52 protein-coding genes and 2 pseudogenes (2 of these 54 running past the window's edge) are annotated in these 57671 nt (G+C 48.1%); 36 read left to right on the forward strand and 18 right to left on the reverse strand.

Annotated elements, in window-relative coordinates; all coding sequences use genetic code 11:
- On the forward strand, positions 1-485 hold the 3' portion of the coding sequence (locus QMK20_RS02565) for a DUF2935 domain-containing protein (protein WP_283654461.1). It extends 331 nt beyond the left edge of the window; only the last 485 of its 816 coding nucleotides appear in the window; the start codon falls outside the window, past its left edge; its stop codon occupies positions 483-485.
- A gap of 220 nt (positions 486-705) precedes the next feature.
- On the opposite strand, the pseudogene QMK20_RS02570 reads toward QMK20_RS02565, so the two are convergent.
- Positions 706-1397: pseudogene (locus tag QMK20_RS02570) on the reverse strand (DUF2278 family protein).
- A gap of 143 nt (positions 1398-1540) precedes the next feature.
- Here QMK20_RS02570 and QMK20_RS02575 point away from each other — a divergent pair.
- The 4 genes from QMK20_RS02575 to QMK20_RS02590 all read left to right on the forward strand — a co-directional run bounded on the left by QMK20_RS02575 (position 1541) and on the right by QMK20_RS02590 (position 6493).
- Positions 1541-2425, forward strand: a complete 885-nt coding sequence (locus QMK20_RS02575; protein WP_283654462.1) for a C1 family peptidase — start codon at positions 1541-1543, stop codon at positions 2423-2425.
- 16 nt (positions 2426-2441) lie between these two features.
- Positions 2442-2756 (forward strand): protease inhibitor I42 family protein, encoded by a 315-nt coding sequence (locus tag QMK20_RS02580; protein WP_283654463.1) that lies wholly within the window; start codon positions 2442-2444, stop codon positions 2754-2756.
- A 357-nt stretch (positions 2757-3113) separates the two neighbouring features.
- Positions 3114-4406: a homocysteine synthase gene (locus QMK20_RS02585; protein WP_283654464.1), complete on the forward strand. Its 1293-nt coding sequence runs from the start codon at positions 3114-3116 to the stop codon at positions 4404-4406.
- 125 nt (positions 4407-4531) lie between these two features.
- Positions 4532-6493, forward strand: a complete 1962-nt coding sequence (locus QMK20_RS02590) for an FAD-dependent oxidoreductase (protein WP_283654465.1) — start codon at positions 4532-4534, stop codon at positions 6491-6493.
- 90 nt (positions 6494-6583) lie between these two features.
- Here the strand turns inward: QMK20_RS02590 and QMK20_RS02595 are convergent, their stop codons facing one another.
- Complete coding sequence (locus tag QMK20_RS02595) at positions 6584-6961, reverse strand: VOC family protein (protein WP_044646520.1); 378 nt, start codon at positions 6959-6961, stop codon at positions 6584-6586.
- Between the two features lie 170 nt (positions 6962-7131).
- Here QMK20_RS02595 and QMK20_RS02600 point away from each other — a divergent pair, with 170 nt between their 5' ends.
- The 3 genes from QMK20_RS02600 (at position 7132) to QMK20_RS02610 (ending at position 8194) form a co-directional block, all read left to right on the forward strand.
- Entirely contained in the window at positions 7132-7425 is a 294-nt protein-coding gene (locus QMK20_RS02600; RefSeq protein ID WP_283654466.1) for a hypothetical protein, read from the forward strand.
- A gap of 195 nt (positions 7426-7620) precedes the next feature.
- Positions 7621-7743 (forward strand): hypothetical protein, encoded by a 123-nt coding sequence (locus QMK20_RS02605; protein WP_283654467.1) that lies wholly within the window; start codon positions 7621-7623, stop codon positions 7741-7743.
- A 142-nt stretch (positions 7744-7885) separates the two neighbouring features.
- Entirely contained in the window at positions 7886-8194 is a 309-nt protein-coding gene (locus QMK20_RS02610; protein ID WP_283656178.1) for a LexA family transcriptional regulator, read from the forward strand.
- Between the two features lie 1171 nt (positions 8195-9365).
- Here QMK20_RS02610 and QMK20_RS02615 read toward each other — a convergent pair.
- Both QMK20_RS02615 and QMK20_RS02620 read right to left on the reverse strand, forming a co-directional pair.
- Positions 9366-9749 carry a hypothetical protein gene (locus QMK20_RS02615; RefSeq protein ID WP_283654468.1) on the reverse strand — a complete coding sequence of 128 codons (384 nt, stop codon included), beginning with the start codon at positions 9747-9749 and terminating at the stop codon, positions 9366-9368.
- A 97-nt stretch (positions 9750-9846) separates the two neighbouring features.
- On the reverse strand, positions 9847-10110 hold the full coding sequence (locus QMK20_RS02620; RefSeq protein ID WP_283654469.1) for a hypothetical protein: 264 nt from the start codon (positions 10108-10110) through the stop codon (positions 9847-9849).
- Between the two features lie 237 nt (positions 10111-10347).
- On the opposite strand from QMK20_RS02620, the gene QMK20_RS02625 reads away from it, so the two are divergent.
- The 4 genes from QMK20_RS02625 to QMK20_RS02640 all read left to right on the forward strand — a co-directional run bounded on the left by QMK20_RS02625 (position 10348) and on the right by QMK20_RS02640 (position 14782).
- A complete protein-coding gene (locus QMK20_RS02625) occupies positions 10348-11850 on the forward strand; it encodes an HD-GYP domain-containing protein (RefSeq protein WP_283654470.1) in 1503 nt (500 codons plus the stop codon).
- A gap of 174 nt (positions 11851-12024) precedes the next feature.
- On the forward strand, positions 12025-13470 hold the full coding sequence (locus QMK20_RS02630; protein ID WP_283654471.1) for an ATP-binding protein: 1446 nt from the start codon (positions 12025-12027) through the stop codon (positions 13468-13470).
- A 49-nt stretch (positions 13471-13519) separates the two neighbouring features.
- Complete coding sequence (locus QMK20_RS02635) at positions 13520-14239, forward strand: NAD(P)H-binding protein (RefSeq protein ID WP_283654472.1); 720 nt, start codon at positions 13520-13522, stop codon at positions 14237-14239.
- Between the two features lie 162 nt (positions 14240-14401).
- Entirely contained in the window at positions 14402-14782 is a 381-nt protein-coding gene (locus tag QMK20_RS02640) for a RidA family protein (RefSeq protein WP_014279543.1), read from the forward strand.
- 89 nt (positions 14783-14871) lie between these two features.
- On the opposite strand, the gene QMK20_RS02645 is transcribed toward QMK20_RS02640, so the two are convergent.
- Positions 14872-15627: a tryptophan-rich sensory protein gene (locus QMK20_RS02645; RefSeq protein WP_283654473.1), complete on the reverse strand. Its 756-nt coding sequence runs from the start codon at positions 15625-15627 to the stop codon at positions 14872-14874.
- 209 nt (positions 15628-15836) lie between these two features.
- Between QMK20_RS02645 and QMK20_RS02650 the strand changes: the two genes are divergently transcribed.
- The 3 genes from QMK20_RS02650 (at position 15837) to QMK20_RS02660 (ending at position 18829) form a co-directional block, all read left to right on the forward strand.
- Complete coding sequence (locus QMK20_RS02650) at positions 15837-16787, forward strand: bile acid:sodium symporter family protein (RefSeq protein WP_283654474.1); 951 nt, start codon at positions 15837-15839, stop codon at positions 16785-16787.
- Positions 16788-17005: 218 nt separating this feature from the next.
- Entirely contained in the window at positions 17006-18130 is a 1125-nt protein-coding gene (locus tag QMK20_RS02655) for an NADH-dependent flavin oxidoreductase (RefSeq protein WP_283654475.1), read from the forward strand.
- 111 nt (positions 18131-18241) lie between these two features.
- On the forward strand, positions 18242-18829 hold the full coding sequence (locus tag QMK20_RS02660) for a GNAT family N-acetyltransferase (protein ID WP_283654476.1): 588 nt from the start codon (positions 18242-18244) through the stop codon (positions 18827-18829).
- On the opposite strand, the gene QMK20_RS02665 is transcribed toward QMK20_RS02660, so the two are convergent.
- On the reverse strand, positions 18759-20420 hold the full coding sequence (locus QMK20_RS02665; protein WP_283654477.1) for a response regulator transcription factor: 1662 nt from the start codon (positions 20418-20420) through the stop codon (positions 18759-18761). The two genes, QMK20_RS02660 and QMK20_RS02665, sit on opposite strands and share 71 nt — an antisense overlap.
- 6 nt (positions 20421-20426) lie before the next feature.
- Positions 20427-22241 carry a cache domain-containing sensor histidine kinase gene (locus QMK20_RS02670; protein WP_283654478.1) on the reverse strand — a complete coding sequence of 605 codons (1815 nt, stop codon included), beginning with the start codon at positions 22239-22241 and terminating at the stop codon, positions 20427-20429.
- Positions 22242-22445: 204 nt separating this feature from the next.
- On the opposite strand from QMK20_RS02670, the gene QMK20_RS02675 reads away from it, so the two are divergent.
- Genes QMK20_RS02675 through QMK20_RS02685 form a run of 3 tightly spaced genes read left to right on the forward strand, consistent with a single transcriptional unit; the run spans position 22446 to position 25505 of the window.
- Positions 22446-23327, forward strand: a complete 882-nt coding sequence (locus tag QMK20_RS02675) for a carbohydrate ABC transporter permease (protein ID WP_044646534.1) — start codon at positions 22446-22448, stop codon at positions 23325-23327.
- Positions 23328-24164 (forward strand): carbohydrate ABC transporter permease, encoded by an 837-nt coding sequence (locus QMK20_RS02680; RefSeq protein WP_283654479.1) that lies wholly within the window; start codon positions 23328-23330, stop codon positions 24162-24164.
- A gap of 42 nt (positions 24165-24206) precedes the next feature.
- Positions 24207-25505, forward strand: coding sequence for an ABC transporter substrate-binding protein (locus tag QMK20_RS02685; RefSeq protein WP_283654480.1), 1299 nt, complete (start codon positions 24207-24209; stop codon positions 25503-25505).
- A gap of 82 nt (positions 25506-25587) precedes the next feature.
- Here QMK20_RS02685 and QMK20_RS02690 read toward each other — a convergent pair whose 3' ends face one another.
- Complete coding sequence (locus QMK20_RS02690; protein ID WP_283654481.1) at positions 25588-26130, reverse strand: dihydrofolate reductase family protein; 543 nt, start codon at positions 26128-26130, stop codon at positions 25588-25590.
- A gap of 104 nt (positions 26131-26234) precedes the next feature.
- Between QMK20_RS02690 and QMK20_RS02695 the strand changes: the two genes are divergently transcribed.
- From QMK20_RS02695 to QMK20_RS02715, 5 genes and pseudogenes are all read left to right on the forward strand, one after another.
- Positions 26235-27173, forward strand: a complete 939-nt coding sequence (locus QMK20_RS02695) for a helix-turn-helix transcriptional regulator (RefSeq protein ID WP_283654482.1) — start codon at positions 26235-26237, stop codon at positions 27171-27173.
- A 157-nt stretch (positions 27174-27330) separates the two neighbouring features.
- Positions 27331-30454, forward strand: a pseudogene (locus QMK20_RS02700) (DEAD/DEAH box helicase).
- Positions 30455-30474: 20 nt separating this feature from the next.
- Entirely contained in the window at positions 30475-31191 is a 717-nt protein-coding gene (locus QMK20_RS02705; protein ID WP_283654483.1) for a phosphoribosylglycinamide synthetase, read from the forward strand.
- Positions 31192-31341: 150 nt separating this feature from the next.
- Positions 31342-32256, forward strand: coding sequence for a M15 family metallopeptidase (locus QMK20_RS02710; RefSeq protein ID WP_283654484.1), 915 nt, complete (start codon positions 31342-31344; stop codon positions 32254-32256).
- Positions 32257-32508: 252 nt separating this feature from the next.
- Positions 32509-35646, forward strand: a complete 3138-nt coding sequence (locus tag QMK20_RS02715; RefSeq protein ID WP_283654485.1) for a hybrid sensor histidine kinase/response regulator — start codon at positions 32509-32511, stop codon at positions 35644-35646.
- 52 nt (positions 35647-35698) lie between these two features.
- Here the strand turns inward: QMK20_RS02715 and QMK20_RS02720 are convergent, their stop codons facing one another.
- The gene (locus tag QMK20_RS02720; protein ID WP_283654486.1) at positions 35699-36130 is read right to left on the reverse strand and encodes a hypothetical protein; all 432 of its coding nucleotides are present in this window, start codon (positions 36128-36130) and stop codon (positions 35699-35701) included.
- Positions 36131-36548: 418 nt separating this feature from the next.
- Here QMK20_RS02720 and QMK20_RS02725 point away from each other — a divergent pair, with 418 nt between their 5' ends.
- Positions 36549-37625 carry a Gfo/Idh/MocA family protein gene (locus tag QMK20_RS02725; RefSeq protein WP_283654487.1) on the forward strand — a complete coding sequence of 359 codons (1077 nt, stop codon included), beginning with the start codon at positions 36549-36551 and terminating at the stop codon, positions 37623-37625.
- A gap of 90 nt (positions 37626-37715) precedes the next feature.
- Here QMK20_RS02725 and QMK20_RS02730 read toward each other — a convergent pair whose 3' ends face one another.
- Positions 37716-38216, reverse strand: coding sequence for an NUDIX domain-containing protein (locus tag QMK20_RS02730; protein WP_283654488.1), 501 nt, complete (start codon positions 38214-38216; stop codon positions 37716-37718).
- Positions 38217-38355: 139 nt separating this feature from the next.
- Positions 38356-39825, reverse strand: a complete 1470-nt coding sequence (locus tag QMK20_RS02735) for an MFS transporter (protein WP_283654489.1) — start codon at positions 39823-39825, stop codon at positions 38356-38358.
- 168 nt (positions 39826-39993) lie between these two features.
- Between QMK20_RS02735 and QMK20_RS02740 the strand changes: the two genes are divergently transcribed.
- The gene (locus QMK20_RS02740; RefSeq protein ID WP_283654490.1) at positions 39994-40416 is read left to right on the forward strand and encodes a MarR family winged helix-turn-helix transcriptional regulator; all 423 of its coding nucleotides are present in this window, start codon (positions 39994-39996) and stop codon (positions 40414-40416) included.
- A gap of 177 nt (positions 40417-40593) precedes the next feature.
- The gene (locus QMK20_RS02745) at positions 40594-41745 is read left to right on the forward strand and encodes a glycosyltransferase family 2 protein (RefSeq protein WP_283654491.1); all 1152 of its coding nucleotides are present in this window, start codon (positions 40594-40596) and stop codon (positions 41743-41745) included.
- A 204-nt stretch (positions 41746-41949) separates the two neighbouring features.
- On the opposite strand, the gene QMK20_RS02750 is transcribed toward QMK20_RS02745, so the two are convergent.
- Together QMK20_RS02750 and QMK20_RS02755 are read right to left on the reverse strand one after the other, a co-directional pair.
- On the reverse strand, positions 41950-42378 hold the full coding sequence (locus QMK20_RS02750) for a DUF3995 domain-containing protein (RefSeq protein WP_283654492.1): 429 nt from the start codon (positions 42376-42378) through the stop codon (positions 41950-41952).
- Between the two features lie 12 nt (positions 42379-42390).
- Positions 42391-42945 (reverse strand): TetR/AcrR family transcriptional regulator, encoded by a 555-nt coding sequence (locus tag QMK20_RS02755; protein ID WP_283654493.1) that lies wholly within the window; start codon positions 42943-42945, stop codon positions 42391-42393.
- Positions 42946-43514: 569 nt separating this feature from the next.
- Here QMK20_RS02755 and thrS point away from each other — a divergent pair.
- Positions 43515-45428 carry a threonine--tRNA ligase gene (gene thrS / locus QMK20_RS02760; protein WP_283654494.1) on the forward strand — a complete coding sequence of 638 codons (1914 nt, stop codon included), beginning with the start codon at positions 43515-43517 and terminating at the stop codon, positions 45426-45428.
- 176 nt (positions 45429-45604) lie between these two features.
- Here the strand turns inward: thrS and QMK20_RS02765 are convergent, their stop codons facing one another.
- Positions 45605-46408, reverse strand: coding sequence for a GTP pyrophosphokinase (locus QMK20_RS02765; protein WP_283654495.1), 804 nt, complete (start codon positions 46406-46408; stop codon positions 45605-45607).
- A gap of 265 nt (positions 46409-46673) precedes the next feature.
- Here QMK20_RS02765 and QMK20_RS02770 point away from each other — a divergent pair, with 265 nt between their 5' ends.
- Genes QMK20_RS02770 through QMK20_RS02780 form a run of 3 tightly spaced genes read left to right on the forward strand, consistent with a single transcriptional unit; the run spans position 46674 to position 48806 of the window.
- A complete protein-coding gene (locus QMK20_RS02770) occupies positions 46674-47135 on the forward strand; it encodes an S-ribosylhomocysteine lyase (protein WP_025685885.1) in 462 nt (153 codons plus the stop codon).
- 5 nt (positions 47136-47140) lie between these two features.
- On the forward strand, positions 47141-47911 hold the full coding sequence (locus QMK20_RS02775) for an SDR family NAD(P)-dependent oxidoreductase (RefSeq protein ID WP_283654496.1): 771 nt from the start codon (positions 47141-47143) through the stop codon (positions 47909-47911).
- Positions 47912-47933: 22 nt separating this feature from the next.
- Positions 47934-48806, forward strand: coding sequence for a MetQ/NlpA family ABC transporter substrate-binding protein (locus tag QMK20_RS02780; protein WP_283654497.1), 873 nt, complete (start codon positions 47934-47936; stop codon positions 48804-48806).
- A gap of 342 nt (positions 48807-49148) precedes the next feature.
- Here QMK20_RS02780 and QMK20_RS02785 read toward each other — a convergent pair whose 3' ends face one another.
- Both QMK20_RS02785 and QMK20_RS02790 read right to left on the reverse strand, forming a co-directional pair.
- On the reverse strand, positions 49149-49571 hold the full coding sequence (locus QMK20_RS02785; RefSeq protein ID WP_283654498.1) for a hypothetical protein: 423 nt from the start codon (positions 49569-49571) through the stop codon (positions 49149-49151).
- 576 nt (positions 49572-50147) lie between these two features.
- Positions 50148-52577 (reverse strand): UvrD-helicase domain-containing protein, encoded by a 2430-nt coding sequence (locus QMK20_RS02790; RefSeq protein WP_283656179.1) that lies wholly within the window; start codon positions 52575-52577, stop codon positions 50148-50150.
- 261 nt (positions 52578-52838) lie between these two features.
- On the opposite strand from QMK20_RS02790, the gene QMK20_RS02795 reads away from it, so the two are divergent.
- Positions 52839-53693, forward strand: coding sequence for a zinc ribbon domain-containing protein (locus tag QMK20_RS02795; RefSeq protein ID WP_283654499.1), 855 nt, complete (start codon positions 52839-52841; stop codon positions 53691-53693).
- Between the two features lie 65 nt (positions 53694-53758).
- Positions 53759-54547 carry a TrmB family transcriptional regulator gene (locus QMK20_RS02800; RefSeq protein WP_283656180.1) on the forward strand — a complete coding sequence of 263 codons (789 nt, stop codon included), beginning with the start codon at positions 53759-53761 and terminating at the stop codon, positions 54545-54547.
- An 8-nt stretch (positions 54548-54555) separates the two neighbouring features.
- Here QMK20_RS02800 and QMK20_RS02805 read toward each other — a convergent pair whose 3' ends face one another.
- Positions 54556-55188 carry an NUDIX hydrolase gene (locus QMK20_RS02805; RefSeq protein WP_283654500.1) on the reverse strand — a complete coding sequence of 211 codons (633 nt, stop codon included), beginning with the start codon at positions 55186-55188 and terminating at the stop codon, positions 54556-54558.
- Positions 55189-55362: 174 nt separating this feature from the next.
- On the opposite strand from QMK20_RS02805, the gene QMK20_RS02810 reads away from it, so the two are divergent.
- Complete coding sequence (locus QMK20_RS02810) at positions 55363-55656, forward strand: hypothetical protein (protein WP_014279590.1); 294 nt, start codon at positions 55363-55365, stop codon at positions 55654-55656.
- 48 nt (positions 55657-55704) lie between these two features.
- Positions 55705-56406, forward strand: a complete 702-nt coding sequence (locus QMK20_RS02815) for a histidine phosphatase family protein (protein WP_283654501.1) — start codon at positions 55705-55707, stop codon at positions 56404-56406.
- A 107-nt stretch (positions 56407-56513) separates the two neighbouring features.
- On the opposite strand, the gene mscL is transcribed toward QMK20_RS02815, so the two are convergent.
- Positions 56514-57008: a large conductance mechanosensitive channel protein MscL gene (gene mscL, locus QMK20_RS02820; protein WP_283654502.1), complete on the reverse strand. Its 495-nt coding sequence runs from the start codon at positions 57006-57008 to the stop codon at positions 56514-56516.
- 151 nt (positions 57009-57159) lie between these two features.
- Between mscL and QMK20_RS02825 the strand changes: the two genes are divergently transcribed.
- Entirely contained in the window at positions 57160-57603 is a 444-nt protein-coding gene (locus tag QMK20_RS02825; RefSeq protein WP_283654503.1) for a carboxymuconolactone decarboxylase family protein, read from the forward strand.
- A 19-nt stretch (positions 57604-57622) separates the two neighbouring features.
- Positions 57623-57671, forward strand: the 5' portion of a protein-coding gene (locus tag QMK20_RS02830; RefSeq protein WP_283654504.1) for a sigma-70 family RNA polymerase sigma factor. 881 nt of this gene lie beyond the right edge of the window; the window shows 49 of its 930 coding nt (coding positions 1-49); it begins with the start codon at positions 57623-57625; its stop codon lies beyond the right edge, outside the window.

A 57671-nucleotide genomic window follows, 5' to 3' on the forward strand; every position in this document is an offset into this window, starting at 1 on the left:
GCCGGGAAGCGAATTATTTCAGAAACCGTTTAGAGGAACTCAATTCAGGAAAGCTCGAACCATTACCCGATGCAATTATCGATGAAAATGTATTTTTCTTGAAAATAATGGCCGATCATGCAAAATTTATAGGCCATTTGCTAGATCCATCCGAACGTAAACTGGTTGAGCAAGCCAGGGAGTTTAGTAATGATTTTGATACGCTGATGTTTCAAGCGATTGATTTAAGTCATATGCGGCCGCAGTCGCAGACCGTTCCACTCCTGAGTCAATTTGTTGATGAAAACCGTGTCTCTGTTAAGTCCTTGCGTGATTTTAAGAAAACAGCGCGTGATTTAATCGACGAATGCCGAATAAAAAGTATTATCCATCCTTTATTAGCCGATCATGTATTTCGTGAAGCTGAGAGGTTCCTTTTTATTCTCGATATGTTTGATCAATCTTTATCAGGTGTTAAGGTGAACAAGAAAGAAATTATGCACTGATATGCTAAAACGTAATCCTTCAGACTGGGACACAGTATTCCCCAACAGGAGGTGCGCCAAGACCATATCATTTAAATCCTAATCAGGTTTCGAAATTTATAAATCATTACGTTGGGCCCTTTTCCTATATCTCAAAAAAAGGAGAAACCCTGCCTTGTGTAAAGCGGGTTTCTCTACTTTGTAGAGATCGTTTTATATTGTCGTCGATTCGTAATTTTAACTATGAATGCACAGCGTTTTTCTGTTCATGTTCTTCGTGACTACATACTTTAAGTGTATAACCTGTATCATCGTTAGTACACCATGACTGAGATTGAAAAGCCAAGAATAATGCGACCCAATGGTCTTTAAACTGAATTAGCAATCCCCCGTCTTGCCAAACTCCATTATCTTTTTCCCATTTGGGATTTCCTGAGTTACCTTGGTTCATATGAATATCGTGAACTCCATTTCCGGGTTTGAAATGAAAGTATTCATCCTCCTTATGTTCAGGGCCAAATCGTTCTCCATAAGCATATATAACAGCTTCTTCATCAATGGCTTTTTGAACATAGTCTGTTAACTTTTCATACAAATCGTTGTCCAATCCAGGTTTAATATTTGGGAGTGGTGTCATTTGTTTAGGATCAAACAGACGGCCCCTGACATAATCCAGGGCAATCTCCCGATTGTTTTTATTGATTCCAGTGAAGCCTTCTGCCATACCTTGCAGATGGGTAATTTGCGAGGAATTAAAATTTTCGCCAATCAAATAAAGAACTTCTGACGGCCAAGCTTGTGATTGGATATTAATGGCTAATCTGAACTTTTCTTTGCTATGCGATACTTCCATGAGCACTTCTAGATGCTGGTCATCTTTTCCTAATTTAAATTCTTTAGAATTGCTTTTAGCACACCGTATTTAATGGGCATTGTTATAGTCTCCTTGTGATTAATTTTTTATATTTTCTAACGTGTCTTATATTTGTGTTTTTATGTTGGATAATTTAGGGGTTATAAATTTTTTTGAAAAATGAAACAATAACTCAGTATTTGATAACAAAGGAGGAAACAAAATGTCAGAAGTTAAGGGATTGGGCTTAACCCCATCTCCAATAGATAAAAGGGATATTCTTATGTCTTCTATTTTGCCGCCTTTTATTATTCCATCAAAATTTGAAGTTAAAGAAATAACTCCGGTAAGAGATCAGGGACACGAAGGAACGTGCGTTGGATTCTCATGTGCTGTAGGTATGAAAGAGTGGCAAGAGAGAGATAAACATGTCGGACTCTCACCCAGATACCTTTATGAGAAGGCAAAAGCAGCAGATACAACTCCAGATAATACACCTCGATGTACTCCTGATGGAGACGGGACATCTATTAGGGTAGCCATGGATATACTGAAAAAACAGGGAGTATGTGAAGAAAGCTTTTGGAAGTATGAAGCCTGTAATCCTGGTAGTCCCCAAGCTGGAGCAGAAACAAATGCAGCAAAATATAAAATAAAAGCATATGCAAATCTGGATACGATAAAAGCAATGCAGAGAAGCTTAGTTGTAAATGGCCCTTTTGTAGTCGGGACATCAGTATACAAAAACTGGATGGATCCAAACGTAGCAGCTACAGGTAAAATACCTTTACCCGGAAGTAGTGAATTTATAGGTGGACATGCCATATGTATTGTAGGCTTCGATGATGAAACCCAAATGTTTAAATTTAAAAATTCTTGGGGAACAAGTTGGGGAGATAATGGATTTGGCTACTTACCTTATGATTATCGTATTCAAACCCAAGCGGAACATTTCTTTTTCGAAGCATATAGCGCAACGGATCTAATCGACAATGTTGACGCCTTAGTCGGTGCTAAGGAGAAAATATTGCAGCAAATGGGTGAAGAGTTTAAAGAAGAGGTTGAGCTTCACCATTGGGGAGGAGATCAGGTTATTAAATATCACTAGAAAGTCAGGTGATTTAATGATCATTTCCATTGAAGAGAAGGACAATGGTAAAATCCTCCGTCTAAAAAAGGGCGAAGCCTTTCAGATTACCCTACTTGAAAATGCATCTACAGGATATACATGGTTGGAAGAAATCGTTTCAGAGAAAAATGTGGTTTTGCTTGAGAAAGAAGATTATGTTGGTAACCACACTGTAATTGGAGGATCTGGTGTCCGAGCTTGGACGTATACGGCAAATGAAGCAGGTCAGAGAAAGGTGAGATTTCATTACCAAAGGCCGTGGCTACAGGAGGCTGTAAAAAGTTTTGAAATTACGATTATTGTCATATAGGGACGCTGAAAAGCGTTCCTTTTTATTGTTGTGTCTTAATAAAGAGCTATTGATTACGCGTCTTTAGCAAAATGGAATGGCATTACCTACTGTATGAAGCAACGCATAACCCTTCTACCAAAACTATTAATGATTTGCTGGTTTTTTTGCCGAAACATGTCCCAAACTAAACTAAGTTCCTTTTGACCAAATGTACAAACAGACCAAGGGATTGGCCGGGAACAGCTATGTGGATTATTATAATTCATACCTGAATAATGAGAAATATCTTCCCAATTCGTTCTTTTTGTGCGAGAATGATTGAAAAATCATTCATGATTGCGCATTACAGCACGTATAACAAGGGAGGAAATAACCATGTCAGAAGATCGCAAGCTGTCATTCGAAACTCTCGCTGTCCATGCCGGACAACAAATTGATCCTACTACCTTTGCCCGCGCCGTTCCGTTATACCAAACCACCTCGTATGGATTTCGGGATGCCGAGCATGCGGCTGATTTGTTTTCGCTAAAAGAGTTCGGCAACATTTATACGCGCCTGATGAATCCGACCACGGATGTGTTCGAGCAGCGGATCGCAGCTCTGGAGGGAGGGGCTGGCGCGTTGGCAACGGCTTCGGGAGCAGCAGCCATTTCCTTTTCCATCCTGAACATTGCAGGAGCAGGGGATGAAATTGTGTCGGCATCCAGTCTATATGGCGGTACATATAATTTGTTTTCCACGACGTTACCCAAGCTGGGCATTAAGGTGCATTTTGTGGATTCGGATGACCCGGAGAACTTTCGTAAAGCCATTACGGATAAAACGAAGGCGTTATATGCCGAGACGATTGGCAATCCGCAGGGCAATGTGCTGGATGTGGAAGCTGTAGCAGCGATTGCGCATGAATACGGTATTCCGTTAATTGTAGATAACACGTTCCCAAGCCCGTACTTATTGCGTCCCATTGAATACGGAGCGGATATTGTCGTGCATTCGGCGACGAAATTCATTGGCGGACACGGAACGTCCATCGGTGGGGTGATCGTGGACAGCGGCAAGTTTGACTGGAAAGCAAGTGGCCGTTTCCCTGGACTGACCGAGCCGGACCCGAGCTATCATGGGGTTGTATACACCGAGGCGGTGGGGCCTATTGCATACATTATCAAGGCGCGGGTACAACTGCTGCGTGACCTGGGAGCAGCTATTTCACCGTTCAACTCATGGCTGCTGCTTCAGGGCTTGGAGACACTCCATCTGCGGCTGGAAAGACATAGCCAGAATGCTTTGAAGGTAGCGCAATATCTCGAAAGCCACAAGGATGTGGAATGGGTCAGCTACACTGGATTGCCAAGCCACCCATCCTATGAGTTAGCCCAAAAATACTTGCCGAAAGGGCAAGGGGCGATCCTGACCTTCGGCATTAAAGGCGGCAGTCAGGCGGGAAGCAAGCTGATTGAAAATGTGAAGCTATTTTCCCATTTGGCGAATGTGGGCGATTCCAAATCTCTGATCATTCATCCGGCGAGCACAACGCATCAGCAGTTGAATGCGGAGGAACAGGTTGCTGCCGGAGTCAAGCCAGAGCTGTTGCGTTTGTCTGTCGGGACGGAAGCGATAGACGATATTTTGTACGATTTGGAGCAGGCGATCTCGGCCAGCCAGCAGTAGTTAAGGTTGATCAGGTGGGGGGTAACCTCCACCTTTTTTGCGTCCATGTCATGAATAAATAGCGTTGACAACATACCCCCGCAGGTATATATTATACCCCATAGGGTATATTGGGAGGGGAAGAAATGAGCAGAAAAATAGTTATTATTGGCGGGGTAGCAGGTGGAGCTTCTGCGGCGGCGAGATTGCGTAGATGGAATGAGGAAGACGAGATTATGATGTTTGAGCGCGGAGAGCATGTTTCTTTTGCGAACTGTGGTCTTCCTTACTATATTGGCGGCACGATCCATGCGCGGGAGAAGCTGTTCCTCCAGACACCTCAAGGGATTCGAGAACGTTTTAATATAGATGTGAGGGTACTCACCGAAGTGATTGAAATAGACCGAGAGCAGAAGCTCATCCGCTTCCGTGATGTAATGACAGGAACAATGGGGGAGCAACCGTACGACTTGGTGGTTTTGTCCCCAGGGGCCAAACCGATGATACCGGATATTCCCGGATTAAACGAAGCTACTAATCTATTCACGCTAAGAAATATTCCTGATACGGACGTGATTAAGGCATATGTAGATGAAAAGCACCCGCGACATGCTACTGTAATCGGCGGTGGATTTATCGGGCTGGAAATGGCTGAGAATCTGCGGGAGCGTGGACTTGCGGTAACGATTATCGACCAGGGAGAACAATTGCTTAATCCGCTAGATCCTGAAATGGCTAAACTGGTAGAACAGCATATGAAGCTGAACGGGGTGGAGGTGCGCTTAAAGGAAGGGGTCGCGGCTTTTGCAGCTCAGGGTACACGGCTCCTTTTAGCTTCGGGAGGTGTGCTTCAGACGGATTTGGTTATTCTGGCGATTGGTGTTGTTCCCGAAAATGAACTGGCCAAGCAAAGCGGATTGGAGCTTGGTTTTCGCGGGGCTATTCAGGTAAACGCTCAATTGCAAACCAGTGATCCGGCCATTTATGCGGTAGGAGGCGCCATTCAGGTCAAAGATCGCAATCACGGGTTTGCAACTATGGTATCGCTGGCCTGGGGAGCCAATCGGCAGGGTCGTTTGGTGGCGGATCATATGAACGGTCAGGCCATTTCTTATGATGGCGCGCTCGGAACGTCCGTGATCAAGACCTTTGCCTTGACCGCAGCATCTACAGGCAATAACGAAAAAACATTGCTGCGGCTGGGTGTTCCCTATAAGGCTGTTCATATTCATCCCGCTTCGCATGCGGGTTATTATCCCGGAGCATCGCCAATTTCCATGAAGCTACTCTTTAACCCGGAGACTGGAATGATATATGGGGCACAGGCCGTTGGAGTCGATGGAGTAGACAAAAGGATTGATGTGATTGCGACCGCCATTCGTGGACATTTGGAGGTGTGTGAGCTGGCTGATATCGAACTCGCTTATGCACCCCCGTATTCTTCGGCCAAAGATCCTGTCAATATGGCTGGTTATGTGGCTTCGAATATCATGGATGGGCTGGTCCAAACGATGCAATGGCATGAAGTCGATGATTTTTACCGCACAGGCGGCGTTATTATTGATGTCAGGGATGAGGTGGAGCTGCAAGCAGGAGTCATTCCGGGCTCTATCCATATTCCTTTGGCAGAGCTGAGAGGACGAATGTCGGAAATCCCCCATGATCAAGAGATGGCGGTATCCTGTCAGGTTGGCTTGCGGGGCTATATTGCGGCTCGAATGCTGACCCAATACGGATATCAGGTGAGAAACGTTGATGGTGGCTACAAGACATATTCAGTTATGGCTGAACGGGATTCTGATTCTGATCTGCCAGGGGGCGAACTGGACGAGGAAGCCAAAGACGGATCCGGCACAGAGCTAACCCTGCTGGATGCCTGTGGATTGCAATGTCCTGGTCCTATTCTCAAGGTATATGAAGCCGTTAAGGCACTGGAAGAAGGGCAAAAGCTGGAGGTTACCGCAACCGATTTCGGTTTTGCGAGAGATATTGAAGCATGGTGCCTCAAAACCGGGAATACGTTGGAATCTTTGGGAGTGTCCCAAGACAAGGTTAAGGCTGTGGTACGCAAAGGTTACAGCAAGTCGCCTGCTGTTAACAGCCAATAGTGGTGGTAGTAGAAGAAACAAGCAGGACAGCGTCGATGCTATCCTTTTTACTTGGAATCCTCTAAGCGCTGTTTCCTTTTTAACCACAGATCAAGGACGACGGTTTTTAAAATAGTTCATAACCCATCCAATGTGATTGAGATGATCTGTCACTTCGCCATGCAGGGCACCAAAAAAAGTATCTTGAAGCTCTACGTCAACGGTACCCTTTTCCGCCAGTGCATGGTAAGCCTGCTTAAGCTCCTCTTCGCTGTCAAAGTCGAGAATGATTTGTACATGCTGCGCTTTTAGCGGTTTACCGTAGGAATCAGAAAAATGAATGTGACTGCTGCCCAGGTGAAGCTCAGCGTGTAAAAGCTTGCCCTCCTGCTTGTTCAGCACTTTAATTTCTCCGCCCAAAACAGACTGATAATAATCCACCGTTTGCTGGACATCGTTCACAATGACAAAAGGGCTTGCACTTCTCATGGGTTCATCTCCTTTTAGGTCTTTATGTAGTTACTATACATTATTTACGTTGCCTACAGGGTTTACCCCTTTTCATTTCAAATTATGGCTTGGTTCACTGTGTGACGTCTGTTACAATAGAAGGGACATTTACGAATGGATAGAAAAAAGATCGGACGGTGAGCATTTCTATGCTTTGGGAAGCAGCTATATATTTTGTGATTTTGGTAATTTCTGCTCTAAGCGTGATTGTGGTATCAGGTAGCCGGAGGACGGCGAGTACAATTCTTCTGGTGCCCATCGTTTTATTTTGTACGATATTTATGGTGCAAGGTTCAGTACTTACAGCGGTGAAGCACCCGACGATGGGCGCTAATGTTGGTTCGGGCATGGCATTTTTAACAACTTGGGTAGTCACCGGAATATTGTTTGCTGTGACGATTGTGATTACTTTCGTTAAATATAGCAAGAAGAACAAGGCGTAATTCAGCCTTAACCTCAGATGAATCAGGGCTTGCGGTCATTTGCCGAAAGCCCTTTTTGTATTTAATTAGCATGTACCGATTTACCTCAAGAAGATACCTGTTGTGGAGCGTTTGGAAAAAAATAGAGCTGGATTTCAAAAAGAGGTTTACAGGATTAGTTGGGAAGTGTATACATATAGTAAGGAGGCGATTGCCATGAGTGATCGTGCATTTCATCTGTTCTATATTATTTTCCTGACGGTTCTGGCATTAGGAAGCGTTGGTGGAATCGTCTGGTGGCTGCGTTCTATCGGTCGTCAGGAGAAAGAAAAAAACTGAATTTGAACCGGACTGTAAAAGTCTAAAATGCAGCTTCCAGTAGGAGGGTGCATTTTTATGTGTTATAATGGGAACATACGTTCTTTGTGATGGTGATCCTGGCCGTTGGTTGCTTGGGAAACCTGGAAAGGGAGGAAAGATGATGTTGCCTGATTTGGAACGAAAGCTGTTACGGATTCTGTATAACTATTTTGCCCAGCATCGCCATATGCCGACGATGACGGAATTGACCGTCAAAACGGGGAAGAGGGACAGCGAGATTACAGCCGCTTTGCGGCATATGGAACAGGAGCGTTATATTACATGGGAAAATAACTCCAGTACTCAGCATGTGGTTTTGCTGGAAGGGTGGGAGCGGCCTTCGACGGACAGGGGCACCCGCCCGGAAACAGGGCGATCAACTACGCCAACCACGCCGCAGGGCGGCACGGAATACTGGACGAATTATTAGAGTAGAACACAAAGCTGGAAAATTAATGAGTTTTTAAGGTGCATATCATTTAGTTTTAAGAAAGGGGGACTATAATGACCCTATTAACCCCTTTTTGATCAAGCTATAGGCCCTGCCGGTGTATCGGCGGGGTCATTTTTTTTGTTCATAGATGCTCTCGGCGGTACTTGCTAGATACATATGTACATTAAAAATCCCCCGGGGATCATCCGGAGGATGGGTGCAGCTTGCGTGAACTGCACGGCCTGCTCGAACTTCATGGTTCGACGGCATAATATATATTCAACCCCTGCTGCCTTGCATAATATGGTCAGCATGTTCATAAGGGGCAGTCCGATTCCACTGCTCATTTTCCAAACGACAAAAGCCCTACCTCTCTTTCGTCCTTGCGGCTCCGATGACCGCGCCAGTGTGAATGTGAAAATCTTCGGCAAAAGCTCAAAATTCTACATTAGGGTTATACATAAAATTTGGAGAAGCTCCATGCGGTGATTAGGAGTAATAGCTTGTTGCGCGGAATCCTATGGGGTTTAATACATACTTTAATAGTATAGCAAGAACGATTATAAAATGCAAGGCATTTCTGGTTTTATTGATGATAGATTGGAAAAAATGACGGATAAGACTGTATTAGCGCTCCAGAGCCGCAAACTGCTTGAGACTTGGCGGTGTTGAGTTGGCCATCCAACTTGTTGCCTTTGGCATAAGCCTTGTCTTCACGGACATAGTAGGCAACGCCCACTGGCCAACCTGATCACCAAGGCTCGAAAGCTGTGGTGTGTTCCGTATTTGATTTTCCATGATACAAATTTACCACATGAAAAGTCCAACGGCAGATCATAAAGCGGTTAAATTCCGCTCAAAAAAAAGTCATAATATTTTGATTCTAACTAATGGATATATACATAATTGCTTTATCGACAGGATTTACAGATACTCTCATTGATTTACATACGCTTGCAAAACATCTTACTGCTAAATAATCCTTAAATGCTTCACCTAGATACCATTGGTGCGGTAGTAAAACTAATTCCCCCGCCTCTCTTATAAAGGTATTGTTTAAGAATGTCCACAACTCAATGATTGATTTTTCAGATGACCTCTGGATCAACTCAATATTGACTTTGTATTCTTTCTCTTCCGAATAATTAATACCCATAGAATTATTTCTCTACAAACTATATGCAATTGGATTTATTTCACCAGAGTCCATCACTTTTTCAATAAACCTTTTTGAAATACCCCTTACTTTACTTAACATAATTTGAGCATGCTCCTTATACTCAACGATTTTACACTCTTCAAAATGTGACCCTATCTCTTGTAATACTTGCACTTTAGTATCGTCATCAAAAACTGGAATATGTAAAACGGCATTTGAATCACCTGTTTCGAATGGCAAAAGAAAAAATTGAGCCAATACTGATAGATTCTCCTCAATAGTCTCATTTATTTTAATTTTTTTAATGCTAGGTCTATCAAAAATAGTGGTCTTGTTGTTATTTTCGATAGTTGTTTGTTCTTGATTATTTAAAATCTCTTCAAATAGTTTCATCTTTATTCCTCCTCTATAAAAACACAATAACAAATACTTAGTACTAAGACAAAAAGAGAACACAAGAATTGAGGAGTAATTGTGTTCTCTTTTTGGGCTATTTAGTTGTAAAAGTCACTTTAGCTCCATTGGTTGATAAGTTAAAGCCAGTAGCTCCTGTCACTGAGACACCGCCATAAAGTTTTGCTGAATGAAGCCCTGAGTTGCTATATACTGTTTCTCCTTGATTTGTTACATATGTGGGAACTCCATTTGTTGGATAATTAAAGGTATCCTTTTGTCCATTAGACCAAACTAAAGAAATATTAACATGAATTATTTTATTCTTTTTATCATCCATTGTAATAGTCCAATTTCCCAATGCAGTGCTTCCATCCACAATGCTCGTTAAGCAGCATGTTGCAGAATTAAATGTTTACACTCGCAGGTGAGATATGTAGACGGATTTAAGTGTTTCAATCTATATATGGTTGATTAAAAGGCACTTATAGGATTTGTGCAGATTGCTCAAGCAAGAAGGTTAACTTTTGCCGACCGGACTCCGATATTGAATAAATAAGATATTTTGTGAGTGTACGGATGAAAAGAGGGTAGCATTTTGCCGATCTATAAGCGTTTTATTCAGCATGTTATCCTGAACTATATTATAGGTTCGTTTATAGCTGTTCTGTTGGTGGGCGCGATTTTTATATTTTCCACGTTAAATGTAGCCCATTATGAATTTTTAGGTCTTATGAAGATCATTACTTTTTCCAGTATTATTATGATTGCTTGTGAAACGCTGGTATTTCGGATGCATCTGGGACCGGTTCGTCACTTTTTTCTGGATAAGCGGACGACGTTCGAGGATGTAGAAGCGATGTATATACGGATTCACCGTCTGCCTAATCTGTCTGTGTTACGTATTATGGGACCGCATTTGCTCGGTTTTTCCATCCCGGCAGCTGGTATGGCCATATGGATGATTGATACCGGACAGCTTGCCTTGCCCTTCTATTATGTAGGGATTGCCTGTATAGGGGCTTGTCTGGTTGCTTCGATGCACGCGATGATTGAATTTTTCTTGACGATGAGGGCGATCCGTCCGTTGCTGATAGAAATTAGAGACCGAACTTATCAGAAATATGGAATTAACATATCGCTTCGGGGACGGGTATTACTATCGCTCCGGCACAAATTTCAGCTGAGTGCAACGTTGATTGGTGCTTTTCCGCTGTTTTTATTTTGCCTGGCTACGCAGATTCGGCTGGAACATCTGGATGAGGCACTTTCCAGCTCCTATTGGTTATGGGCGGGCACGATTTTACTATTTGGTGTGGCCTTTGCTTATCTGGGAGGTTGGCTGTTAACCCGTGAGATTGAGCAGCCAATTCACCATTTGCTGGAAAAGATGAATGAAGTGAAGGAAGGCCGCCTGAACGATAAGGCTAGCGATTTGTACTCTGACGAATTTGCGAAGCTGGTTGAAGGCTTTAACATCATGGTCGAGGGATTGAAGGAACGGGAAGACAAAAACAGTCAGCTACAGGAAAGTTATTTCGCCACCTTGGCGGCAGCACTGGATGCGAGGGACGCTTATACCGCAGGACATTCTTTGCGTGTGGCTGAATACTCGGTGATTATTGGGCGAAGGGGCGGCTTGAACGAGACGGAGCTCGACCTTTTGCGCAAAACGGCATTACTGCATGATATCGGCAAAATCGGCGTAGCCGATGCCGTGCTGCTCAAGGATGGCAAGCTGACGGACGAGGAATTTGACCAGATTAAAATGCACCCGGTCATGGGAGAAAGCATTCTCCGCCAGGTGGAGCCGGCCGATGCCATGGCTCCTTATTTGCCCGGCGTGCGTTCGCACCATGAGCGTTATGATGGCAAAGGATATCCAGACCAGCTCTGCGGGGAGGATATCCCGCTATTTGGACGGATCATTGCGGTAGCGGATGCGTATGATGCGATGACGTCTGACCGCCCATACCGGAAGGGTATGCAGAAAGAAAAAGCGGTTATGATATTGGAAGACGGAAAAGGAACCCAGTGGGACCCTTACTTTGCCGAATTATTTGTCGATGAATGGCGCCGGAACAAAGGCATCATGAGTTGACCCTATGCTGTATATCCACCAGGCGAGCCGTTGCGGTTCGCTTTTTTTATATAGGGATGTACGCATCTTTTGACATGTCGAAAGCTGAAGCTTCATGTTATGATATACGAGAAAAGCAAAAGCGGTCAGCATAGGTCTGGCATCCAATTTTTCTCGCTATGGGAGTGTGATTCCATGCAGTTTTCAATGATGTTTCTAATGAATCTGGGGATGCTGATTGCCGTTGCCTATGTGGCGAACGTGATTTATAAATATGGGTTGAGTCGTACCTCTTCGCGATTTAAATATATCAGCTCGGTACTGCTGGTGGTATTTGGCGGATGGGTTAGCTCTTGCTTCGGTTTTAACTTTAGCGAGACGGTTATTTTTGATCTGCGCTTTGTGCCGTTAATTATCGCGGCGTTGGTGTATCCCCGCTCCTATACGCTTATTATTATCGGGGTAGCGATCGGGCTTACGAGATTTACCTTCGGTGTGAATATGGCGGCGTGGGCCGGTTTTCTGAATATGAGCATTCTGGGCGTGCTGTGCGCCGGATTGAACTACTGGATGCGTCGTTCCACCTGCCGTCTGATTATTAAGGCATCGGTGACCATTTTAGCGGTTAATATCGTAAATACGTTGAATATTGCCTTTCTGGGCGTCATTCCATGGCACTATTATGTGGCGGAAGTTGTCCCTCTCACTTTGCCTATCGGCATTGTACTCAGCTTTTTATTTGCGCTGATTTTACGTGATTTTCAGATGGAGCAGATGCGTAATTATCAGATTATACAGGCGAATCAGCTATTATCAGAGCAGCGTGATGAGTTACAGAAGACGAAAATCATTTTGGAAGAACGGGCCAAGCAGTTAATGGTGGCTTCCCAATATAAATCCGATTTTATGGCAACGATGTCGCATGAACTGCGTACACCACTTAATAGCATTATTAATCTGGCACAGATCATCAACGAGCAGGGAAAAGAACTGGATGAGGACGAGCTTTACCAGTACAGCGAGCTGATCTATGCCTCGGGGCATGATTTGCTCCAGTTGATCAATGACATTCTGGATTTGTCTAAAGTCGAGGCTGGACGGATGGAAATCGTCAGTGAGCCAGTCAGCGTGCGCGAGATTGCGCAGTTGATGATGATGCATTTTGAAGTCACTGCCAAGGACAAGAATCTTGAATTCAGCTTGAAGGAGCATGGTGATATACCGGATGAAATTCGATCCGATCCCAAACGTGTACAGCAAATTTTGCGCAACCTGTTGTCTAATGCTTTTAAGTTCACTCATGAAGGACGTGTACTGCTGGAAATCAGCACTCAGCATCTGGAACGAAAAGGGCAGGAGGGAGATTGGGTTATATTTGCGGTAAAAGATACGGGTATCGGTATCTCCAAGCTTCAGCAGCATGTTATTTTTGAGGCATTCCAGCAGGCTAACGGTTCCATTAACCGAAAATATGGAGGAACCGGACTGGGACTGTCGATTAGCCGTGATTTATCCCGCTTGTTGGGCGGTTTTATCCGTTTGGAGAGTGAGGAGGACAAGGGAAGCACATTTTCCCTGTACCTGCCCATGTGTCCGTCTGAAAGCAGGGAGGCGGGCGAACAGCCGTTTAAACTAGCCTAATAACACAGGTGCGGGAGCAGATAGGTTACAGGCATAAAGGAGGTCTATCGTGGAACGTAAAGCGGTCGTTGTGGGTGCAACGGGGCTTGTCGGGGGTTATGTTGTACGGGAGCTGTTGGTGCAAAAGGAATACAGCCGCGTCATGGTTGTGGGCAGACGTCCGCTGGAAATCAAGCATCCCAAGCTGGAGCAGGCACTCATCGACTGGGAGCAGCCGCAGGAAGCGGCATCCGCCTTCGAGGGGGTTGCTGATGTTTTTTGTTGCCTCGGGACGACGATGAAAAAGGCTGGCTCCAAGGAGCAGTTTCGTCAGGTGGATCTGGACTATCCGGTTCTGACCGCACGTTTGGGCAAAGAGGCCGGTGCAGTGCAGATGCTTGCCATCTCCTCGATGGGAGCGGACCCGGATTCGCACGTGTTTTACAACCGTACAAAGGGAGAGGCTGAGGAGGCGCTTGCCGCTATTGGATTGCCTGCGTTGCATTTGTTTCGTCCGTCGCTGATTTTGGGCACGAGGCCGGAACGTCGTTTTGGCGAGGCCGCTGCTGCTGTCGTCATGAAGGCACTGGATGGCGTGATGACGGGTAAACTGGCTTCCTACCGTGCCATCCCGGCTTCGGTGATCGCGCGGGCTATGGTACGAATCGCTCTCGCGCATGCGAGCGGCGTACATATTTATCCGAATGATATCATTCGGGTCATCGGAGCCGAGCTGGCACCCGGTGAGGATGAACCCGGCACAGTAACGGGTGCCGATAAAAATGTGTAAACCTACTGTACTACCGTGTAGGATGAAAAAATAAAGCACAACCATAACAGGGTGCCTTGGGGGGGGCCTGTTATGCGGTAATCCATTCATGCGAAATAGTGGCTTTGGACTTCCCGTGCTATAATACGGAGAACCAGTATCAGGAAGGAGAATTCAACCTATATGAAAAAAACAATTGCCACTGAAAAAGCTCCCGGCGCTATCGGACCCTATAGCCAAGCTGTAGAGGCGGGTGGTTTTATCTACACCTCAGGACAGCTTGGACTGAATCCGGCAACAGGTGAGTTCGGTAAAGATGTACAAGAGCAGGCTCGTCTGTCCTTGAGCAACGTACAAGCTATTCTGGAAGCGGCTGGAAGCAGCCTGAACCAAGTCGTGAAAGCGACCGTATTCCTGAAAGATATGAACGACTTTGTCAGCGTAAATGAAGTATACAGCTCTTTCTTCGAACAGCCGTATCCGGCTCGTAGTGCAGTGGAGGTAGCACGTCTGCCGAAGGATGCACTGGTGGAGATTGAAGTTATCGCCTTGAAAGGCGAATAGGCTGAGGAATACAAAAGAACTTCCAAAATCCACACTTGATGTGGAAATGGAAGTTCTTTTATGCCTGTGGTATACGTGATGAGATTCCTTTAGTCCCGGTCCCGGTTACGGGCAAAGAACAGCCAAAGCGAGTACACCAGGATGATTGCGGCCAGAATGAATGCAGCCAACCGCACGTTTTCATTGTTCGGATGCTCGATGGCGATGGCGACATAAGCCCACACGAACACAAGTGGATAAACGCTGTCACGATATGGGAAGCTGACCATGATAGCAAGCACGGTGCCAATGACCAGGATGATGATCGCCCAAGTAGTATCGCTGAGCCCCCAGCCGCTCCACTCGTTCTTTTTCAGTGCCACCGTGATGTTGATGATGGTAGCGACGGATATCCAGCCAAGATTCAGACTGAACGGCAGCTTGACGAACCACATTTCCCCGAGGGTTGGTTGCGGCGTACGAGTGCGCACATATACGACAGCCAGAGAGAGCAAGTACAGTATAATGACAATCACACACAACTCTACATATACATACTGCCACAAAAAAATCCAGATCATGTTGAAGATACAGCTTAAAATAAAGAAAACCCCGATAGACTGAACGCTCGTCTTGGTTTGTCCTGCCGATGTAGCCTGATACACAACAAAGCAGGCAAGCAGCAAGTAAATAACCGACCAGATGGAAAAGGCATAACCCGCAGGTGTCAGCAGGGTAGGGTACATGTTGGATACGGCAGCGGTGCTTCTTCCGCCGATGGGAAGTGTGGAAGCCAGAATGTTAACAACGATGACAGCAATAAATGCAATGATATTCCACCATTTCAATAAATGGCTTCGTGACATAGGGCCTCTCCTCCTCAATGAATGATGAACCGTGGAATGACCGACTGGTCACAATCTTATACTATGAATATACCCACTTTGCTACCAAATATGTCCTTGCCGGGAAAAGTTTCATGCTACAAATATTTTATTAAAAAGGTGTGTTTATATGCAGTCATATGTAATCCAATGATAAAAATTTTAAGTACTAGAAGTGAGGAGATAGGAGAATGAATGGTTTGGAAAAAGCGGGGAAGTTCATAGGAGGAACCTTTTCGATCTGGGTACTTTTATTTGCATGTCTGGGATTTTTCTTTCCTGCGGCGTTTACAGGGCTGAAGGGATACATACAGCTATTCCTTGGCATCGTGATGTTCGGTATGGGGATGACGCTGTCCTCGGCTGATTTTCGTGAAGTATTCCGGCGGCCGGTTGATGTGGCTATTGGTGTAGTCGGACATTATCTGATCATGCCGTTTTTGGCGTTTGCATTGGCATTGGTATTGCAGCTACCGCCAGATATTGCTGTTGGTGTTATTTTGGTAGGCTGTTGCCCGAGCGGCACCGCGTCCAACGTAATGACCCTTTTATCAAAAGGCGACGTGGCGCTGGGAGTATCCATTGCTTCGGTGTCGACGCTGATCGCGCCACTGGCAACCCCGGCCATGATCAGCCTGCTTGCTGGAAGGTGGATGAATATTGATGCAAAGTCGCTAATTATGGATATTCTCGTCGTGGTGATTGTACCGATTGTGCTGGGGGTTATCGTCAAATCGTTGTTCCGCAAACAGGCCGAAGCAAGTGTCAAGGCACTCCCGCTCGTATCGACGCTGGCTATTGTGCTGATCGTGGCGATTGTGGTCGCAGGCAGCAAAGGCAAGATTTTGGAAACCGGCCCGATTATTTTTGCTGTGGTGATTTTGCATAACGGCATCGGGTTCCTGCTCGGGTATTGGTTTGCCAAGCTGTTCGGAATGAATCTGTCCAAACGCAAAGCCGTTACACTGGAAACAGGGATGCAAAATTCCGGGCTGGGCGCTGCGCTGGCAGCGGCTCATTTTAATCCGGTTGCTGCTGTGCCGAGTGCCATTTTCAGCGTGTGGCACAATATTTCCGGCTCGCTGCTTGCGACCTGGTTTTCCCGTCGGGAAGAAAAGGACAGCACAGCCAGGAACAATTGAATTACTGTCGGTGGCTTATGACAAGTGGCTAAGGTTCAGATTTTCCGGATAGTTTAAGGAAGGTCAAAAGGTTAGATTTGACTTTATGGAGGCGGATCATTATACTGTGGTTGTTATAACCACTGTATTAAAGTAAGCAATTAAAGCAAGTCACAGTAGGCAGGCTTCATGGTTTACAGCCTCATCTGATCTGACTTAAACTGAAGGAGAGAAAACGAATGAACCCGAAATATAAACCTTTATTTGATACTTTTACCCTGCCATCTGGCGTTACGTTGAAAAATCGTATTACGATGGCACCGATGACCAACTTTGCGTCTCATGAAAATGGTGAGGTCAGTGACCAGGAGTTGGCTTACTACCGTGAACGTTCCGGCGGTGTAGGTGCGGTCATTACCGCTTGCGTGTACGTGACTCCAGATGGTAAAGGCTTTGTAAATGAGTTTGGCGCGGACAAGGATGAAATGATTCCGAGCCTGCGTCGTCTGGCCGACACGATTCATCAGGAGGGCGCAAAAGCGATTCTGCAAATTTATCATGGCGGTCGTTCGTGCCCACCGGATCAAATACCGGACGGACAGTCGATCAGCGCAAGCGCGGTTGCTGAGGAAAAAGAAGGCGCACCTGTTCCGCGTGAAATGACCACTGATGATATTCACCGTGTCATCCGTGCCTATGGCGAAGCGACTCGCCGCGCGATTGAAGCGGGCTATGACGGTGTCGAGCTTCACGGCGCGAACGGTTATCTGGTGCAGCAGTTCTTCTCCCCACATTCCAACCTTCGTACCGACGAATGGGGAGGAAGCCTTGAAAAACGTATGACCTTCCCGCTGGCGGTTGTCCACGAAGTGAAGAAAGTGATCGCAGCGCATGCGAAGCAGCCGTTCATCTTCGGGTATCGTTTGTCTCCTGAGGAAGGACATACACCAGGCATTACGGTGGACGATACGCTGGTACTCGTAGACCGTCTGGCGGATGAAGGGCTGGATTACCTGCACATTTCCGTTAACCATTTCTTCGGCGGTTCGTTCCGTGATCGTAGCGACGAACGTTCACGTACCGTTCTCATCCATGAGAAGGTTGGAAACCGCGTGCCGATTATGGGAGTTGGGTCGCTGAATACACCGGACGATGCACTTGCAGCGCTGGAGACAGGTGTACCGCTGGTTTCACTGGGACGTCCGCTTCTGATGGAGCCGCAATGGGTTCAGAAGGTTCAGCACGGCACTGAAGATACGATCCGTAAGACATTGTCCAAGCAAGCTCAACAGGAACTGGTCATTCCGGACTACCTGTGGGGTGCGCTGACGACGATGCCTGGCTGGATGCCTGTTACGGATTAATTTTTGAATTGAAGGGATACCCTGGGTTGCTGCCAAGCATCCGGGGTATTTTCCTGTCTTGTGTCCCGTGAGTACGAAACATATGAATAGCGAGAAAGAAGGAAAATGACAATGTTACATGAAGCTAATGGTTCTTTTTCGATAGAGTCCACCCATCCCGGGTTACGGATTCGACTTTTACAAGTAAGTGATGCAGAACGATTATTGGAGATTAGACGCGAAAATTTTGATTTTTTTAAGCCATTTGAGCCGGAACGGCCTGAAATTTACTTTACGCTGGAAGAACAGGCCCGCCTGATTTCCATCGGCCTTGAAGCTGCGCAAGCCGGGCAGGGATATACGTTTGGACTTTTTTTGCCGGAAAATGACAAGCTGATCGGCAGAATGGAGCTATCAGGCGTGGCCAGAGGCCCTTTTCAAAATGCGAATCTGGGGTACTTCGTAGATCCTCCACATCACGGACAAGGCTACGCCACCTCAGCAGTAAAGGATGTTGTACGTTACGCCATAAATGAATTGGGATTGCACCGTATACAGGCCGGGGTTATGCCGAGAAATACGCCATCCAATCGAGTAATGGAAAAGGCCGGATTTCGCCGGGAAGGGCTGGCTCTAAACTATTTGAAGATTAATGGTGTCTGGGAAGATCATGTGCTGTATGCGTTAACGGCTGAGAATCTACAGAATGGCGCCTTCTGAACTCGCCGGGCGTGACGCCCTCCAGTTTTTTGAATACCTTGCCAAAATATTTTTCGTCCTGATAACCGACCATACCGGCAATATGATGAAGGCGTAGCTTGTCGTTTAACAGCAGCAGCTTCGCTTTGTCCATCCTGATCCGGCATAGATACTCGGACAGATTAACGCCGTATTCCTGCTTGAATTTACGAGAGATATATTCCCGACTGAGGTAAAAACGGCTCGCCATATCCTGTAGGGAAATGTCCTCGTCGTAGTGAGCATCCAGATAGCGGGCAATATCACGGATAACAGGATTGCTGGGGCTATGGCTTGGTGTAAGGGCCTGCCCAGCTGCCAGCAGCCGGTTCTCGACCAGCTTCTGCCATAGGGGCAGGGATAGCAAGCCCCGCTTGTCGATCGGCAGGGCAGGGATGGAGCCGTGCTCGTCTGCCAGTTCCTCCCCTGCCGCATCGCCGGGTCTGTCGTTCAGCCAGCGGGCCAGCATCCAGTCCAGCTCCTGATTCCAGCCGACCAGTTGCTCAGCCGTAACCAAAGGCAGCTCGGCTACGGCTGATATCCAGCGGCCAGCCGCCGCAGCTATACGACTGGCGTTGCAACTGAGTGCACTAAGCCGAAGCTCCTCCTCCATCTCGGGAAGCTGGGGAAGACGCACCGCTTGTCGTGCTAGAAAGCTGTTGTGCAGCCAGTCTGCTGCTTGCAGCACATCTCGTTTCCACAGTGCTTGCCGTGCTTCCTGGTAGGCTGTGGCCGCCGCCACGGGAAAGGCACCGAAAGAGCCGATTCCGATGTGCATATAGCACCGCAACGTCGTTCTTATCCCTGTGTGGATATCCTGTAAGAGCAGCGGCCAGCGGGACGGTTCGCCCCAATACAGCAGAATAATTTCGTCCATACGCTCCAGATGGCGGAACGCAATTCCGGTTTGGGAATTCCCGAGAAACTCGTTGCAGATGTTAATCAGGGAAAAGCCCAAAAGCGTGTGCCGCGTCTTGTATTTGTCCAGCATATCGGCATTCAGTTGAGTGGTGCTCATCACCGCTGCATTGCACATATGAATAGCCGCAGGAAGATGCAGTTCCTCACGTAAGGGCGTGATGGAAAGATGGGTATTCGCCGTACCGGATACCAGCTCGGTCAGGAGCTTGTCGGCATAGTGCGGCCTCATCCGGTTCACCTCAATCGCCTGCATCGTGTGCCTGTTCCGGTCTTGCTCCGCTGTCTGCCAGGCTTGAGTGGCTTTCGTTAAAGCCTCGTTAATCTCCACCGGGTCCACAGGCTTGAGAATATAGTCCATGCCTCCCCGCCGGATGACCTGCCGGACCAGCTCAAAATCGTCATAGCCGCTGACCACCACGACTCTGGTCGCGGGGGAATTCACCTGAATCCACTCCATTAGGGCCACCCCGTCCTTGCCAGGCATCCGCATATCCGTGAGTACAACGGGTGGCGAAAGGGCGGTGATGACCTCAATCGCCTGATCGCCCGACTCGGCTTCAATGACCTCAGTCACGCCACAAGCTTCCCAATGTACAAGCATTCGAATGGCATGGCGCACATGCTTTTCATCATCCACAATCAGGACTTTCATGACAGGTCACTCTCCCTTAGTATAAATTTCGGTATGAGCTTCGGTACGAATTTCGAGTGTATAACGAACGCCATGAGGCAGAATATTGTCTACATACAGGGTATTAGAGCCGTCTTCGGAGTGAAGCTGGATGCGCAGCAGCACATTACGGAGTCCGATAGAATCCGACTCGCTGGTGTTCGGTTCCTCATAGGCTTTCAGCGGACGTTTCAGCATATGCTGGAGATGCTCCAACTCAGCCTGCGGAATCGATATCCCATTATTTTCCACTGTAATCTTCACGATTCCTTCCCGAATCTGGCAGCCCGCAATTCGAATTTCACCATGTCCCAGCCGCGGATCAGCACCGTGTTTAAAGTAATTTTCCACTAATGGCTGGAGAATCATTTTGGGCACCTGATCATCCAGGACCCCATCATCCCATTGGTAAGTGACCTCTAATTGCTCGCCAAAGCGTTCTTTTTGCAAATCAAGATATTGCTTTACATGCTCGGCCTCTTCCTTAAGTGTTACGACTGTATGATCCCGCATGTTATAGCGGAGCATTTTGGCAAGGGAAGAGAGCAGGGAATAGATTCGCGGCACCTCATGCTGTAGAGCCAGCGTTCCGATAGATTGCAGCGTATTGTATAAAAAATGAGGGTTAATCTGTGCTTGAAGCGCTTTCAATTGATGTGTCTTGTTCGCCAGTTCGAGCTTGTATTCCCGTAAAATGAGGTTGTTGATGGTATCCATCATCTGTCTGAAGCGGCGTGACAGCACTCCGATCTCATCATTGCTCATGGCCCGGATGTCTACATCCAATTGACCGGACTGAATCTGGTTTATGTAGCGGGTCAGTCGCTTGATGGGCTCCGTGATTTTGATGGAAATCCACAAGGTGGCAACAATGACGAGCAGCAACGCTGCGCCTGTAATGACTGCATTGATCTGGGTCAGGCGGGTGGCCCGTAAATAAAGCGTGCGATTAGGGATTTTCTTAATGAGCGTCCAGCCTGACAGGCTGGCATCCAGCTTGCCGTACACCTGCAATGCCGTATCATCTTCAATGACTCCGTGCTTGCCTTCTTTAGAAATTCGATTAAGCAGGCCGGATTCCTTCCAGCGCGTTCCAATCGACGCTTCCTGTCCACTATATATGATCGTTCCGTTCCGGTCGATCAAAAACAGTTCCTCTGTATCTGCATTGTACAACTGACGGCAAATGCTACGCAGCGGGTCCAGACGAACATCCATAGCAAGCACCCCAAGCATCTCTGAGGAAGGAATGTTCTGAATCGCCCGATGGAGTGTAAATACCTGCCGCTGTGTGTCGTGTTCTGCATAGGAAACCGCCGAAAAGCCGTACAAATGCTTCGTATGTGAAGGCTGGATGAACAATCCGGAAGAGCCGTAATGAATGGAGCCGGGAAAGGGTGCCAGCCGGAATTCCCGTAGAGGGACTGTGCTGGTAATCAGCGTAGATTGCCTGGCCTCAAAAGAGTGCAAATACACCTGATCGATGCCTGACGAAGCATTCATCATCGTTTGCAGCGTGGTGTAAATTTCGGCAACGGCCCGGTAATCATTCGGAATTTTAGCCAGGTTGCGCAGGAAATGAGGATCATTATAGACTCCAATGGACGCGCGGTTTAATCCCTGTAAATAGTTATCCAGATTCGTAATTCCCTGAAAAATAAGCCGTTCATTTTCTTGTGTGGCCTGCTCTCGCAAGGATTGCTTGGTAAGAATGAAGGTCATAGTCATCGACAGCAGCAGCGGCAGAGTAACCGCAATTAAGAGAAACCAGATCAGGCGAGAACGAATGCTGTGGAATTTCATGCGAATAGCTCCTTTCACAATTCAAGGCAAGCCGGAGGTCAATATTTTCCCCCTGAATGGTTCACGATCTTGCGTGTTCTCCAGAGCGCTTATTCGACATAATGAACATGTGAACCACAAATCGAATGGTCAAAGCGCCCATGCTGCTTGAGGAAGCCGTAAGGAGCGCTCCAGACACCAACAGACAACAAAGGGGGGATCGGCTTGAACCGCGCCAAATCGTCGCAATGGCTCCAGCAATGGATTTTCGTAGGGCCGTCGACGTTATTTTTCGTTATCATTATTGTAATCCCTTTCATGCTAGGAATGTACTATTCTTTTACAGAGTGGAATGGAGTTGCTAATCAGGCGAAGTGGGTCGGATTGGATAATTTCAGTCACATTTTACTGGATGATGACAAGTTTAGGACAGCGTTCTGGTTTACGGTCCGTTTTACGGTGATTGGAGTAGTGGCTGCGAATATGATTGGTTTTTTGCTGGCGTATTTTTTAACCAAGCCGCTGAAAACAAAAAATGTGCTGAGGACTATTTTTTTCATGCCTAATGTGATTGGCGGGCTGTTGCTGGGATTTATCTGGCAGTTTATTTTCGTCAAAGGATTTGCAGCGATTGGAGAGAGTACGGACTTGTCTTTCTTCAATCTGCCCTGGCTGGGAGATGAGATCACGGCTTTCTGGGGTATTGTGATCGTGTTTATCTGGCAAACCGCCGGATATTTGATGGTCATTTACATCTCTTCCCTGACCAATGTGCCGCGGGATATGCTGGAGGCAGCTGAAATTGACGGAGCGAGCCGGATGCAAATATTAAGGTCAATTATACTGCCTTTGATCATGCCTGCCGTTACGGTATGTCTTTTCCTGGCGATCTCGTGGTCGTTTAAAATGTTCGATCTCAATTTGTCACTGACCAAAGGGGGGCCCTTCGGTTCCACGGAGTCAGTCGCACTCAATATTTACAATGAAGCGTTTGTGAATAATCGTTATGGGCTAGGAACGGCCAAAGCACTCATATTCTTTATCATTGTTGCGCTTGTTACGAGCCTTCAGGTGCGTTTGACGAAAAGCCGGGAGGTGGAGGCGTAAGTGGAAACAAGCAAGCGTTACCGTGCCGGAACATGGGTGACCGAGCTGGTCATGATTCTCGTCGCTTTGATATTCCTCGTTCCGTTTTATTTTTTGTTCGTCAATTCGGTCAAAAGCTTTGGTGATCTGCTCACCGATTCGGCGGCCTGGCCGCAAACGTTTGTATGGAGTAACTATGCCAGAGCATGGAGCATTACACGTTTTCCCGAGGCCTTATGGAATTCACTCGTGGTTACGGTGGTCAGTAATCTGTCGCTTGCGCTGATCAGCTCGATGGCTGCTTACCGGATGGTCCGGCATCCGACGCGTTATAATCGGGTGTTGTTCACCCTGTTCGTGGCTGCCATGGTCATTCCGTTTCAATCCGTGATGATTCCTTTGGTCAAGGTCGTAAGTACGCTGGATTTAATGAACAGCATCAGTGGTCTGGTTATCTGTTATTTGGGATTCGGGGCGCCTATGTCCATCTTTCTCTTTCACGGGTTCGTCAAAGGCGTACCGGTGGAGGTGGAGGAGGCGGCTACGGTAGACGGCTGTACGCCTTACGGTGTGTTTTTCCGCATTGTATATCCGTTGATGCTGCCGATGATGGTAACGGTTATTATTTTGAATACGCTCTGGATCTGGAATGACTATCTGCTGCCTTCTCTTGTGCTGCAAAAGGCGGAGCTGCGGACGATTCCAATCGCGACCTATGCCTTTTTCGGACAGTACACCAAGCAGTGGGATTTGGCATTGCCTGCACTGGTACTGGGTATCTTGCCAGTGATCGTATTCTTTCTGGCCATGCAAAAATATATTATTCAAGGTATTATGGCTGGCTCAGTCAAGGGCTGAGTGTGGGATGAACTGAAATTTAGTATAGAAGGGAACATGAATATGAAAACGCATACTTTTAAAAAGAAAGCCCAAGCCCTGATTCTGCTTCTCGCTGCGTTTGCACTTGTTCTGGCAGGCTGTAACAGTAGCGGTGGTGAACAAAATGCAGGCAAAGAGGAAGCCAAGGAAAAGACGATTCACATTTTTCAGTTCAAGGTGGAAATTGCAGAGGCACTCAATCGCATGAAGGCCGAATATGAAGCTTCCCATCCGGGAATCAAGCTTGATATTCAGACCGTGGGCGGAGGTAGCGACTACGGGGCGGCCTTGAAGGCGAAGTTTGCCTCCGGGGAGCAGCCGGATATTTTTAATGTAGGAGGCTACCGCGAGCTGGATACGTGGCTGGAATATTTGGAGGACCTGTCTGACCAGCCTTGGGTCGGTGACGTGGTCGATGTCGCCAAGGAGCCGATGACCAAGGATGGCAAGCTGTACGGTCAGCCGATGAATCTGGAGGGCTACGGATTCATTTATAACAAGGATTTGTTCAAGAAAGCGGGCATTACCGAGACACCCAAAACGCTGTCTGAGCTGGAAGGAGCTGCCCAAAAGCTCCAAGCCGTAGGAATTACACCTTTTTCTAATGGATATCAGGAGTTTTGGGTACTGGGCAATCATTTGCTGAACGTGGCATTTGCCAATCAGCCGGACCCGTCAGCTTTCGTGAAGGGACTGAATGATGGAACAGCGAAAATCCCGGGCAACGCTGTATTCGCCGAGTGGATTAAGCTGTTCGATCTGACGCTCAAGTATGGCAACTCCAAACCGCTGACGACGGATTACAATACTCAGGTAACGAATTTTGCTACGGGCAAGGCCGCCATGATGCAGCAAGGGAATTGGACCCAAGTACAAATTGACGGGATTAATCCAAAGCTGAATCTGGGTATTCTGCCTATGCCGATTGGTGAAGACGCAGCAGCCGGAGATAAGCTGTTTGTAGGAGTCGCCAACAACTGGGTGGTTAATAAAAATTCATCTGTCAAAGCCGAGGCGAAGGAGTTTTTAAACTGGATGGTGACATCCGAGCAGGGTAAAAAGTATATCACCAAGGAATTCAAATTCATTCCGGCGTTCAAGAGCATCAAAGGGTCAGAGGCTGATATGGGCCAATTGGGTGCCGAAGTGGTGAAATACAGTCAGGAAAACAAGCTGCTGGGCTGGTTCTTTAGCCGCTATCCTGAAGGAGCGCAGCAGGAATTCGGCAGTCAGATGCAAGCCTATGTGGCGGGCAAATCGGATGCCGGGAAGCTGTTCGAGGATTTCCAGAGCACGTGGGATAATTTGAAGACCAAATAATGAACAAAAGCACGCGATACAGCCTTCGTATTCCAGGGAGATTGCATGATCTTGAAATACGAAGGCTTTTCTGTAAACAGAATTATATATGATAATGAAGCATAACGATATCCCCGCAGCGTTCTATTTCTTTGAGTTCAAACGTACTTGGCAGCGTTCCTTCTGGAAATAATGGTATTCCTTGTCCGAGCACCTTGGGAATGACCGCAATGATAGCCTCCTCCAGCAGTCCCTCCCGCATGAAGACCTGAACTAACTGGCCTCCACCCACCAGCCATATTGCACCTTCCGATTGTTCTTGCAGACGCAGAACAAGCTCAGACAGAGCTTCGTCTGTAAACGTAACATGCGGTGCTTGCTGATGCTTCGTTAATGACCGGGTGAGTACATAACACGGCTTGCCGGCATAAGGGAAATCATCTGAAAGCTTCAATACCTCCTCATACGTTAACCTGCCCATCAGCACCGTGCCTACGGTGTCGTAAAAGTCGGCATATCCATTGTCACCGCCGTCCCCTTTGACATCATACAGCCAGTCCACTGAGCCATCTGGCAGCGCTATATACCCATCGAGACTCATGGCAATATACAGCACAGTTTTGTTGCGAGATTTTGTATCCTTCATCGTTCATCGCTCCTTTCTATCTCCTATGATATAATGCATTTATGACATATCATGTCGTAGTTAAATTGCGTATCCGATTGAATTTTTAATAAAAGGAGTACCTGATGAACGAACGGAGAATTGCCCTTATGAGGATACTGGATTCCCGAAAAAAATATACGGCACGTGAGCTTGCCGAGCGTTTTGACGTCTCCGTCAGGACGATACAAAGAGATCTCGACTATTTGCAGCAGACCGGGTTACCCCTTTATACCGAAACCGGACCTCATGGCGGGTACCGGGCGCTTCCCAATCGACTTCTTCCGCCCCTTCATCTTGCCCGCGACGAGGCCTTGGGTCTTTTTCTCATGCTGCAACTGCTGGAAGACATTCCTGATATCCCTTTCGGATCGGTTCGCGGGCATGTATCCGAGCAATATTATGCCGGGCTTCCACAGGATGTGCAGGATAGCATTGATCAATTGAAGGATTATATCTCTTTTCGCATGCTGCCTACTCACGCAGAGTCGCCCTACACCTCGCTCATTTTGGAGGCTGCGTTGAATAAGCGCCGGGTGAAGATGCATTACCGCTCCGCTTCCGGGGAAAAGTGGACTGAAGTTTATCCGGTTGGGCTATATTTTGATCACGGATATTGGTACATGCCAGCGCATAGCAAAGACCGGATTATCCTGTACCGTTCTGATCGGGTAATCGCAATGACCATGCTGGAACAAACCTTACCCAGCCTTCCCACACTCCGGGAATGGATGGCTTCGGATGATTCCCGCCAGGGAATTCCGTCAAAAATAAAGTTTACTGCGTTTGGTGCCCGGCTGGCGGAATCAGACCCCCTCTTCCAGAATGTCTTCCATCAGGAATGGCAGGGATATATTCCGCCCGAGGAATTGAGTTATGTATCCAGACTCCTGTTAAAGTATGGGCCGGAGGCCGAGGTTATATATCCGGAAGAGCTGCGTATGCGAGTCAGGCAACTGCTGCAAGACAGCCTGAATCCTTATCTGAAGGATGCGGAAGCTGATGATGATGAAAAAGAGGCTTGATCCTATAGATCGAGTCTCTTTTGTATAGTTAACCACATGAATATTTAAGGTTATTAACTTATGACTTTCCATTTATTTTTGCGATAAAGTTTTGAAAAGAGCCTGTTTTCGTATATGATGAAGAGTAATAATTCAAAAGGCTGGACGGGAGACAGATATGAATCAACCGCTTTATGGAATATGGCTCGGAGATGTGTTTTTTTGCTTTTCTGGTGAGACGTCGGAACCACGTATTGATGCGTGGAGCAGTGTAATCCGCAGGCTGACGCTGAAGGGAGACCTTCGGCCGTTTCGGCAGGCTGCGTTGCGTCTTGCCGAGGTGCGGATACCGAACACGGCTCGCGTGGAAGTCGCAGGCAGAGGAGGCAAAAGACGCTCCATGCTGGGCCGCACGCTGGAGGGCTTGGCGCTGGAACCGCGCGAAACACTGGCCCTGCTGACCCGTATGGACGAGAAGGGCTGTGCTGCGTCGGGCATTACGCTGGGAGAGGAAATGCAATATTGGCAAAAGGCCGCTTATTTTGCGCTGGAACTGATGCAGCGAGGCGAAATTGCGCCATCGCTTACAGAGGCGCGTCCATCGGGACCGCGACGGCGCGGCCCGGAGGCGGCGGTTGGGGTGTGGATTCCCCGGCTGCGCCAGGAGGAGGACGTTCGCCGCTTTCATGAGCTGGCTTCGGCGATGCCAGCCGTCTGTATGGCGGCTCCCGCCGTCTTCGCAGGCAAGGAGCCGGAAACACGGGAGGATGCAGCGGGAATTGTGCTCTATTCCTTCCTGTGTGCGGTCATCCATGCGGAAACGACCGCGGTGCTGGCAGCCTCCGACCGTGAGCTGAGCAGATATCGCGCAGAGTATCGGCGCGGGGGATCGCCGCTGGCAGAGCTGTGGTGGAACAGCCTGCTGACAGGTTCCCGCCCGGTTGCGATACAGGGAACGCCTGCCGAGATGAAGGAGTTGGTTCTCCAGGCGGCTTCTCTTGAAGGAAGCGCGATGCCAGTCATGGAACGGGAGGATCAGGAGCCGATCGAAGGACAGGTTCGTCTGTGCCTTCGTCTGGAGCCTTCACTGGAAGAGAATGTGAAGGAATGGCGCATTACCTTTTGGGCAGAAAGCGATGCCGAGCCGGGGTTGCGACTGCCTGCTTTGGCGCTGTGGGCGCATCCCGAGCGCGATCTGGTGCGCGGCACCATCGTGTATCGCCAAGTGCAGGCACAGCTGCTGCTGCTGCTTGGACAGGCGGCCGAAGCGGCACCGATACTGCAAGAAGCGTTGAGCCGCCCTTATCCCGAGGGCCTCACGCTGGAGCCTGAGCTGTTCTTCCGCTTCCTGACGGAAGCCGTACCCGCTCTGCAAAAGAACGGAACCACCGTGCAAATGCCTTCACGCTGGAGCCGGGAGGGTCGCCGCCGCGCAGGCTTGCGGCTCAAAATGCGTCCGGCGGAGCGCGGCACCCCGCCGGAAGGCGTGAATACCGACACATCGACGGTCGGTATTAACCGCATGATTTCCTTTGATGCCGAGGCTGTGCTGGGCGATACGACCTTGACGATGGAGGAATTGGAAAGCATCGTCGCGGCTAATTTGCCGTATGTACGTCTGGGAGGCGAATGGATCGAGGTCGATCCGAAGGAAATTCGTCAGGTGCTGCGTTTTATCAAGCGCGGTGAAGACGGCGAAATGACCTTGTCCGAATGGATGCATCTGGCCGCGGAAAATGAAGGTGCAGGCGAGGCCTCATGGAAGGGCCTGTCCATCTTCGGCGCGGAATCTGCCGGGTTGCTGGCCTCTCTGGTTGAGGGCGGCGTGCTTCGTTCTGTGGAGCCGCGCCCTGTACCAAAGACGCTGCATGGCGCATTGCGTCCTTATCAGGAGCGCGGCTTCCAATGGCTGGCTGCCATGCGCGGGCTGGGCTTCGGTGTCTGCCTTGCGGACGACATGGGGCTTGGTAAAACGATTCAGGTGATTACCTGCCTGCTCGATGGCGGCATCGGCGCGACGGATCAGCGTCCGGCGTTGATCGTCTGTCCGACCTCGCTGCTCGGTAACTGGCAGCGGGAGCTGAAGCGTTTTTCGCCGGATTTGTCACTTTATATTCATCACGGCAACCAGCGACTTCACGGGGAGGCATTTCAAGAAAGCGTCCGCGAGTATGATATCGTTCTCACTACCTACCATTTGGCGGGTCGGGACGGCAGCGATTTATCTGCGGTCTATTGGTCCTCTATCGTGTTGGATGAGGCGCAATATATTAAAAATGCACGGACAAAGCAGGCTCAGAGCGTAATGAAGCTGTCAGCACCGCATCGGATCGCCATGACGGGCACCCCGGTGGAGAATCGGCTGAGTGAGCTGTGGTCCATTTTTCAATTTCTGAATCCGGGTTACCTCGGCACCTCATCTTCGTTCCGTCAGCGCTACAGTATGGCGGGAGAGGAGAGAGGGGGCGCTGCGCGAGCTATATCGTCTCGTCTCGCCGTTCATGCTGCGTCGACTCAAAAGCGATCCGGATATACGCAAGGATTTGCCGGAGAAGCTGGAATTGAAATCATATTGTGTACTGACACCGGAGCAGGCTGGATTGTATCGCGGCGTGGTGGATCAACTCATGGGGACACTGGACGGGCAGATCGGTATCGCCCGCAAGGGGCTTGTCCTGTCTTCGCTGACCAAGCTGAAGCAAATTTGCGACCATCCGGGTCTGATCATTCCGGGCCGGGCTGACACTGGAAAAACCGAAAATTCGGGCAAAATGGAACGGCTGCTGGAGCTGGTGGAAACCATTCGGGAGAATGGAGAATCCGCTCTGATTTTCACCCAATATGTGTCCATGGGAGAGCTGTTGGTAGCACGGCTGGCCCGGATTTTCGGGGAAGAACCGTATTTCCTGCATGGAGGGCTGGCGAAAACCAAACGGGACGAAATTGTCCACAACTTCCAGCAGGGGGAAGGGCCGAATATATTCGTGCTTTCCCTGCGGGCGGGTGGCGTTGGCCTGAACCTGACGCGTGCCAGTCATGTTATTCACTATGACCGCTGGTGGAATCCTGCGGTAGAAAATCAGGCGACGGATCGGGTATTCCGCATTGGTCAAAGCCGGAACGTGCAGGTGCATAAGCTGATCTGCCAAGGTACGCTGGAGGAACGGATCGACGAGCTGATCGAGAGCAAAAAGGCGCTTTCCGAGCAGGTTGTCGGCTCCGGTGAGCATTGGCTGACGGAAATGTCTGACGATGAATTGCGTGGTCTGATTGCGCTGCAAAATGATATATGGATTGAGTAAGCACAGAAAGGATGAAGACGATGACAAGGCCGCGAGTGAAGCTGCGAGTAACTGACGGTCAATGGGAGGCGGAAGTAGAGGAGTACGGAACGGACAACGGTTCGGCGATTGCTCGGGCTGCCCGCTGGACTGGCACCGTGCCTGTACTGGACCCGGAACAGCGGACGGCATGGCTGGAGCAGCTAAAGGCGGAACCTTGGGACATATACCGTTTTATACAGGGGGAAGCCTGCCTCTCGCTGGATGAGGTCGTTCAGGTAGCAGCCGATGCGGCTACATCCAATCTGGAGGACGGCGTTGGTGCAGCCGACGAAGCGAAGAAGGCTCTCCAAGCGGGGCTGGAAAGCGAGCCGCTGCTTGGTCTGGACCTGATCGGAATGACGCGCGAAGCACTGCTGGAATTCGTATTCAGTGCTTGGGCAGGTGAACTGTCCCATGTGCAGGGGGCATCTCTCGCGCATGAGCCAACCTCGCGGTCAGAGGGCGCACGCAGCGGATCGGCGGCGATCAGCGAATGGATTGCTGAATCTGCCGCCGAAGGAGCATTACATCGTCCCGGCGCGGGCTTTCATGCCATTGAGATTCGTCTGTCGCAGAAGCTTGCGCCTATGAATGAAGCTGACATTACGGCATTGCTGCCGGGACTGCCCCGTGCGGAAGAGGCACTGAAGCTCATACGTGAGCGTGTAGCTGAACGCGCCCGGGCTACAATTCCGCAAAAACGTCATACTCCCTAACAATTCGGGTCTATTCTTTCTTTTTCGGGCCTATTCAGCTTCATCGAACTGGATAACGGCTTCGAAGAGTGTCGAAAGTTCAGTTACAATAGGGGAACGTAAAACCATAGCAAGCCATGCATCAAATGTAATATTGGAGGAGATACCCGCATGAAACAACATATACAACAGAAACGGACCCCTCAGCGCTGGAGCAAAGCGCTTATCCCGGGACTGATCCTGCCGGGGCTGCTGTTGGCAGCGTGCCAGCAGGGAGGTTCGGGTGGACAGGAAAGCGAGCCGCTGAAATCATCCCCGACGACACAGGAGAGCGTCCAGCCTGCCACCCAGTCGAATGCGGGCAATAGTAGCGGTACTGAAACGGGTACTGGACAAGCCTCGGTGGGTACAGGAAGCGGACAGGCAGATCCCGTGATGGCGCTACGAAGCGAGAGTGCGCTGCAAGCCACGGTGAAGGAAGATGGGGGGACTGCCATTGTCACCAACGCTACGTCTGATACCGTCGTGGTGAACAAAAAGCGCAGCTTGCCTGTAGGCTATGCCCCGGATGATCTGGTGGAGCCGAAGGTACCTTTTTCCTTCGAAGGCCCGCATGAGAAACGGCATATGCGGAAGGAAGCGGCAGAGGCGCTGGAGAAGCTGTTCGACGGTGCGAAGAAGGACGGCATGGAGCTGCGTGCTGTATCGGGATACCGTTCCTATAAGCGTCAGGTTTCCATTTTCAACAACAATGTGAAGACAAAGGGGCAGGAATATGCCTCTAAAGTCAGCGCGGTACCGGGTACAAGCGAGCACCAGACAGGATTGGCGATTGATGTGTCCAGTCCAAGCGTAGACAATGTGCTGGAGCAATCCTTCGGAGCCTCTAGGGAAGGCGAGTGGCTGGAGAAGCATGCGCCGGAATACGGATTTATTATTCGTTATATGAAGGACAAGGAAGATGTGACTGGCTATGTATACGAGCCTTGGCATATTCGTTATGTGGGAACTGACATCGCGGAGGATGTAGCCAAGCAGGGAATGACGCTGGAGGAATATTTTGACGAGAAGAATATCAAGCTGTAGTAGCCGAGAACAAAGCCGTAATCCTGGGGATTGCGGCAGCAGCGGCTATTCCAAATAGACAACAAACTTTTTGAAGTCCGCATCATTAATCATATTATATGATGTTAAAAACAGTAAAATAAGCTCTACAGAATCTTGATACCTTTGTCGTTACCTGCTCTCTTTAGCAGCCAAGCAAGAGAATGGCTAAATCCTATGCTATAATGTAAAGGATTAACAATAAAGAGCGGTCAAAAGAGGTTTTATTCATTTATGACAAAATTGATGAACGTCATGCAGGCAAAGCATATAACACTTTTTAAATATATAACAATCATGCTGTTTATTTTTGCTGCATTAGTCGGCATGAGATGGGCGTGGTCTGTCGTTTTTCCCGTATCCGACCACCAGCCCCGTGCTGTTGGCGGCGTGCTTGACCTGCGCGGTATTGATCTGGAAAATTCCCCTGTGCTCTATTTGAATGGAGAATGGGAGTTTTATCCTGAAAATTTTGTTTCGGGAGACGAGTTTCTGGAGAAGGAACCCGAAGCAAGCCATGTTACCGTACCAGGTGACTGGGGGAGCGCGCTTCAGCAGCATTCAAACAACTCGTACGGGTATGGAACGTATCGTCTTCGCATTTTGATTGATTCGCTTCAGACTCCTGTTTCATTCTGGTTTAAAAAAATTCAGGCGGCATCGGAAATTGAAATTAACGGAAAAAATTTTGCCATTATGGGCAAGCTAGCCGACGCTGCAAATGAATATACACCCAAAAGCATCTCTTTTACCTCTACTTATGACACAGAAGGAGTGACCGAGATTGAACTGGTCATTCGTGCGGCCAATTTCGACAACCCCTATAATGGCGGCATTGTAACTCCGATTCGCTTTGGCACTGCGGCCACTATTGATTTTGTGCGCTGGTACTCGATTGGATTTCAGCTGTTCATTTTTCTTATTCTGCTGCTTCATTGCCTGTATGCTTGCATTCTCTATCTATTCAGCTCAAAAGAGAGGACCTTGTTGATCGCAGCGCTGTTAACGATATCCGTTGGCATTACGATTCTAGTAAGTCACGATAATATACTCTTGTTATGGCTGCCGATTAACTATACATGGGCAATCAAAATTAGACTGATCTCTCTGCTGTGGCAAAATGTGTTTCTGCTTCTGCTATTCAAAAGTTTCAACGCGGCCCCGCTGCGAGAAAAATGGTTCCAAACCTACATTGCAGCGAATGTTGCTCTTACCGGCATTTTCCTGGTCTCACCAGCCAATATTGCTTATACAATCGTCCATTTCAATGTATTTCATACGATTAATTTCATATCATTCGTCTGGTTTATATACATAGTAGGAACGATGATTTTGCAAAAAAATAAAGATAATGACGTCATTTTCTTGCTGTTCTCCGCAACAAACATCTTATCCAACTTACTGTGGAGTATTGCTGAGAGCGCAAGAGATGTTACGACTGTCTACTATCCCATCGACATTATTTTTGCTATTACCGGCTTTTCGGCCTATTGGTTTAAAAAGTATTTTCGAAATTCGATAGAAAACATGGAATTGAACAAGCAACTACAAAAAGCGGATAAAATTAAGGACCAGTTTTTGGCTAATACGTCCCATGAGCTCCGCACGCCGCTGCACGGTATTATGAACATCGCTTATAACGTTGTCACCAAAGAGAAGACCAGGCTTGCGAAAAGCAGCCTTGAGGATATGCAGCTGCTCATTACGATCAGCAGACGGATGTCACAGCTGCTTGGCGATCTTCTCGATGTCGTTCGGCTTCAGGAACGGCGCATTGTTTTGCAGCGGGAGCCCCTCAGCATTCAGTCCATCGCTCCTGGCGTTGTCGCAATGCTGCAATTTATGAAGGAAAGCAAGCCAATCGAACTGCATATGGAGATACCGGAATCGCTGCCTTTGGTATTGGCGGATGAGAAAAGGCTCGTTCAAATTTTGTATAACCTGCTGCATAATGCGCTTAAATATACCGAGGAGGGAAGCATCTCCGTCTCAGCCGAAATTCGGGACAGGCAGGCTGTTATTCATATTGCCGATACGGGGCCCGGCATGGATGAGGCGACCCAGTCGCGTATTTTTCTCCCTTATGAGCAAGGCTCTGATGGAATAAGCGGTGAGCAGGGCATCGGACTGGGCTTAAGCATTTGCAAGCAGCTTGTCGAGCTGCATAATGGCGACTTGACGGTTCGCTCCAAATTGGGAAAGGGCTCCGTTTTCAGCTTTAATCTGCCTTTAGCAGACGCAGCAGATTTTGAACCCAATCAGGTCCCTATTGCTCAGGCACAAACGAAGGGAATAATAGATGAGGTGCCTGCCGGCTTTCTTTTTCCGCACTCCATTGGGGAAATGGAAGCTGCCGCCGCACTGCCGCCGCTGTTAAAGGAGGACAAAGCCTATATAATTGCCGTTGATGATAATCCGGTCAACCTAAATGTTCTTGTCAGTATCCTTTCCACGGAGCCTTATAACATTACTACCGCTCGTTCCGGACGGGAGGCGATAGAATTGCTGGGGACCAGGCAGTGGGATCTGCTCATAGCCGATGTTATGATGCCGCAAATGTCCGGCTATGAATTAACACAGAAGGTTAGAGAGCAGTTTTCCATGTCAGAGCTTCCTGTGCTGCTCCTTACCGCACGCAGCCAGCAAGCGGACATTTACACCGGATTTTCAGCAGGGGCAAGCGACTATGTGACGAAGCCCGTAGACGCTTTGGAGTTAAAATATCGGATCAGGGCATTGATAGCCCTAAAGCAATCCATTAAAGAGCGTCTACGTGTGGAGGCTGCCTATTTGCAAGCGCAAATCCAGCCCCACTTCCTATTCAACACCCTTAATTCGTTAATGGCGTTAAGCGATATCGATACGGAAAGCATGCGCAAGCTGGGTGAGGCCTTCTCGTCCTTTTTACGAATTAGTTTTGATTATCTCAATACGGGGGAGTTAGTAGAGCTGGCTCATGAACTCGCGCTCGTTGAAGCCTATCTATACATCGAAAAAACGCGGTTCGGGGATCGGCTGTCGATTAAATGGGAGGTGGAGACGGGCATGCGGCTGCTGCTTCCTCCGCTCTCAATTCAGCCGCTGGTCGAGAACGCCGTCAAACACGGTCTTCTCAGCCGAAACGCAGGCGGTACGATCCAGCTGTCCATTACTCGCCGGGAGGGCTTCACCCTTATTGAAGTTAAAGATAACGGCAAGGGAATGGAGCAGGAAAAGGTCAATCAATTGCAAAATGCGGCTCAGAGTGAAAAAGCAGGCATTGGCATCCCTAATACGAATCGGCGATTGCAGCAGCTGTACGGTCAAGGCTTGTCGATCGTGAGCCGTGTTAATGAAGGAACAACCGTGTCGTTTGTTATTCCGGATAGATAGTAACAAGGCTCACGTCCTGGACAGGGATGATACCATGACGTGAGCCTAAATTCTAATTCGAATCCTGATCAAACATATATAAATAAACATCCTCCAAATTCGGCTTTACGGATCGCACATCCCCTTCTATCGGCTTGCTATCACTAACGATTCGAACACAGACACCGCCGTTTTCACTTGTAATATTGCTTGCTTTATATTGCTCTTGCACATGAGCCAAGGCGTTTTCTTCTATCTGCACTTCAAATACTTTTTCTTTCATACGCTCCAAAATCTGCTGGGGCTCCTCCTGCAAGACAAGTTTTCCTGCCTTGATTAAAATAACCTGCTTGGCGATAAACTCAATGTCAGAAACAACACGAGTTGCTGGAATGACTATTTTATTCAGAGCGATCGTCGTTGAAATTTCCCCCTTCTCATACGCCTGCCTAATATTGTCCTGCCTGCTAGGGAACTGCTCAAATTGCCGCTTCTCTTCTTGCATAGATGTTTAGCATAGTAAATAGCCCGATGATATAACAATCTAAAATAGTGAGTTCTATTTGTAGCGTCTTCGAGATTTCCAAAATCCTTAATTTTTTCTGAGAATCTTTCAAGTAGATCATCTACATTAACCGAATGAAGCGAAGCTGTCTCCATGATCGTGACGAGTCCGGGTAATAACTCTTCCGGATTATCTTCTAAAAATTGAACAGGTAGGTACATTTTTAATGTGAATTGGTATAGAGAAGGTGTGAAAAAGATCTGCGAAACCGACATCGGAATTGCAGGTCTTTTTTTATTTTATGGACCACTTTCGTTTCTGTGGGGACTATTCTGCAAAGCTACGGGTGATACTGCATAGCAAAAAGGAGTTTGATACAGGCATTAAGCCAAATTGAAGAGAAGGGAATTCTGATCACATGAGTACCTCCATCTCCCCAACCAAACCCATTCATATGGGTGTCATCGGCCTGGGCCTTATCGCTGAATATCACATTAGATCCCTGCAAACCATCTCGGGGGTTTCTATTGTGGCCATTAGTGATGTGAACCCCAATCGCCTTCAACTGCTGGGTAAGCAATTGCAACTGCCTGCTTCCAAGCAATATCCCCATTATGAAGCCTTAATCCGTGACCCGGAGGTGGATGCGATTCTGTCGCTGACACCCAACGATGTGCATTTTGACATTATTCGTATTGCTCTGGAAGAACACAAAGCCGTACTGGCGGAAAAACCGTTGACACTCACGTGGAAGGAAGCGGATCAGTTGAAAAAGCTGTATACAGCGAACCCGGTGCCTTTTCTGGTTCATTATAAGCATCGTTACGGCGCTGCTTTCCAATATGCCAAGCAATTGCTGGATGAACACAAGCTGGGCAACATCTATAACATTCAATTTCGGTATCTGATGGATGCATTCTCACCATATCGTCAACATCCGTATACATGGCGCCATAATTTAGCGAAGGCAGGCTCCGGAGTCGTGGGCGATACAGCCTCGCATATTATTGACCTGGCCCGTTTTCTGGTGGGTGAATTTAAAAGCGTCGCGGCGCTGCTACATACGATTACACCCGAGCGGCCTGATCCGGTCACAGGTCTGCCTGTAAAAGTAGATGTGGAAGACTTCGCTGCTTTCCATGGAATCATAGGGGATAATACCGTCGGCACGTTCATCACCCACAAAAATGCCATTGGCAAACGCCACGATATCGAAGTTGATATCTATGGCGAGCTCGGTGCGCTGCACGCCAGTCTCAACAACCGGGAAAATGTCCGCATTGTGCTGCGAGATTTGGAGCACCCGGATGCCGAATACGAGTCTTGGGCTGTCCCTGCAATCTATGATCATACGGCCTATGGAGACTTTGTTAAGCTGACAAGGGGAGAGTCCGTGGATCGTGCCCCATTGTTCGAGGACGGCTACAAAAACCAGTGGGTCCTCGAACAAATACTGCAATCCTGGAAAGAGAACGGACGTTTAGTGGAAGTGTAGGGGCAAGCATACCAAACTGTGGCCCATAAGATGGAGTCCTGAAAGGAGTGACCCTCTTGCGGATCACAGTTCCGCTCGGTTTGCATCAGTTCAAATGAATCCTGCTTCGATCTGTTGAATAATGGTCAGCAGGAAGGATTCAGCCAAGCTGTTTTTCAAAATAACCTGCTTGGCTTCCTCCAGCGTAAACCAACGTGCTTGGTCTACCTCTGCACTGAGAGCATCCAGTTTGTCATCGTTCACAATGGATACAAAATTCAGCATCAGTGTGTGGGTTCGTTCAAAATACTCGCTGCGCATATATGTATACTCATCCACTTGCAATCCCACTTCTTCCATAACCTCGCGCACCAATGTCTGCTCGGCGGATTCCCCCTTGTTCACATAACCAGCCAGCAAAATAAAATCCTTGATATTGTACTGCTGTATGAGCAACACTTTATTTCTCTGCCGATTGATTACAGCGGTGCTAATTGCAGTGCTGAATATCGGGAACCGAAAGACCTGACATGTATTGCAATAGGGAATAGGGCCTTCGCCTTCACACTCCTTCACGATTAGTTTTGTTCCACATTCATAGCAATACTTCATCTAAGCGCCACCTTATATCACATTTTCAAATTGTAAATGTTGCTTGTTATTCCATGTTCGTACTCCGTACGGAATACTCATCATCTTAATTCCACAATAACTATTCTGTCTATGCGCGTTTTCGTTCCTCTCGACTCCTTTATTGCTTTTCCTTCTGTACCTTTGCCCGTCTGGACCCGATCAGCCGCCAGCCTGTCAGCAGTGCCGCCACCAGACAAATGGACGCGGAAGTCATAAAGACCACATGCATTCCTGATAGAAAAATTTCCGGGTGACCCGGAACCAACCCGGTGACTCGATAGCCAGCCTCTTTGCTCATGATATAAAACAGGATCGACGTGGCTAAGGTAATCCCCACCACCATGCCGACGTTGCGGACCAGTGAATTGACACTCCCGGCTGAGCCGAGCTGCGTGCGGGGCACCTTGGACATGATTAGCGAATTGTTCGGCGATTGGAATAAACCACTGCCGATACCCAGCATAGCGATCCAAAGACCCACGAACGGAACGGGACTGCCTGCATGGAGACGAGCCAAGCCAATCTGGGCGACTACCATGACTACCAGTCCGGCAAAGGTGAGCAGTTCAGACCCGATTTTATCTGAAAGCGCACCGCTGAGAGGGGCAACGATAACCATGGAGATTGGAAACAGCATCAGCAGGAACCCTGCATAAAAAGGCGACAAGTTCAGCATATTCTGCGCATAGAAAGGCGAAATGATATTAAAGCAGAAGTTAGCGGCGAATACGAGAAAAGCGCACAGAATACTGAGCGAGAACAACGGATTCTTGAATAAAGCGAGCTGCAACAACGGCTGTGGACGGCGAATTTCCACCCGAAGGAATACCGCAAAAGCAATCACGGCAATTACCAGCAAAGCAATGATGCGGCTGTCCCCATATCCGACCTGTTGTCCCAGTAGTAATCCGGCGAACAAAGTGAGGATAAAAACCGCAAACACCAGACTGCCGGGAACGTCGATCTTGTCTTTCACCTTGATCAGATCCTTTGGCAGCAGCTTCCAGCCGAGAAAAACGGCCACCAGACCAATCGGTACATTGACCCAGAAGATATATTGCCAGCCTAGCGAAGAGACGATAATACCACCCAAGCTGGGTCCCGCGATACTGCCGAGGGAAACGAAGGTTCCGATTAGGCCGAGTGCCTTGCCTCGTTCAGTGGAAGGGAAGATATCCGTGACGATTCCCTGGCTGTTGGCCATGGTCATGGATGCTCCGAGCGCCTGAATGATTCGGGAGATCAGCAGCATGGGCAACGAATGACTGAGACCGCACAGCAGTGAGCCAAGGATGAACACGATCGTGCCGATCTTGAATATTTTAATTTTGCCTACAATATCTCCAAGCTTGCCAAAAAATAAAATGGCTGTACATATAGCCATCAAATAGGCTGTTGTGACCCATTCAATCTGTGCTACGGGTAAATTTAGCGTGCGGGACAACACGGGTAGAGCAATATTGACGATGCTTCCATCCAGCGTGGACATAAACGTAAACAGATTCAATACAATCAAAATCATCCAACGTTTCTTCTGGATTTCGCTATTTTCCTGATACGTTGCGGCAGCTGTAGCGGTTGAACTCATGATTAGCACCTCTTCATCGTTGACCATTACTATTTAGTTGCACACGCAACTAAATGACGGTTCTAGTGTACAGCAAATTAGTTGCGCATGCAACAATATTGTTGTAAAATTTGCCTTGGTCCCACCTGAAGATTTGCCATTTTTAAGCCACTGAGGTGTATTTATTTAATGAGAAAAAAACCGATTGGAAAGCTGATTTCCCACCTGTACCGGCGAAATCAAAAAATACTGTCCAAAAAACTGGCTCCTTATGGGATCGGCAGCGGGGGCCAACACAGCTTTTTAAAGCTTATTTTGCGGCGTCCGGGCATTACACAGGAACAGTTGACGAATGAACTCAAATTTGACAAAGCAACCACTGCGCGTTCTGTGAAACAATTGGAGGAATCGGGTTACATTGAGCGAGAAACGGACCCGAATGATCGTCGCTCCCATCTTTTGTTCCCAACGGCCAAGGCATTAGAATTTTATCCTGTCCTGCAAGGAATCTTGGATGAGTTCAATGCTGATCTTGTACATAATTTATCTGATGAGGAAGAAGACCTGCTTATCTCCCTGCTGCAAAAGATTAGTATAGACCCTGGTGAATAAAGGTATACAGCGGAATCATTGGCCACTCCCCCATCGGCTCCAACATACATCTCCAATAAAATCAAGCCTGTTTCAATCTTTAGAGGGTGTTTGACTATACCAGGCTAAAGTCATTGAATATATTGTTATCATTCATCTTATTTAAAGGTTTTCTAAAAAATGGGGGAGGAGATCACATTGGCTATCCGCTACAGCATCGTCATTCCAACCTATAATCGAGCCCAGCAGCTGTTGCTCACGCTCACTTCATTTGAAACACAAACCTATTCGAAGCATCTATTCGAAGTGATTGTAGCTGATGACGGTTCTACAGATGGAACGAAAGAAATGGTCGAAGGCTTCAAAGCATCCTATTCTCTTATCTATGTGTCCCATCCAGAACAACGCGGTCGATCTGCCGTTCGAAATTTGGGACTGCGCCGTGCCAAAGGGCTATACATCATTTTCTGCGACGCTGATTTTTTGGTGTTACCTGATTTTATTAGAATCGTGAGCCGTTATCACCGTAAATATCCCAAATCCGTGCTTTCAGGCTTCCCTCACTCGTGGGATGATGCTTATACCCATTATTACCCTGACTTTTCCCCTGCGGAAAAAGAACATTTTCGTAATACACTTACACAATCCAACCTATGGAGTGCGGACTTTGAAGCAGCGAATGAAATTATTCCGTTAATAACGCCAGAAGATATCCTTCATCAAACGGATGCATTGTCCAAGGTTATGATCCCTTCCAGAGTTCCCCCAAATGTCAAAAAGCAATTTGTCAAAACGGATGTAGCTTCTTGGACGTTATTAGTTACACGTTGTGTATCCATCAGACGCAGCCATTTGGCTCGTATTGGAGGTTTCAATGAACGGTTTGTACTCTATGGACTCGAAGACTGGGATCTTGGCTACAGGCTGCATCGATTGAAAATCCCTTTTTATTGCATCAAAGAGGTAGTCGGATATCACCAGGAGCATCCAACCCACCTCAGAGGAAACGTTTTAAATACGGAAAATCTGAAAATTATGTTTAAAACCTACGGATTTAATGACTCCTCGTTAAATTTATTCGCCCTTGTACATCCATCCCTGGATTTGGAGACTTACAAAAATACGTTGCGGGTACTGCGCAGTGGAAGCCGATCCAAGCAAACACGTTCGTCAGCGCTGTTGTTGAGGAGAACACTGCGAATGGCAGCCAAGCAGTTCTATTATCAAAACCATACTCATGCATACAAAAAATCATTGCGATGGATAAAAAAGAAAGCAAAGAGTGGGAAAAGTCGAGTCGCTCACGTGTTACGAGACATGGTGCTGAAGTCTGAAAAGCTGGTAGAGTAGTGTTGCTCGTTTTCAACGTGCAGCTCATACCCATCACATCTTCCCTATTGTGTGAAGGTAATTCAGGAAATGAAAAATCCACAATCTCACTCGATTGTGGATTTAGCGAAATGGAGGCGAGGGGAGTCGAACCCCTGTTCGAAGATAACGACATATAAGCTTCTGCGAGTGTAGAGACAGATTCATTATGACTACAGACCGTGTTTACTCCGTACGCAAGAACATAATCATTAAAATGGCTGTTCCCAAAAGGAAACAAAGGGGGGAATAGAGCACACTGTCCCATTTTGCAAAAACGGTTCCTTTCTTTCTCTTGAAGAACCCTACCCATTTGAAATCACCTATAGAACGTAAAATAAATAAACACGATAACAAGCCTGCTCCGTAGGAATAGAAGGAGTTGAAAAGCAGGAATTGTGTAACTCCCCCTAGTTCCAAGATGAACCAAGCGGCTAAAGCTAGTAAAATGGCTACAATCGCTGTACCTATTTTGGAGGGCTCAAAGAGCCTATCTGTTCCTGTGCTTGGAATCGCTGCGTTAATGCCAATTTTTCCACCGAATACCCAATATACATGCATGCCGCTCAGTACCAAAAGAATTCCGCCAACTGCCCATGTAAGTAACTCCAACATGTGACATCCTCCTTAAATTGAAATCCACTCCGTCCAAATCATGTGAATATGTTGCTGAATGGCTTCATCACTTAACGTCTCTTGTTTGTGCCGCTCATACCACCCTAAGTAATAATGGTACAACATCCATGATCTCTGGAAGGCTTTCTCTGGCTGCATTCCCTGCTGTATTAATAACTGCTTCATAAACTCCGTTCTCATCTGTTCCACTTCATCCAGAATGGAGCGATACGTGTCATCTCTCAAAGACAGTTTCCGTAGATAAAACAGGAAGTCTCCCCGTTTCGTCGTACCGAACATCCGGGTCAGCAAGTCTCTGATCCGCTCATCTGCGGTAGCATGGATGATGGACGCTGCAATAACCCGCTGTGTTGTCTGTTCCTTCCACGTCTCAACAATCTGTCTAATATAGCTGCTGCGATTGTCAAAATACCAATAAAAACTGCTCTTGCTGCATCCTAAGGAAACGGCCATTTTTTCGATAACGAGCTGCTCGATGCCGCCCTGTTCAAACCGTTCAATTCCTTTCTGAATCCATTGTTCTTCTGTGACAATGATTTTAGGCATCTTTCCTTCCCCCTCTCTTCTTTTTTTCTGTACGATACCGTCTAGATGGGTATTATATTACAGCGTTTTTTGAGTTGTGTAAATATATGTACATCCGTTCTCACCACCAGATGATGAATGTGAGGAGTGAAACTTACATAAACAGCCACTTGAAATAGCTGCAAATTTCATCTATAATGCTGTAGCATATAGTAATATTCAAGGCATTGACCAAAGACATGATTTCCTTGAAGGGCCGTTCAGAGAGAAAAGACGAGGCTGAGATCTTTTCCGGCAACCGCATGTGAAGTTACCCCTTTGTAGCCGTGACGTTGAACATGTAGCTGTGTAATGTGGCAGTGACATCAGTAAGCGCCTACCGATTTATCCCCGTTAACGGATACCAATGGAGGGTCACGCATGTCGTGCATGAACATGTTTAATGAACATGAATGTATGCACAGGAGCGGGCCGAACTAGGGTGGAACCACGAGCTGAACGCACTCGTCCCTTGAGGGAGAGAGGCGTTTTTTTGCGTTCAATTTTGATATATAGCATGCAACCTTACAATTTGAATGGAGGCTTTAATCGTGAGTATTCAAGTAAAATTGCCAGATGGAGCCGTACGCGAGTACGAGCAGGGCGTAACCATTGCCGACGTGGCGGGTTCGATCAGCTCCGGTCTGAAAAAGAACGCAGTCGCAGGTAAAGTGAATGGGAAGGCTGTGGATCTGAACACCGTTTTGGAGCAGGATAGCAATCTGGAAATTATTACACTGGACGGTGCGGACGGTCTGGAAATTTATCGTCACAGCACAGCGCATTTGCTGGCACAAGCCCTCAAACGCATTTACGGTGAAAAGAAAGTGAAGCTGGGTATTGGTCCGGTCATTGACAGCGGCTTCTACTATGACATTGATATCGAAAACCCGTTGTCCGTTGACGATCTGGCGAAGATCGAGAAGGAAATGACGAAGATCGCACAGGAAAATCTGCCAATTACACGTCGTGTGGTCAGCCGTGAGGAAGCAACTCGTATTTTTGGAGAGCTGGAAGATCCATTGAAGCTGGAACTGATTCGTGATTTGCCGGAGGATGCGGAAATTACGATCTATGATCAGGGCGAATTTTTTGACCTGTGTCGCGGGCCGCATTTGCCATCTACAGGCCGCATTAAAGCTTTTAAACTGCTTAGTGTAGCAGGCGCATACTGGAGAGGCGATTCCAACAACAAGATGCTGCAACGTATCTACGGAACCGCATTCCCGAAAAAAGCACAACTGGATGAGCACTTGCACCTGCTGGAGGAAGCGAAGAAACGCGACCATCGCAAGCTGGGTAAAGAGCTGGAGCTGTTCATGTTCTCCGAAGAAGCACCAGGTATGCCATTCTACCTGCCTAAAGGTATGGTTGTTCGTACTGCACTGGAGGATTACTCCCGTGAAATACAACGTCTGCATGGCTATGAGGAAGTACGCACACCGCTGATGATGAACAACCGTCTGTGGGAACAATCAGGACACTATGAGCATTACAAGGAAAACATGTACTTCTCCGAAGTAGATGAAACTACATTTGCTCTGAAACCGATGAACTGCCCGGGGCATATGCTCGTGTTTAAAAATGAGCTTCATTCTTACCGCGATCTGCCGATTCGGATTTCCGAATTTGGACAAGTGCATCGCCATGAGCTGTCCGGTGCGTTGAACGGTATGATGCGTGTTCGTACATTCTGTCAGGATGATGCGCATATTTTTGTTACTCCGGGTCAGATTGAACAAGAGATTACGGACGTAATCAAGCTGATTAACGAAATGTATAGTGTGTTTGGTTTTGACTTCACAGTGGAGTTGTCCACACGTCCGGATGACTTTATGGGCGAGCCAGCGCTGTGGGATCAAGCGGAACAAGCTCTGCAAAACGTGCTGGATCACCTGGGCATCAACTACCGTATTAATGCGGGAGATGGAGCATTTTACGGTCCGAAAATTGACTTTCACATTCTCGATGCGCTCAAACGCAGCTGGCAGTGCGGAACGATCCAATTGGACTTCCAAATGCCTGAGAAGTTCGACCTCACCTATGTGGGCGAGGACAACCAGAAGCACCGTCCAGTCGTTATTCACCGTGCCATCTACGGTTCGATTGACCGCTTTATGGGTATCCTGACTGAGCATTTTACAGGTGCATTCCCATTGTGGCTGGCTCCTGTTCATGCGAAGCTGTTGCCTGTATCCGAGAACTATATCGAGACTGCCCATGAGGTGCAGGAAGCGCTGCTGCAAGCGGGTCTGCGTGTCGAAGTGGATACTCGTAATGAGAAGCTTGGTTATAAAATCCGCGAGGCACAATTGGAGAAGGTTCCATATATGTTCGTCATCGGGGAAAATGAAAAGACATCCGGTACTGTAGCGGTTCGCAAACGGGGCGAAGGCGATCTGGGATCGCTCAGCATTGCGGACATTGTTGAGAAAATCAGCACAGAAATCCGCGAGAAGCAGTAAGCTCTGAATAAAAGAAATAGAGCAAGACAAAAAGTATAGAGCAAAAGAGCGCTCAAGCCACGATAAAAGTGGTTTTGAGCGCTCTTTATTAATATAATCAGGATTTTGCAACGCTGAAGCTGAATCGAGGCTGTTGACGCCTCAGCCCAATGTTCAAGGATCATGTACACCGATACCTAGCAGGTCTGCGGCCGGGATTCGGTGTGATCCGTGGCGAGGGAGAGTGTCTTCGAAGAGGATTCCGCAGCAGTTGGCTGCTCGGGGGATTCTTCTTGCTCCTGTTCCTCGCTGAGCGACAAGATTTCGCCGCGCAGCTTTAGCATTTTCTGATCCAGTTCATAGGTTGCACGCGCAGCCTCGGATAATCCGTTAACGACATGCTCAGGCACTTTCTTATCGAACTTATAGTACAAAATATGCTCCATGCTGGCCCAGAAATCCATAGCCAGTGTGCGGAGCTGAATTTCAACCTTGATCCAGCGTGTACCTTCAAACAGAATTAGCGGAACTTCTACAATGACATGAAGGCTCTGATAGCCGTTGGGCTTGGGTTGGGCAATATAGTCCTTGACCTCCAGAATACGGATGTCTTCCCGTGTGCGCAGGTGATCCATCAGGCGATAAATATCTTTGACAAAAGCACACACGACTCGCATTCCCGCGATGTCATGAATTTCACGCAGTATATTGTCCAGGGTGACTTCATACCCTTTGCGTCGAACCTTTTCGACAATGCTGTGAGGCTCTTTGATTCGGGTCTTGATATGCTCAATCGGGCTAAAGCCGTCCATCAGCTTCCATTCGGTCTGAATCAGCTTGATTTTGTTCTTTAATTCCTCCAGAGCCAACTGATAAAGGACCGGGATTTTTCTCCATTCCTCCAGTTGCTTGGCGTTAACTCCGTTCTGCTCCAGCTGTAGCTGAAATTCCTGTAAGGGCAAAGGGACAGCATTCAAGTGCTTCCAATCCGGTTCATTCACAGGCCATTCTCCTAATTGAGGCTTACGATGTCCTCGATCTATTTCGTAAATATGCACTACCGTATATATTGTACACTATGTCAAAACCTACAGGCAAAGGAGAAGAGGCTGCGGGAAGAAAAAAAGGATAACAATTCATATTGTAAAACCGAGTAAACCGATGTATAATTACCGAAATGTTGATTCGAAGCATTTTAAAAAAATTACATGAAGCTCTGTTAGTCACTCTATTCAATATAAATTACAGAAAAAGAGGTCGGGACAAATGGCAAAAGTAGAAAGCTTTCAATTAGATCACACGATTGTAAAAGCCCCTTATGTAAGAGCAGCCGGTGTAGAGCATGACGAAAAAGGAAGTACAGTCCAAAAGTATGACTTGAGATTTTTACAGCCGAATGAAGATGCAATTCCAACAGCCGCTGTACATACGCTGGAACACTTGTTGGCGACGTATTTGAGAGATGAAATTAAAGGGATTATTGATATTTCTCCGATGGGATGCAGAACCGGGTTCTATTTAATTCTTTGGAACGAGCATGAGCCTGAAGAAATTGCAGTCGCTTTGGAAAAAACCTTGAAAAGAATTCTGGAAACCACGGAGGTTCCGGCTGTTACGCCTTTGGAATGTGGGAACTACAAGGACCACTCTCTTTTCTCGGCGCAGGAATATGTAAAAATTGTATTGGAAGCTGGCATTAGCCGAGATCCTTTTGAAAGAGTTTTTTAAAATCTATGATTTCGATCGACTTATCTCATCAGACAGCGGTAGTGACAGGCGGCAAGTCAGGTATAGGCAAGGGAATTGTGGAACTGTTCATTCAAAGCGGGGCCAAAGTGATTTCTGCTGATATTTCTTATGAAGAGCCGTATCGAGTGGTCAATCCGCAGTTGGTTGAAACTCATTTGGACATTTCCAGGCCGGACGATATTGAGAGATGGTGCAATGTACTGTTCAGTGAAACGGGAGTCCCTGACATATTGGTAAACTGTGCGGGCACTTCCACGATGGACTATGTCATTGATAGCGAGTTAGCAGACTGGGAGAAGGTATTTTCTATTAATTCAACCGGATTATATGTGACGTCCAAACGGTTTGCCAAAGAAATGGTGAACGCTCATAAGCCGGGACGAATTATTCAAATCGCTTCGCAGGCTGGAAAAAATGGATATCGGGCGATGGGAGGGTATTGCGCCTCCAAACATGCGGTTCTCGGATTAACCAAGGTTATGGGGATTGAGCTTGCGCCCCAAAATATTTTGGTCAATGCGGTGTGTCCCGGCATTGTAGAAACGCCGATGAAGCATCGGGAACGGATTGAGGGGGGCGTCATTCGTGGAATGACCGCTCAAGAAATATATGAGGAAGATTGTTCTCAGGTACCTCTGGGAAGAACGGCTGAGGTGGAGGACGTCGCCAATGTGGTGCTGTTTTTGGCAAGTCCGCTCTCTGCATACATGACAGGACAAGCGATTAATGTTACAGGCGGAATGACGATGCACTAGCAAGATCTGGGGGGAAGTAGAGATGAAGAAATCATTAATTTTACTATTAGGAATCAGTTTATTATTAGTAGCTGCAGGATGTGGCAATAAAAGCTCTGACAGTAGTGGCGCCAGCTCCACTTCCGGTTCGGAAACACAGAAAATAGTCATCGGCTCCATGGGTTCTGACGCACAGATCTGGAAGCATATTGCCCAATCTCAAGCGGCCAAGGATGCCAAGCTGGACATTCAAGTGAAGGAAATTAACGGCGGGATCGAAACGAACAATGCCACCAAGGAAGGCGAAGTGGATGTGAATGCATTCCAGTCGTGGGCATATCTCGTTACCTACAACAAGGAAAGTAAGGCGGATTTGAAAGCTATTGCCACAACCTATCTGGAGCCGATGGGCATCTACTCACAAAAATTCAAAAGCATTGATGAAGTGACGGACGGGGCTTTGGTGGCTTTGGCAGATAATCCGGCCAATACGGCAAGAGGCTTGAAGCTGTTGGAGGCGTCCGGCCTAATTAAGCTGAAAGCAGATTTTGATGATGCTTTAGGCACGGTCAATGATATCACCAGCAATCCTAAAAACCTGAAATTTGAGCTGATCGACGATAAAACAGGTCCTCGTGTGATTCAGGATGTGGGATTGGTTTTGATCGGGAATACGATTGCTTTAGAAGGTGGCCTGAATGTACTTAAAGATTCTTTGTTCCACGAAGAGATCAGTCAGGCGACCAAAAATAATATTAATGTCCTGGTCACTTCATCCGATAAGGCGAATGACAAAGGACTTCAAAAGTTGGCAGATCTGTATCATAGCGAGGATACCCAAAAATACATTAAAGATGAATTTGGCGGCACCAAGGTAGAGGTTAAAGAGCCTGTTTCTTATTTGGAAGGAAAGTAATACTCGGAAGTAGCTGTCGTTAAAATCATAGTTGAGCGGTAGAGGAATGACAGGATGCTCCCGATTTCCTCTATTTGCCCAATTTATTGATTATAAACCCAAAAACACAATGTACCCAATATACAAACAAGCGACAAAGGATAGAGCAGCCACTTGCTAACTCTACCTTTAAAAACGATTACCAAACAAACAGTACATATCCACGCGATTATCAATTGCCAGAAACCCAATGAATCAACACCTCCCCATGACAGCATACTTCGACAAAGTGAAATGTATATCCTTCCACTTGTTTTTTCATATGGAGCAAGAACTGCATGAGATCCAAAGATTCTGCAAGGATTATATAAAAAAGGCCAGCACATTGGCCGACCTGATCACCGAAGCCCGAAAGCTGTGGTGCTGTTCCTTACCACTAAGGTCAAAATATTTGTGAACCATTTCACTTTGGTTTAAATTAACTTTCGCTCCACCCTCAGTAATGAGAAAAACTTTCTCTGTCTCAGAGAGTTTTTTAATATCTTTTCCGGTATAATCCATTTCGCTTAAGATCTCGTATTGTTGTTTCTCCGTCAAAGATTTTGCATTCTCAATTGGCTCAACACGACCATCAGAAAATTTTTTAACCGTTATATTGCTGTCAATTTTCAGTGGAGTATAGTCCATTACTGCAATTTCTGCCGCACTAGCCGCGCTAACTGAGCCTTGAGATAATGCAAGGAGTCCAACTACCACAAGCGAGAGTAAGCCTGTCTTATGTTTCATTTTATACCTTCAAAATGGAATTATTTATAAATATATTCCCGATATTATCATATATATAGTATAATGATCAATTATTGGAGGTGATGATATTTTTGGTCAAAAAAATAAAATAATTAAAGTTACTTTAAGAATTGTATTTATTTTGCTAATATTAGGCTGGATTTATTATTATTCAGGATCTCATCCAAGTGAAATGGCTAAATTAGTTGGAATTTATGATGATTACTTAGTAATACAGAGTGATCCGGCTAACGGAGGTGAGATTAAAAAATTATATATCACTTCAAAATCCGTTATCCCTCCTCTTGTTGTGGGGAAAGAATATTATTTCGTGTCTGACCAAAGGTATTTTCAACGTCCATATATCCGTTTTGTAGAAGACTAAACATGAAGGTTCGCTTTGTTGTCCTTTCACAAAAGCATATTTCTGTTTCCACTCTCTTAAAGTACTTATGGAAATGGTATAAATAGAAATGACAGATATATAATGAACAATAAGCACCATCATAACCATGTAACTAGTGGTTTTGATGGTGCTTTTATACTTTTTCAGGGAAAGAATGATTTAGTTTATGCCTATCTGGCCGGGATGCTGCGTGTCTCCTCTGTCATCGGGGATGAGCAGAGCGGGCATACCGGCGGCGTGCCTGCTCCAGCCGAAGCCGTTCGGCGGGCGCCTGACGTATCGCGCCGCATCCACGCCTTGCAGGCGTCGTCGGTGCATTTCCACACGGGCACGCTGATGCGTGGCTCCTCCCGTGTACTTGCCACCGACGAGGCCGTCCGCGCTGACCCGCTGCCCGGTCCGGGCCTGCTGCTCACGCGGGTAGCCGTGCCGGACGCGTGAGCTCCGCTGCTGGCGCGGCCACCTTGCCCGGAAGTCCCCTTCGGCTGGCCGAAGCTGGTGCGCCGCGTTTCCGGCTTGGAAGCCTCAGGGGGTGTGACCCCGTAGGCTTCCAACAGGAAGCGCGACACGGCGGCAGGCTTGCCGTGGTTGGAGGCGGGGGAGGTGATGTACAGCAGCTCCTTCGCCCGGGTGACGGCCACGTAGGCGAGGCGGCGCTCTTCCTCCAGCGCCGCGTCGTTATCTACGGCCGCTGCGGGGGCTGCGCCTGCCCGCCGATCCTCTGGCAGCTCGCTGTGCAACGCGGAGCTGTGCGGCAGGATGCCTTCGCTGGCGCCGATCCAGTAGACGCAAGGGAACTCCAGTCCCTTGGCCCGGTGGATCGTCATGAGGCGGACAGCATCGCTGTCTTCCTCTCTGCGCAGCGATTCCATCTGACGGTGGCGCTCAGAAAGCTCGTCCGCAAAGCTGACGAACGCCTCCACCGTGTCAAAACGCTTCGCCGCCGTTTCCAGCTCCTCCAGACTTTCCTGCATCGTTTCCTTATAATGAGTCCACGCGCCCGTATCGCCGCTTTCCAAATATTTATCGTAGAAAACGCGCCGCATTTCCTGAATGGCATAGGTCGGCTTCATCGTGGTGAGGCTGCGAATCAGCCGAATACGCTCCTTCACCTGTTCACGCTGAAAGTCGCGCAGCCGATCCCAGCGGCTGAGATGGATTAACGGATATTTTTTAGCCTGCTGCTTTTCCTCGCGCATAATCCATTCCATCCCCGCTTCACGGGAAACATACAGCGGCCCAAGGGTACTTGGAATGGATTCCATCCGCCGGGGGTTCAGCGACAGACGCAGGTGATCCATCAAGGGACGAATCAGGGATTGGTCATAAAATACCGCCCCGGCCCCATACTGAATAAACGGTACATCCCGCATGATTAATTGCTCAAAAATAGAACGGCTTCCGCTGGCTGTCCGGTGCAAAATCGCGATATCCCGGTAGCGAAGCCGACCTTCCTCTACCTGTCCGAGCAGATGTGTAACAATATGCGCCGCTTCTTCCTCCGGCCCGGATGGCGTGGCAAACTGTGGGGGCAGGCCCTCACGTCCGGCAGCCGACAGGCGTTTGGAGCGTCGGTGGACGTTTTTGGCGACAATGTTGGAGCCCAGCCCCAAAATCCGTGCATCGCTGCGGTAATTAATATCAAGGGTAATGACCTTCGCATCCTTGTAGACCTTGTCGAACTCCAGAATGGATTCCTGACGTGCCCCGTTAAAGGTGTAGATCGTCTGGTCATCATCACCGACGACCATCAGATTGCGGTGACGGGCAGCCAATCGCTGCACCATTTCATATTGCAGGGCATTCGTATCCTGAAACTCATCGACCATGATGTGGGAAAAACGCCGCTGAAGCGGCTGAAGCACATCCGGGTCACGCAGCAGAACGGAAGCACGCAGCAGAATATCGTCAAAATCCATTTTATTGCGCTCCTGTTTCCACGCTTCATAAGCGAGCATGGCACGCTTGGCATCCGATTCCTCGCGTACGGTTTCTGGCAACTCGTCCGCGCTGCGGCCTTCCGCCTTCCAGGCGGAGAGGGCGGACAGCAGGCTTTCAGGCTGGAACGCCTCGCTAAGCCCGAGCTGGCGCAGCATCATTTTCATGACGGTGTGCTGCGCCTGCGTTTCGCCGAATACTTCATCCTGCACACCGCGATGCCGCAGCATCGCCAAAGCGAACGAGTGGAAGGTACGCGCTTGGACGGCACGTGCGGCAGCCGGGCGCACACCGGGCAATCCTGCGATGCGCAGCTTCATTTCGGCAGCCGCCTTGCTGGTGAAGGTCACCAGCAGGATGGACGATGCAGGAACATCCCGCAGCGCCATCAGGTAGCCTGCGCGGGCGGCCAGTACTGTGGTTTTGCCGCAGCCTGCCCCGGCTAGTGTCAGCAAGGGGCCTTTACCATGACGGACGGCCTGGATTTGCGGGCGATTCAAGTGAATACCCGCGTTCTCCAAAGCGCGAAAATAAGCCGAGTCGCGGTCACTGTCAGATACTAGCGTTGTGCTGGTATCCATAGAAGCACGGCGGGCCTGCGGGCTTGACACTGAATAAGGAACCCCGATAGGACGGGGGTAAAAAGCAGGATTTGGGTCCATGATCCTGAAACCCCTTTCGATTATAAAATCTTCCATTTTCACAAATGGGGGTAGTTTTTGGTATGATAGAGTTCTAGTCAGCATAAGCTGCTCTTGAGAACAAGACGATGGACTGAAATATATGCTGAAATGCTTGCATCCTTTCAAAAGGCGATATGACCGCATTCCATTATACAGGAGTTCGAGGTTTGCCAACAGAAAAAAACTTGGGATATATGCACGGTACGGGGAAATCCGGCTGGATATAGGGAGGAAATCAATATGAAGCTGATTCAACGTATAAAGGAAGGCGCGAATCGCGCTACAGAAAAGGCACAGCATGCTGTCGAGATTAGTAAAATAAATTCACAAATTACAGCGATTCAGCAGGAAATGGATGTTCATTTTTTGCGAATGGGTCAAATTTTTTATGAAGGCTACCGGGCATCCGATATGTCGGTGGCAGAAAAGGAAATGACACAGCTATCTACCGCTTGTGATGAGCTACAGGATGAAATTGACGAGCTGCGCGGCAGAATTGCAGAGCTGAAAAACGCTCATTTATGCACCTGTGGAGCTGTTGTGCCGCTGGATGCGAACTTTTGTCCGAAATGTGGGCGCAAGCTGAATGAGGGACAGGCTGCTTCCAAGCAAGTGGCTGCTGTGCGTGAAGAGGCGCCAACGGGCGTATATTCGTTTGATCTGCGCAAGCATGAGGAACCAGCCAAGGGTGCTGAGCCTGCCCACAATAATTACGAGGAACATGAGCCGTATGATCGGCATGAACCGGAGCAGCATAAGCTGCATGAAATGCACGAACCATCCAGCTTGGAGCGCAACTATACGGTGTCCGATTTTACACCGGAAGAAAAAGCGGCCTTCGATGAAGAGTGGGAGCGTCGTCGTCAGGAAGAGCTGGAGCAAGAGCATCGCCGTCTGGAGGAGCTGGAACGTGAACGGGAGCGCCAGGAGGAGCTGGACGAGCGTATTCGATACTGGAAGGCCAACAACTCCGAGGCAGAGAAGCCGGCAACTCCGGCTGCACAGGTACGCGAGAATGTGAAATGCCAAATTTGCACAGCCGAGCTGCCCAAAGGCTCCAAGTGGTGCCCGCGTTGCGGAGCTGAACAGATTTGACGCAGCCGAACAGGCTGCTGCAGGATATGAACAGAACGCCGGGCAGCATAGGGGGAACAGAACATATGGAGCGTTTGCTGCATCATCTGCGTAATCTGGGATTTACGGAAATGGAAGCCAAGGTTATGGTCGAGCTATCGAGGCAAAATGCGGCCTCCGGCTATGAAGTCGCCAAGCGTCTGGGTGCATCACGCTCCAACGTATACGCGGCTTTGCAGCGTCTGGCCGGGCAAGGGTATCTCAGGGCGAGTGCGGGAGAACCTGTGCGTTACAGCATGCTGCCATCGGGTGAGCTGACCCGGATGATTGAAGGACAGTTGCAGGAGTCCCTGCGTGCAGTCGAGAAGGAAATGCCGAGAGCAGAGCCAGACAAGCCGACCTTTTATAACGTGGAAGGCGACCGGAATGTACTGGAAAGCCTGACCCGTGAGCTGGAACGGGCGGAGCATGAGATTGTGCTGGATTTGTGGCGTGAGGAAGCTGAACTGCTGCGGACAGAGCTGGAAAAAGCCGAAAAACGGGGTGTACGGCTGCTATGGTCCTGCGATAACGGTGAAAGTGTGCTTGGACCGTGGCTGCCGCGGGCGTCTGGCAAAAACGGACAAGAGCCGTCGGGACGCAAATTTTCTTTTGTCATTGATCGGCGCTGGTGCCTGCTGGGCATGCGGGGAGAGAATTGCCCGACACAGGCGCTCATTACCGAGCACCCGGTGATGACAGGGCTGCTGCTGAATCATTTTGCCCAGGATCTGATTCTGTATGAGCTGGAGCATGACATGGGCAGCGAGCTGTCAACCCGGTATGGCTGGCGGTATGAGGGCATTATCGGTAAATATATGTCGGCCGGAGAATAAAATAAGAATTATAGAGCAGGAAGTTCCATCAGAGCCTGGCATATAGATGTAATGTATCCGGCCTTATGAGGAACGAATTGATCCGATGTAATCAGGCGGCGATGCTGTTCGGGGTTCGGCCCCGAGGATATGCCATTGGCTTCGAGAAAAGGAATGTGGCCTTCGAAGAGGGCCAGTGCTTGTTCGAGGTCTGCTTCGTACAGTCCAGTCACTTCTTCTTGCTGGAGTCGATAGTCCTCCAATGGCTGGTTCGACAGCAATCCAAACACCGAGCTGATCTCGCGGTCCCAAAAAGATATGCCCTGTGCCGTTCCTTTGCTCTCATATCGAACGGTCATCAGCGGTGTCAATGAGGTAAAGGGAACGTGAATGCCGAGTTCTTCCTCCAGCTCACGCACTGCCTGAGATACATCTTCACCTGCCGTTAAATGGCCTGCTGCCGTAATATCGTAGTAGCCGGGGAAGGTGTCCTTCGTATCCTGGCGCTGTTGAAAGAGCAAGCGGCGGCCTGTTGAGGTGTCTCGTGCCAGCCAGCAGTGAAAGGTATGGTGCCAGTACCCCTTGGCGTGTGCGTCTTGGCGGGAAGCTGTGCCAAGGGGCTTATCTTCATCGTCATAGATGTCCAGAAGCTCGCTAGTCATCGTGGTTCCTCCTAAAGTATAAGCAGATGTAAAAGGTCTATTTTACAGTATAACGTGTTTTTCGTCCTGACGATATGAAGGCGGCTATGGAATGTGGAGTGGGGTTTGGGGTATGCTGGGAACATGGAGATTTACGCCATAAAATAGGTATACGATCGAAAGGAGCGATTTTACATGGAATGTATCGTACATTTTCGGGTCATGCATCCGGAAGAACCTAAGGAGCTGCGCGGACTGATTATGCTGGAAAGCGGAGGCAAGCCGGGTATCGAACAAATCACGGATATGTTCAAAAATATGGGTTATGATGTCCGTCCGGACAATCCGGAGGAACTGATTTTCAAGCCAGTCGATGCCAGAGCGAATTATACATATATCCGGGTTATTGAGCTGGATACGGGTGAGGAAGTCTATCAGGAAGACCGGGATTTACGTGCGATCCTGGAAACCTTGCTGAATAAGCGTTAAGGGATCAAGCTATCCTGTTGTCATTTCATAGGAACGGAGAAAAGAAATATGAGATTGTATATCATTCGGCACGCAGATCCTGATTATCCGAACAATACCATAACTCCGGAAGGGCATTTGGAGGCTCAGGCACTGGCCAAACGGCTTTCCAGTCACGGACTGGACCGTATTTATGCTTCTCCTATGGGGCGTGCGCTGGATACGATGCGATACACCGCGGATTCTCTCGGTATGACTCATGAAGTGGAGCACTGGACGCAGGAGTTGGGCTTGAAGCTGGAGGAAACTCCTTATGGTCGTCTCTCTCATTGGGATTTACCCGGTGAAGTGATCCGCTCTGAGGTACCTCTGCCGACTCATGACTCCTGGAAGGAGATTTCCTATTATCAGGGAACGCAAAGTCCTGAAACGTTCGAGCAGCTAAAGCTTCATTCCGATGAATTCTTGAAGCGCCAAGGCTTTGAGCGGGTTGGGGGGAAATATCGAATTCTGAAGCATACCGAAGACCGGGTGGCCGTATTTTGCCATGGCGGCTTCGGACTGACCTGGCTTGCCCATCTGCTGGAGCTACCACTGGCCCTGGTCTGGTCCGGTTTCTGGATGCCGCCTAGCTCCGTAACCACGATCTTGTTTGATGAGCGTTCCAAGGAGTGGGCGACTCCCCGTTGCATCGGCTTCGGTGATGTCTCCCATCTATACGCAGAGGGCTTGCCCGTCAGGCCCCGTGGCATTATCACCAATTTTAGCTGATCAAGCCTTCGATACTATAATCAAAGCGGCTTAGACGTTTCATCGTCTAAGCCGCTTTTTGTAGTTATATGAGTGGTTCTTGACCGACGTCTCCCGGCTGAAACCAGTTAGTGTGCTTCTACGTAACCTTCCAGCTTGGAGGTGCAATGTGCGCAGCGGGTTGCAGCCTTGGGAATTTCCGACAGGCAGTGTGGGCACTCCTTGGTCGTTTTTTCTTGAGGAGGTTTTTCTTCCTCTTTACGCTTCAGCATGTTGACCCCTTTGACCAGCAGGAACACGCAGAAGGCCACGATCATAAAGTCAAGCAGAACGTTAATAAACTGACCGTAGGCAAGAACGGCGATCCCTGCATCTTTGGCCTGTGCCAGAGTCATGCGTGTTCCATCAGCATTCAAAGGCTCGGCAGTTCTTAAAGCAACATATAGGTCTGGAAAATTCATGCCGCCCAGAAGCTTACCAATCGGAGGCATAATAATATCATTTACTACAGAAGTGACAATTTTGCCAAAAGCTCCACCGATGATAACACCAACCGCGAGATCAATCACGTTTCCCCGTACAGCAAATTCCTTAAACTCCTTAATAAAACCTTTTCCGCTCATGTGAGTGCTCACCTTCTTTACATAAAATCATTTATTTATAATACATGCTATGTTAGCTGAGGGCAATTCCAGATTTTTTAATTTCACTTTGTCACAAATCCACAGGTTCATTTGTCTTCTAAGTGTAAACCAATGATGGAGGCGATGTATCGTGAGTTTAAGATTCAATCACAGAGCAGTAAGTCCAAGTACGTTTAAGGTAATGATGGAGATGGAAAAATATATTTCCGGACGTTTTATAGACAAGGTGCTGTACGAGCTGCTGAAAATCAGAGTATCCCAGATTAACGGGTGTTCTTATTGTTTGGACATGCATGCCAAGGATCTACTGAAACTGGGGGACTATGGTGATCACATTTTGCAGTTGGCCCTATGGCGGGAAGTTCCTTTGTTCACGGAAAAAGAACGTGCTATGCTTGAATTAGCTGAAGCGGTTGCCCGCATTTCTGAACAAGGGGTACCTACGGATTTGTATAATCGGGTCAGAGAACATTTTACCGAGGAAGAATATGTGGACGTAATCATGGCTGTTAACGTCATTAACAGTTGGAACCGGATTGCTATTGCAACGGGAATGTATCCGGGTAGTCTTTAATCGAACAGGGGGCCATACTTTGACTGGCAAGGAACACGGAATTGAACAAGAATCGGCGGATTTAAGTC

This window comes from Paenibacillus sp. RC334 (assembly GCF_030034735.1).
Lineage (GTDB): Bacteria > Bacillota > Bacilli > Paenibacillales > Paenibacillaceae > Paenibacillus > Paenibacillus terrae_A.

Excerpts from the sequence above, each read along its gene's own strand:
- QMK20_RS02785 (WP_283654498.1), bottom strand. The coding sequence starts at position 49,571 with ATGAAACATAAGACAGGCTTACTCTCGCTTGTGGTAGTTGGACTCCTT.
- QMK20_RS02750 (WP_283654492.1), bottom strand. The coding sequence starts at position 42,378 with ATGTTGGAGTTACTTACATGGGCAGTTGGCGGAATTCTTTTGGTACTG.
- QMK20_RS02720 (WP_283654486.1), bottom strand. The coding sequence starts at position 36,130 with ATGCAAGAAGAGAAGCGGCAATTTGAGCAGTTCCCTAGCAGGCAGGAC.
- QMK20_RS02690 (WP_283654481.1), bottom strand. The coding sequence starts at position 26,130 with ATGAAGGATACAAAATCTCGCAACAAAACTGTGCTGTATATTGCCATG.
- QMK20_RS02780 (WP_283654497.1), top strand. The coding sequence starts at position 47,934 with ATGAAGAAATCATTAATTTTACTATTAGGAATCAGTTTATTATTAGTA.
- QMK20_RS02730 (WP_283654488.1), bottom strand. The coding sequence starts at position 38,216 with ATGAAGTATTGCTATGAATGTGGAACAAAACTAATCGTGAAGGAGTGT.
- QMK20_RS02650 (WP_283654474.1), top strand. The coding sequence starts at position 15,837 with ATGAATGGTTTGGAAAAAGCGGGGAAGTTCATAGGAGGAACCTTTTCG.
- QMK20_RS02810 (WP_014279590.1), top strand. The coding sequence starts at position 55,363 with ATGGAATGTATCGTACATTTTCGGGTCATGCATCCGGAAGAACCTAAG.
- QMK20_RS02645 (WP_283654473.1), bottom strand. The coding sequence starts at position 15,627 with ATGTCACGAAGCCATTTATTGAAATGGTGGAATATCATTGCATTTATT.
- QMK20_RS02615 (WP_283654468.1), bottom strand. The coding sequence starts at position 9,749 with ATGAAACTATTTGAAGAGATTTTAAATAATCAAGAACAAACAACTATC.
- QMK20_RS02705 (WP_283654483.1), top strand. The coding sequence starts at position 30,475 with ATGACAAGGCCGCGAGTGAAGCTGCGAGTAACTGACGGTCAATGGGAG.
- QMK20_RS02815 (WP_283654501.1), top strand. The coding sequence starts at position 55,705 with ATGAGATTGTATATCATTCGGCACGCAGATCCTGATTATCCGAACAAT.
- QMK20_RS02695 (WP_283654482.1), top strand. The coding sequence starts at position 26,235 with ATGAACGAACGGAGAATTGCCCTTATGAGGATACTGGATTCCCGAAAA.
- QMK20_RS02660 (WP_283654476.1), top strand. The coding sequence starts at position 18,242 with ATGTTACATGAAGCTAATGGTTCTTTTTCGATAGAGTCCACCCATCCC.
- QMK20_RS02805 (WP_283654500.1), bottom strand. The coding sequence starts at position 55,188 with ATGACTAGCGAGCTTCTGGACATCTATGACGATGAAGATAAGCCCCTT.
- QMK20_RS02595 (WP_044646520.1), bottom strand. The coding sequence starts at position 6,961 with ATGAGAAGTGCAAGCCCTTTTGTCATTGTGAACGATGTCCAGCAAACG.
- QMK20_RS02795 (WP_283654499.1), top strand. The coding sequence starts at position 52,839 with ATGAAGCTGATTCAACGTATAAAGGAAGGCGCGAATCGCGCTACAGAA.
- QMK20_RS02790 (WP_283656179.1), bottom strand. The coding sequence starts at position 52,577 with ATGGACCCAAATCCTGCTTTTTACCCCCGTCCTATCGGGGTTCCTTAT.
- QMK20_RS02740 (WP_283654490.1), top strand. The coding sequence starts at position 39,994 with ATGAGAAAAAAACCGATTGGAAAGCTGATTTCCCACCTGTACCGGCGA.
- QMK20_RS02585 (WP_283654464.1), top strand. The coding sequence starts at position 3,114 with ATGTCAGAAGATCGCAAGCTGTCATTCGAAACTCTCGCTGTCCATGCC.
- QMK20_RS02800 (WP_283656180.1), top strand. The coding sequence starts at position 53,759 with ATGGAGCGTTTGCTGCATCATCTGCGTAATCTGGGATTTACGGAAATG.
- QMK20_RS02590 (WP_283654465.1), top strand. The coding sequence starts at position 4,532 with ATGAGCAGAAAAATAGTTATTATTGGCGGGGTAGCAGGTGGAGCTTCT.
- QMK20_RS02685 (WP_283654480.1), top strand. The coding sequence starts at position 24,207 with ATGAAAACGCATACTTTTAAAAAGAAAGCCCAAGCCCTGATTCTGCTT.
- QMK20_RS02670 (WP_283654478.1), bottom strand. The coding sequence starts at position 22,241 with ATGAAATTCCACAGCATTCGTTCTCGCCTGATCTGGTTTCTCTTAATT.
- QMK20_RS02665 (WP_283654477.1), bottom strand. The coding sequence starts at position 20,420 with ATGAAAGTCCTGATTGTGGATGATGAAAAGCATGTGCGCCATGCCATT.
- QMK20_RS02600 (WP_283654466.1), top strand. The coding sequence starts at position 7,132 with ATGCTTTGGGAAGCAGCTATATATTTTGTGATTTTGGTAATTTCTGCT.
- QMK20_RS02630 (WP_283654471.1), top strand. The coding sequence starts at position 12,025 with ATGCAGTTTTCAATGATGTTTCTAATGAATCTGGGGATGCTGATTGCC.
- QMK20_RS02580 (WP_283654463.1), top strand. The coding sequence starts at position 2,442 with ATGATCATTTCCATTGAAGAGAAGGACAATGGTAAAATCCTCCGTCTA.
- QMK20_RS02605 (WP_283654467.1), top strand. The coding sequence starts at position 7,621 with ATGAGTGATCGTGCATTTCATCTGTTCTATATTATTTTCCTGACGGTT.
- QMK20_RS02775 (WP_283654496.1), top strand. The coding sequence starts at position 47,141 with ATGATTTCGATCGACTTATCTCATCAGACAGCGGTAGTGACAGGCGGC.
- QMK20_RS02715 (WP_283654485.1), top strand. The coding sequence starts at position 32,509 with ATGACAAAATTGATGAACGTCATGCAGGCAAAGCATATAACACTTTTT.
- QMK20_RS02770 (WP_025685885.1), top strand. The coding sequence starts at position 46,674 with ATGGCAAAAGTAGAAAGCTTTCAATTAGATCACACGATTGTAAAAGCC.
- mscL (WP_283654502.1), bottom strand. The coding sequence starts at position 57,008 with ATGAGCGGAAAAGGTTTTATTAAGGAGTTTAAGGAATTTGCTGTACGG.
- QMK20_RS02735 (WP_283654489.1), bottom strand. The coding sequence starts at position 39,825 with ATGAGTTCAACCGCTACAGCTGCCGCAACGTATCAGGAAAATAGCGAA.
- QMK20_RS02725 (WP_283654487.1), top strand. The coding sequence starts at position 36,549 with ATGAGTACCTCCATCTCCCCAACCAAACCCATTCATATGGGTGTCATC.
- QMK20_RS02640 (WP_014279543.1), top strand. The coding sequence starts at position 14,402 with ATGAAAAAAACAATTGCCACTGAAAAAGCTCCCGGCGCTATCGGACCC.
- QMK20_RS02655 (WP_283654475.1), top strand. The coding sequence starts at position 17,006 with ATGAACCCGAAATATAAACCTTTATTTGATACTTTTACCCTGCCATCT.
- QMK20_RS02710 (WP_283654484.1), top strand. The coding sequence starts at position 31,342 with ATGAAACAACATATACAACAGAAACGGACCCCTCAGCGCTGGAGCAAA.
- QMK20_RS02575 (WP_283654462.1), top strand. The coding sequence starts at position 1,541 with ATGTCAGAAGTTAAGGGATTGGGCTTAACCCCATCTCCAATAGATAAA.
- QMK20_RS02610 (WP_283656178.1), top strand. The coding sequence starts at position 7,886 with ATGTTGCCTGATTTGGAACGAAAGCTGTTACGGATTCTGTATAACTAT.
- QMK20_RS02755 (WP_283654493.1), bottom strand. The coding sequence starts at position 42,945 with ATGCCTAAAATCATTGTCACAGAAGAACAATGGATTCAGAAAGGAATT.